Origin of the sequence: Desulfonatronovibrio magnus (assembly GCF_000934755.1) — a bacterium.
Classification (GTDB): domain Bacteria; phylum Desulfobacterota; class Desulfovibrionia; order Desulfovibrionales; family Desulfonatronovibrionaceae; genus Desulfonatronovibrio; species Desulfonatronovibrio magnus.
Genome location: NZ_KN882175.1, coordinates 1 through 57,671 on the forward strand (window position 1 = coordinate 1; position 57,671 = coordinate 57,671).

Annotated in this window: 45 protein-coding genes and 2 pseudogenes; 26 read left to right on the plus strand and 21 right to left on the minus strand. The window is 44.5% G+C overall.

The window, feature by feature from the left end:
- On the minus strand, positions 1 to 264 hold a 264-nt coding region (locus tag LZ23_RS12010; RefSeq protein WP_045214544.1), incomplete at its 3' end, for a hypothetical protein.
- Between the two features lie 58 nt (positions 265 to 322).
- On the minus strand, positions 323 to 2,344 hold the full coding sequence (locus tag LZ23_RS12015) for a PAS domain-containing hybrid sensor histidine kinase/response regulator (protein ID WP_052507341.1): 2,022 nt from the start codon (positions 2,342 to 2,344) through the stop codon (positions 323 to 325).
- Positions 2,345 to 2,590: 246 nt separating this feature from the next.
- Here LZ23_RS12015 and LZ23_RS12020 point away from each other — a divergent pair, with 246 nt between their 5' ends.
- From LZ23_RS12020 to LZ23_RS12025, 3 genes are all read left to right on the plus strand, one after another.
- The gene (locus tag LZ23_RS12020; protein ID WP_045214546.1) at positions 2,591 to 4,081 is read left to right on the plus strand and encodes a fused MFS/spermidine synthase; all 1,491 of its coding nucleotides are present in this window, start codon (positions 2,591 to 2,593) and stop codon (positions 4,079 to 4,081) included.
- Positions 4,082 to 4,255, plus strand: a complete 174-nt coding sequence (locus LZ23_RS25370) for a BrnT family toxin (protein ID WP_084591041.1) — start codon at positions 4,082 to 4,084, stop codon at positions 4,253 to 4,255.
- Between the two features lie 218 nt (positions 4,256 to 4,473).
- Entirely contained in the window at positions 4,474 to 4,650 is a 177-nt protein-coding gene (locus LZ23_RS12025; RefSeq protein ID WP_157493215.1) for a hypothetical protein, read from the plus strand.
- Positions 4,651 to 4,701: 51 nt separating this feature from the next.
- On the opposite strand, the gene LZ23_RS12030 is transcribed toward LZ23_RS12025, so the two are convergent.
- Positions 4,702 to 6,498 carry an ABC transporter substrate-binding protein gene (locus LZ23_RS12030; RefSeq protein ID WP_045214553.1) on the minus strand — a complete coding sequence of 599 codons (1,797 nt, stop codon included), beginning with the start codon at positions 6,496 to 6,498 and terminating at the stop codon, positions 4,702 to 4,704.
- A gap of 543 nt (positions 6,499 to 7,041) precedes the next feature.
- Here LZ23_RS12030 and LZ23_RS12035 point away from each other — a divergent pair.
- From LZ23_RS12035 to LZ23_RS12075, 11 genes and pseudogenes are all read left to right on the plus strand, one after another.
- Positions 7,042 to 8,109 carry a Fic family protein gene (locus LZ23_RS12035; RefSeq protein WP_045214554.1) on the plus strand — a complete coding sequence of 356 codons (1,068 nt, stop codon included), beginning with the start codon at positions 7,042 to 7,044 and terminating at the stop codon, positions 8,107 to 8,109.
- Between the two features lie 39 nt (positions 8,110 to 8,148).
- A pseudogene (locus LZ23_RS25545) lies at positions 8,149 to 8,442 on the plus strand (hypothetical protein); the annotation flags it as partial.
- Between the two features lie 360 nt (positions 8,443 to 8,802).
- Entirely contained in the window at positions 8,803 to 10,026 is a 1,224-nt protein-coding gene (locus tag LZ23_RS12045) for a DNA cytosine methyltransferase (protein WP_084591043.1), read from the plus strand.
- Positions 10,019 to 10,432 (plus strand): very short patch repair endonuclease, encoded by a 414-nt coding sequence (locus LZ23_RS12050; protein ID WP_045214557.1) that lies wholly within the window; start codon positions 10,019 to 10,021, stop codon positions 10,430 to 10,432. Before LZ23_RS12045 ends, LZ23_RS12050 begins: the two co-directional genes overlap by 8 nt.
- Positions 10,422 to 10,958: a KpnI family restriction enzyme N-terminal domain-containing protein gene (locus LZ23_RS24690; protein WP_198145986.1), complete on the plus strand. Its 537-nt coding sequence runs from the start codon at positions 10,422 to 10,424 to the stop codon at positions 10,956 to 10,958. The genes LZ23_RS12050 and LZ23_RS24690 overlap by 11 nt, the downstream gene beginning before the upstream one ends.
- A gap of 12 nt (positions 10,959 to 10,970) precedes the next feature.
- Positions 10,971 to 11,081: pseudogene (locus LZ23_RS25705) on the plus strand (KpnI family restriction enzyme N-terminal domain-containing protein); the annotation flags it as partial.
- 69 nt (positions 11,082 to 11,150) lie between these two features.
- Positions 11,151 to 11,339 (plus strand): HNH endonuclease, encoded by a 189-nt coding sequence (locus LZ23_RS25710; RefSeq protein ID WP_492207394.1) that lies wholly within the window; start codon positions 11,151 to 11,153, stop codon positions 11,337 to 11,339.
- Positions 11,311 to 11,541 (plus strand): type I restriction enzyme endonuclease domain-containing protein, encoded by a 231-nt coding sequence (locus LZ23_RS25555; protein ID WP_045214558.1) that lies wholly within the window; start codon positions 11,311 to 11,313, stop codon positions 11,539 to 11,541. The genes LZ23_RS25710 and LZ23_RS25555 overlap by 29 nt, the downstream gene beginning before the upstream one ends.
- 109 nt (positions 11,542 to 11,650) lie before the next feature.
- Complete coding sequence (locus LZ23_RS12065) at positions 11,651 to 13,096, plus strand: sodium/glutamate symporter (protein ID WP_045214560.1); 1,446 nt, start codon at positions 11,651 to 11,653, stop codon at positions 13,094 to 13,096.
- 434 nt (positions 13,097 to 13,530) lie between these two features.
- Positions 13,531 to 14,745, plus strand: coding sequence for an L-serine ammonia-lyase (locus tag LZ23_RS12070; RefSeq protein ID WP_045215399.1), 1,215 nt, complete (start codon positions 13,531 to 13,533; stop codon positions 14,743 to 14,745).
- A 255-nt stretch (positions 14,746 to 15,000) separates the two neighbouring features.
- Positions 15,001 to 16,236 (plus strand): aromatic amino acid transport family protein, encoded by a 1,236-nt coding sequence (locus LZ23_RS12075; protein ID WP_045214561.1) that lies wholly within the window; start codon positions 15,001 to 15,003, stop codon positions 16,234 to 16,236.
- A gap of 546 nt (positions 16,237 to 16,782) precedes the next feature.
- On the opposite strand, the gene LZ23_RS12085 is transcribed toward LZ23_RS12075, so the two are convergent.
- The 6 genes from LZ23_RS12085 to LZ23_RS12115 all read right to left on the minus strand — a co-directional run bounded on the left by LZ23_RS12085 (position 16,783) and on the right by LZ23_RS12115 (position 27,848).
- Positions 16,783 to 18,105: an ATP-binding protein gene (locus tag LZ23_RS12085; protein ID WP_045214565.1), complete on the minus strand. Its 1,323-nt coding sequence runs from the start codon at positions 18,103 to 18,105 to the stop codon at positions 16,783 to 16,785.
- 325 nt (positions 18,106 to 18,430) lie between these two features.
- Positions 18,431 to 20,380 carry a response regulator gene (locus LZ23_RS12095; protein WP_052507342.1) on the minus strand — a complete coding sequence of 650 codons (1,950 nt, stop codon included), beginning with the start codon at positions 20,378 to 20,380 and terminating at the stop codon, positions 18,431 to 18,433.
- 13 nt (positions 20,381 to 20,393) lie between these two features.
- Positions 20,394 to 20,861 carry a response regulator gene (locus LZ23_RS12100; protein ID WP_045214568.1) on the minus strand — a complete coding sequence of 156 codons (468 nt, stop codon included), beginning with the start codon at positions 20,859 to 20,861 and terminating at the stop codon, positions 20,394 to 20,396.
- A gap of 2 nt (positions 20,862 to 20,863) precedes the next feature.
- Positions 20,864 to 22,789 carry an ATP-binding protein gene (locus LZ23_RS25375; RefSeq protein ID WP_052507343.1) on the minus strand — a complete coding sequence of 642 codons (1,926 nt, stop codon included), beginning with the start codon at positions 22,787 to 22,789 and terminating at the stop codon, positions 20,864 to 20,866.
- Entirely contained in the window at positions 22,786 to 23,817 is a 1,032-nt protein-coding gene (locus LZ23_RS12110) for an ABC transporter substrate-binding protein (RefSeq protein ID WP_045214569.1), read from the minus strand. The genes LZ23_RS25375 and LZ23_RS12110 overlap by 4 nt, the downstream gene beginning before the upstream one ends.
- A 1,493-nt stretch (positions 23,818 to 25,310) precedes the next feature.
- Positions 25,311 to 27,848, minus strand: a complete 2,538-nt coding sequence (locus LZ23_RS12115; protein ID WP_045214571.1) for a PAS domain S-box protein — start codon at positions 27,846 to 27,848, stop codon at positions 25,311 to 25,313.
- 1,505 nt (positions 27,849 to 29,353) lie between these two features.
- Between LZ23_RS12115 and LZ23_RS24700 the strand changes: the two genes are divergently transcribed.
- The 4 genes from LZ23_RS24700 (at position 29,354) to LZ23_RS12135 (ending at position 31,458) form a co-directional block, all read left to right on the plus strand.
- Positions 29,354 to 29,512, plus strand: coding sequence for a hypothetical protein (locus LZ23_RS24700; RefSeq protein WP_198145988.1), 159 nt, complete (start codon positions 29,354 to 29,356; stop codon positions 29,510 to 29,512).
- 9 nt (positions 29,513 to 29,521) lie between these two features.
- Complete coding sequence (locus LZ23_RS12125; RefSeq protein ID WP_052507344.1) at positions 29,522 to 29,962, plus strand: LexA family protein; 441 nt, start codon at positions 29,522 to 29,524, stop codon at positions 29,960 to 29,962.
- 270 nt (positions 29,963 to 30,232) lie between these two features.
- Positions 30,233 to 30,880 carry a cysteine hydrolase family protein gene (locus LZ23_RS12130; protein ID WP_052507345.1) on the plus strand — a complete coding sequence of 216 codons (648 nt, stop codon included), beginning with the start codon at positions 30,233 to 30,235 and terminating at the stop codon, positions 30,878 to 30,880.
- Positions 30,881 to 30,912: 32 nt separating this feature from the next.
- Entirely contained in the window at positions 30,913 to 31,458 is a 546-nt protein-coding gene (locus tag LZ23_RS12135) for a methyltransferase domain-containing protein (protein WP_045214576.1), read from the plus strand.
- Between the two features lie 72 nt (positions 31,459 to 31,530).
- Here the strand turns inward: LZ23_RS12135 and cydC are convergent, their stop codons facing one another.
- From cydC to LZ23_RS12160, 5 genes are all read right to left on the minus strand, one after another.
- Positions 31,531 to 33,177, minus strand: coding sequence for a thiol reductant ABC exporter subunit CydC (cydC, locus tag LZ23_RS12140; protein ID WP_045214577.1), 1,647 nt, complete (start codon positions 33,175 to 33,177; stop codon positions 31,531 to 31,533).
- A gap of 146 nt (positions 33,178 to 33,323) precedes the next feature.
- Positions 33,324 to 34,964 carry a thiol reductant ABC exporter subunit CydD gene (gene cydD / locus LZ23_RS12145; protein ID WP_052507346.1) on the minus strand — a complete coding sequence of 547 codons (1,641 nt, stop codon included), beginning with the start codon at positions 34,962 to 34,964 and terminating at the stop codon, positions 33,324 to 33,326.
- Positions 34,965 to 35,038: 74 nt separating this feature from the next.
- Positions 35,039 to 36,064 (minus strand): cytochrome d ubiquinol oxidase subunit II, encoded by a 1,026-nt coding sequence (cydB, locus tag LZ23_RS12150; protein WP_045214579.1) that lies wholly within the window; start codon positions 36,062 to 36,064, stop codon positions 35,039 to 35,041.
- 83 nt (positions 36,065 to 36,147) lie between these two features.
- Positions 36,148 to 37,470 carry a cytochrome ubiquinol oxidase subunit I gene (locus LZ23_RS12155; RefSeq protein ID WP_045214581.1) on the minus strand — a complete coding sequence of 441 codons (1,323 nt, stop codon included), beginning with the start codon at positions 37,468 to 37,470 and terminating at the stop codon, positions 36,148 to 36,150.
- Between the two features lie 15 nt (positions 37,471 to 37,485).
- On the minus strand, positions 37,486 to 37,920 hold the full coding sequence (locus LZ23_RS12160) for an RrF2 family transcriptional regulator (protein ID WP_045214582.1): 435 nt from the start codon (positions 37,918 to 37,920) through the stop codon (positions 37,486 to 37,488).
- A gap of 334 nt (positions 37,921 to 38,254) precedes the next feature.
- Here LZ23_RS12160 and LZ23_RS12165 point away from each other — a divergent pair, with 334 nt between their 5' ends.
- The 3 genes from LZ23_RS12165 (at position 38,255) to LZ23_RS22665 (ending at position 41,261) form a co-directional block, all read left to right on the plus strand.
- Positions 38,255 to 38,701: a Fur family transcriptional regulator gene (locus LZ23_RS12165; protein WP_045214584.1), complete on the plus strand. Its 447-nt coding sequence runs from the start codon at positions 38,255 to 38,257 to the stop codon at positions 38,699 to 38,701.
- A 330-nt stretch (positions 38,702 to 39,031) separates the two neighbouring features.
- Positions 39,032 to 40,477, plus strand: a complete 1,446-nt coding sequence (locus tag LZ23_RS12170) for a catalase (protein ID WP_045214586.1) — start codon at positions 39,032 to 39,034, stop codon at positions 40,475 to 40,477.
- Positions 40,478 to 40,841: 364 nt separating this feature from the next.
- Entirely contained in the window at positions 40,842 to 41,261 is a 420-nt protein-coding gene (locus LZ23_RS22665; protein ID WP_052507347.1) for a hypothetical protein, read from the plus strand.
- Positions 41,262 to 41,773: 512 nt separating this feature from the next.
- Here the strand turns inward: LZ23_RS22665 and tgt are convergent.
- The 6 genes from tgt to LZ23_RS12210 all read right to left on the minus strand — a co-directional run bounded on the left by tgt (position 41,774) and on the right by LZ23_RS12210 (position 48,724).
- Positions 41,774 to 42,883 carry a tRNA guanosine(34) transglycosylase Tgt gene (gene tgt, locus LZ23_RS12185; RefSeq protein WP_045215407.1) on the minus strand — a complete coding sequence of 370 codons (1,110 nt, stop codon included), beginning with the start codon at positions 42,881 to 42,883 and terminating at the stop codon, positions 41,774 to 41,776.
- A gap of 84 nt (positions 42,884 to 42,967) precedes the next feature.
- Positions 42,968 to 43,600, minus strand: a complete 633-nt coding sequence (gene nth / locus LZ23_RS12190; RefSeq protein ID WP_045214589.1) for an endonuclease III — start codon at positions 43,598 to 43,600, stop codon at positions 42,968 to 42,970.
- A gap of 18 nt (positions 43,601 to 43,618) precedes the next feature.
- A complete protein-coding gene (locus LZ23_RS12195; RefSeq protein ID WP_232300486.1) occupies positions 43,619 to 44,524 on the minus strand; it encodes a polyprenyl synthetase family protein in 906 nt (301 codons plus the stop codon).
- Positions 44,514 to 44,732: an exodeoxyribonuclease VII small subunit gene (gene xseB / locus LZ23_RS12200; protein ID WP_045214591.1), complete on the minus strand. Its 219-nt coding sequence runs from the start codon at positions 44,730 to 44,732 to the stop codon at positions 44,514 to 44,516. The genes LZ23_RS12195 and xseB overlap by 11 nt, the downstream gene beginning before the upstream one ends.
- Before the next feature lie 33 nt (positions 44,733 to 44,765).
- Positions 44,766 to 47,504: a hybrid sensor histidine kinase/response regulator gene (locus LZ23_RS22670; RefSeq protein WP_052507348.1), complete on the minus strand. Its 2,739-nt coding sequence runs from the start codon at positions 47,502 to 47,504 to the stop codon at positions 44,766 to 44,768.
- A complete protein-coding gene (locus LZ23_RS12210; protein WP_084591045.1) occupies positions 47,501 to 48,724 on the minus strand; it encodes an ABC transporter substrate-binding protein in 1,224 nt (407 codons plus the stop codon). The genes LZ23_RS22670 and LZ23_RS12210 overlap by 4 nt, the downstream gene beginning before the upstream one ends.
- Positions 48,725 to 49,520: 796 nt before the next feature.
- On the opposite strand from LZ23_RS12210, the gene LZ23_RS12215 reads away from it, so the two are divergent.
- Positions 49,521 to 50,867 carry a tetratricopeptide repeat protein gene (locus LZ23_RS12215; RefSeq protein WP_045214594.1) on the plus strand — a complete coding sequence of 449 codons (1,347 nt, stop codon included), beginning with the start codon at positions 49,521 to 49,523 and terminating at the stop codon, positions 50,865 to 50,867.
- A gap of 506 nt (positions 50,868 to 51,373) precedes the next feature.
- On the opposite strand, the gene larC is transcribed toward LZ23_RS12215, so the two are convergent.
- Positions 51,374 to 52,546 (minus strand): nickel pincer cofactor biosynthesis protein LarC, encoded by a 1,173-nt coding sequence (gene larC, locus LZ23_RS12225; RefSeq protein WP_045214597.1) that lies wholly within the window; start codon positions 52,544 to 52,546, stop codon positions 51,374 to 51,376.
- 188 nt (positions 52,547 to 52,734) lie between these two features.
- Between larC and LZ23_RS12230 the strand changes: the two genes are divergently transcribed.
- From LZ23_RS12230 to LZ23_RS12245, 4 genes are read left to right on the plus strand one after another with little or no spacing between them, the layout of a single operon-like run.
- Positions 52,735 to 54,672: a DUF294 nucleotidyltransferase-like domain-containing protein gene (locus LZ23_RS12230; RefSeq protein WP_045214599.1), complete on the plus strand. Its 1,938-nt coding sequence runs from the start codon at positions 52,735 to 52,737 to the stop codon at positions 54,670 to 54,672.
- A 4-nt stretch (positions 54,673 to 54,676) separates the two neighbouring features.
- Positions 54,677 to 55,426, plus strand: coding sequence for a 3'-5' exonuclease (locus LZ23_RS12235; RefSeq protein WP_045214601.1), 750 nt, complete (start codon positions 54,677 to 54,679; stop codon positions 55,424 to 55,426).
- 37 nt (positions 55,427 to 55,463) lie between these two features.
- A complete protein-coding gene (locus LZ23_RS12240) occupies positions 55,464 to 55,718 on the plus strand; it encodes a DUF4212 domain-containing protein (protein ID WP_045214602.1) in 255 nt (84 codons plus the stop codon).
- A gap of 38 nt (positions 55,719 to 55,756) precedes the next feature.
- Positions 55,757 to 57,532: a sodium:solute symporter family protein gene (locus LZ23_RS12245; protein ID WP_045214604.1), complete on the plus strand. Its 1,776-nt coding sequence runs from the start codon at positions 55,757 to 55,759 to the stop codon at positions 57,530 to 57,532.
- Positions 57,533 to 57,671 lie beyond the last annotated feature (139 nt).

The window sequence follows — 57,671 nt, forward strand, 5'->3', positions numbered from 1 at the left end:
ATCAGCGGTTTTGATTACAGCTGAAAAGTCCAAACGAAAGATGGTCACTCCAAGAGAAGCCACTTGAGCTGAACGTTCCCGCTGCTTAAACTCCAGCTCCTCAACCTCCTGGCCAATGATGGTGGAAATGATCACCCTGGCCACAGGCAAATCGTCCATCAGATACTTAAATACAGCATCATAAATCGGATTGGCTATTACTACAGGAGTATCCATCTTGCCGCCATGGGCTGATTTATCTGCCTGATATGAATTTGATGACATGTCAGTCTCCAAAATTTAGGTCATTGGGAAGGGGAACCTGGCATCCTTATACCCTGGATCACACTAAAACAGCAGACTGCTTCTTATTTCTCACATGCTTGGCAAGCATACCTGACAATCCATCGAACTCAACAGGCTTGGCAAGGTAATCATTCATACCGGATTGAATAAATTTTTCACGGTCTCCTGCCATGGCGTAGGATGTCACAGCTATGATAGGAATCTCTTCAGCATTGGCAATTTTATCAGAATTACGAATCTCATGTGTGGCTTCTACTCCATTCATAACCGGCATCTGAACATCCATGAGAACACAGTCAAAAGTATCATTTTCAAGGCATTGAACCGCATCTTTGCCATTCTCAACACTCTTGACAATACACCCGAGTCTTTTGAGCATCTTTTCCACGAGAAGCCTGTTTATTCTATCATCCTCTGCCAGTAAAATTCTCGGAGCTGCAAGTGACTTTTGACCGGAAACCTCTGCTTCATCCAAGGCTTGAACATCACTTCCACGAGCAACACTGAAGGATATTTTGACGTATACCGAACTGCCGGCATTATCTTCTGATTCAATGGAAAGGTTGCCGTTCATAGCCTGAAGCAGTCTTTTGACAATGCTCAATCCAAGCCCTACTCCCTCATAATCTTTGGTATATGAAGAGTCAGCCTGAGTAAATGGTTCAAACGCCTTTTCCAGAATTTTGTCAGGGATACCAATACCTGTATCACTAACGATAAACAAGAGGTCAACCTTTTCTTCATCCTGTTGGAGACGATGCACATCAATCCTGACACTGCCTTTGGAAGTAAACTTCAAAGCATTGCCCACAAGATTCAAAAAAATTTGTGAAACCCTCTTGCTGTCACCCTTGAGCATGTGAGGGACTTTTTTATCAATATTCAAATTAAATGAAATATCCTTGATACTGGCCTCATGCAAAAAGGCTTCGTATACTCCGCGCAATAACTCTGCGAGATCAAATGTTTCATGGGATATTCTCATCCTGCCTGATTCAAATCGTGAAATGTCGAGAATATCACTAAGTAATTTAGTCAGCCTGCGTCCAGATGACAATGCATTGTGGATATACTCAGTCTGCTCCTCGTCAAGGGGGGTTGTTTCCACAAGCTGCAGCATTCCCAGAATTCCATTCAGGGGAGTTCTTATTTCATGACTCATATTGGCAAGAAACTCACTTTTGATCTTACTCGCTTCCTCAGCCTTCTGAGCCATTTCTCTGGAATAAACCAGGGCCTTTTCCAGTTGCGTGTTAATTTCTTCAACTTCGGCCCTGGTCTTGTCAGCCTGATGCTTGGCTTTTAACAGGTCGTTGCGATCCTGAATGCGCTGCGTTATATCTCTAAATATAACTGCAACGTAATTCTTCATGGTAGAATAGGCAGAAACCTCAAAATATTTATCAAACTGTACGCTGTAACCATCAAACTGATCCTGTTCTCCTGTCAGGGCTACTCTGCCGAATCTTTCAATCCAGAATTTTTCGATTCTGGGAAACAAATCAAGAATTCTTTTACCAACAACATCAGCAGCAGAAAAATCAATGATTTTTTCAGCTGACTCATTAGCTGAAAGAACTTCAAGGTCAACAGGTTGTCCGTTCTGGTCACAAATTACTTTGCTAAAAAAGTAACCTTCAAACATCTTTGCAAAAATGGACTTGTAGGCAATGCGCGCTTTCTGCTCTTCTGTAACGTCCCTGAAGATACACAATACACTTGCTACTTCATCCCCTTGAAATTCAGGAATAATCCTCCAGTTAAAAATCAGCTTTTTATCTAACCATGTAAAGGCAAAGCTAGTTTCGCGACTCTTGGCAGTTTCAAAAACCTGTTTAATTTGACTTTCCAGAAACACAATCTGATCAGACTGCAAGCCAAGATCACTGAAGGTCTTGCCAAGAATCTCATCAATACTCATATGCAGATACTTTTCTATAGCAGGGCTTATATAAATATGCCTGCAATCCTTATCCAAACGGGCAATAACATCTGGAAGGTGGCTGATTAGCGACCTGCAATGATCACAACCATTATTGTTTTCCTGATTTTGATGCATACATATCCCCAACTTGAGAGTTCAAAGTTCCTGGTCCTTCGTTCCTGTTTGCAAGAAACAATTAATATCTTATCTTTGTCATTTTGACTACAAAAATTCACCATCAGTTTTTGCAGTTTGCAACTCATGGTCAAAGTCGATAAAGTAGTGAGCGCCGAAAGCACTTGGCACTCGAAAGTTTGATCCTGAGCCGCCCGAATGCAGCTCTTTTCACTTTCAATTTCTCCTAAGGATGCGACATTTATCATGAAAAACTACTCTTTAGAATTAATAGTTTTCACATCAGGGGCTGTAGTTATGATCCTGGAACTGGTTGGGGCCCGAATTATGGCTCCATACTTGGGGACTTCAATTATTGTCTGGACAGGATTGATAGGTATAGTCCTGGCAAGCTTGAGCGTGGGGTATGCCGTGGGTGGAAAGTTTGCAGACCAGGGCCCTACCATGGGCAGACTGTCCATTATAATACTTTCTTCAGGACTTTTGATTGCCTTCTGTACTATGATTCACAGGCCTGTACTCTCTTTTCTCCTTGACTCAGGTGCGGGCATTTATATGAATGTGATTCTGGCCACCACAATTTTGTTTGGACCACCAAGTATTGGACTGGGAATGATCACTCCATATGCTGTGAAAATGAGGATCAAAAGTTTAGAAACATCCGGGTCAGCAGTTGGTCGCATGTATGCACTATCTACTATAGGCAGCATCATAGGAACCTTTCTTTCAGGGTTTGTACTTGTGGCCTTTTTTGCCAGTACAAGCATTTTGTTTTTTCTTGCTATGGTCATGGGTCTTCTTTCTTTACTTGCAGCAATTAAACCTGCTGCCTGGGCCAAGCTTGCTCTCATGCTTGTTGGTGCTCTGGGCATAGCAACTGTTACATCTTACCGCAGCCTGGCTCAGGAACAGGGCTTCTATGATTATGATTCGCGTTATAGCCGGATACAAATCTTTCAAGGTTATGAACAGGATTCAGGCAGAATGGTAAGGGTTGCAACCACCAGCCCCAACAGATTTCAATCTGCAATGTATGTTGATGATCCAACCGAGCTTATCCTTGAGTACACCAAATACTTCAAGCTCATTGAGCACTTCAATCCAGATATTCAAATATCTCTAATGCTTGGTGGCGGAGCCTACTCATTTCCCAAATATTACCTGGCTTCATTGCCCAATGCTGAAATTGATGTTGTTGAGCTTGACCCTCTCTTCACCAGTCTGGCCAAAAAACACTTTAAATTGAACGAAAACCCAAGAATGCGCACCATTCATATGGACGCCAGGTCTTTTCTCAACACCGCTCAAGAAAAGTACGACGCAATCATATCCGACGTTTTCAGCAGCTCGTACTACATCCCGTTTCAAATGACCACCATTGAGGCGGTAAAACATATGTATCGGCTTCTAACACCTGGATCAGTGGTCCTTATGAACATAATATCACCTGTTGAAGGTCCCAACAGCCGTTTCTTTCAGGCCCAATACCAGACCTTTGCCGAAATCTTTCCGCAGACAATGGCTTTTCTTGTGGACAGCCATAAAAATCCTGAAAGTAACCAGAATATTATTATTGCAGCGTTTAAATCTTCTGATCCGGTAAGTCTGGAAAGTACTGATCCAGAAATTGACAGGATGCTTCAGAATGTATGGGCTGGAGATTTTGAACATTCACTTCCTGTTTTAACGGATAACTTTGCTCCTGTTGACAGGTATCTTATTCCGGTTATTAACTGAATGATAATTTTTTTACCTGAATTTATCAGTGAGGAACGCTTTGTCCTGATTGGGCGATCCATTCAAGGGCGGCTTATGGTTATCGTCCATACTGACAGAGGGGAACGAATACGAATCATCAGCTCCAGATTGGCTACAAACAACGAGAAGGGAAGATATGAAGAGAATGAATAGTGAATCAGTCAACGAGGCTCCGAGGACTGACAGCAATCATAAAAAGGCATAAAAGGGCCGAAGCAGGGCATGGAGAGCACTCATCAACTCTTCATGCCAGGGTTATGTAACTGGTTTCCATCCGGAAATTTATTATTTCCGGATGCTGAACTGATTGTTTTCTTTCCGGAAACAGGTTTTTTTTTGCAGTCACATCCTCAATGCTGGAGGGTTTGGCCTTGAGCCATCAGGAACATTTTAATGAGATACGCACCAGATATGGTGGGGTTAGCCTGCAAAAACATGATCTGACTCTTAAGACTGCCTGGCAGGCTACCCACAGGATTGAGAGAATAACGTACCTGCTTGATGATTATGTTTTATTGCGCCTACCTAAAAAGGAGACAGAAGCGTGACTGTCATCCAATATAAAAATACAGCAAACCCATCTTTTGTCCTGAATAAAATTATGAGCCAGAGTAGATTAACCCCAGACGATACTCAGTTCCATGAAGACCAATGCTGGTCCAGATGATCTTTTTTTCTACGATTTGATCCATATATGCGTCCATAAACCGATATTCACCCTTACCTTCAGGCTCTTTGACCATTTTACGGGCAACCTTTATAACTGATGGAAAATCTTCATACATTGGATCATAAAAAGCATTTTTGCCGATTTCCTCTTCATTTATCTCGTATATAATTGTGCCGTCTGTCTGAAGGACAAGCATTTCAACAGGAAAATTATATACCTTCTGTTCAATAACGCTGGCAAAAAATTCAGGTTTCAGAAGGATACTCACTGATCCAATAAATTCATTGTCAGAATCAAAAACAGGATACTCCAGATCAATGCTTACAAAACCTTCAACCATTGGAATAGCCTGACTTAATACCGGTTTCTGTGTCTCGTGCAAACGAATAATCTGTTCCTGATTGCTTATGTCTTTCCCAATAACTTCCTCGTAAATATCAGGAGCTACATTTTTGATGATTCCCTTTCTGTCTACACTGACCGAGTTAAAGGCGTATGGATTCTCGCTGTATAAGTTTTGAAGTATTTTTGAAGCTTCCGGTCCGGTAAGACCAGTATGAGAAAGTTTTTTTGCAGCTTTTGCAATGTTCTTATCCATTTGGGCAAGGATAGATGTTAATTCTTCCTCAGCTGACTTCAAAAGCATGGGAAACTGAAAATCAGCTACCTTAAATTTACCTTCAGCTATTTCTTTATAAAGATAAGGATATGAAGCATCACCCTGAGCATTAAATTCTACCCTGCCCAATGCACCTGTAAATATCTTCCCTTCATACCAGCGAAATAGCTCATCAGGTCTCGAAAGACCATTTTCCATGGCCTGAGACAGAGTTGTTATGGCATCAAATGCTTCAACACCAAAGAAACCGGGTATTTCCTGATGTAGTGCTTCAAAGTCAGCTATGAAGCTGTGATCTAAATTGTAGGATGGATAAGTATAGACAAGACCATTTGTAAACTCTGGTTCATTTAAGAGCTCTGATCTCTCTATAGGACGTGTCCCCACGAGCTGTGAGTTAATCCCGGACAGACGGGCCTTCTTTGCAATTTCAGCTGCCTCACCGGCACTGATAAGGACTAAAGCATCCGGACTGCTGTTATATATATCCTTAAGTTTTGTTCTGATGTCTAATTGTTGAGGATCGTACACATGGTCAGCAACTATTCGGTCTGGGAATCTGTTTTTAAGCATTTCAATCCAGCTTTTTCCCAGATTATTGTCCATTCCCATAACAGCGATACGTTCAAAAGATTCAAGGTACTCATTTAGTTGACGCTGCTCCTGTACGGCATCAAGGGTAAACCTCACTGTCCTGTTTTCAGCTTTACGATCAAGAGCGGCACTTCCAATGGCTATATGGAATATATTCTCTTCAGCCGCCAGGGGGTGAATTGCATCTGAAGCCCAGCTTGAACAGGAGATGACAGTGTGAAGTTTGTCCTCAAAGCGGATTAGTTCCTGGAAAACGTTGACAGCACTTTGTTTGTCAGCACCACCATCTTTAAAAACAAGTTCATAAAGTTGATTATATTTTTCAGCGCCAATCATGATTGCTTTTTGTTGCTCCAAAGCAATGTCAGAAAATGCTGATGAAAAAGGCAGTATGACCCCGATAACAGGTTTACCGGAATTATCATTTTTGTCCTGGGCAAGTATCACGCCAGGATTAAATGAGTATAATTGTAAAGCAAAAATAATTGTCAACAGGTATGTTACTTTTGGCATTCCTACCCTCCTGAATATGAATGATTGATTCTGATAAACAATTGAATTTATTAGTTTGCCGTATGAACTTTTTTTGTCGGGGTTTCATTTAAAGCTATTATCTCTTATATGCAACCATAACCTTAACCCCAGCTTCCGCATGTTTAGTCGAAATTCTATGTTATTTCAAAATGTTATCTTATTTCAGGCTTATTTTTTCGGCACTACTTTTGTGGCGATGTAAGAATATCGGAACACGGATACGATGAACTGGTAGAAGATGGGCTGAATGTCAGAGAAGTACTCGGTAGCAACCTTACATAAAGAACCTTTTAAACATCAAGCTCAGACGATCAGGTCTTCATGAGCGTGAATACGGGCCTGCCTTTTTCGCTTGTAATCCCCACCAAAAAATGGTTACTTGACCGGAATTTGATTAAACAGGGACTTTTCAAGGCTTTTCTGATAATACCCAGGGAACAGGCTGGGGGCAAGCCATTGGCTAATTGAGAATAATGAAATGATGGTTAAAGAAAACAACTTGCCGTACAGAGGGAAAAAGTCATGACGACCCTGCGGCTATTTTCCAGCAGGTTCGATTCCGTGCCGGCAGCCACATCCTGGTATTTGGCGGACCTTGGCGAGGCACGGGGCAAACAGGAATTATTTTCCCGCCAATCGCCCCAGCGTCTCAAGGCTCTGCGGGAGCACGCCCTCGTTGAAAGCGCGGTGTCGTCCAACCGGATTGAAGGCGTTGAAGTCGATCAATCTCGTATTACCACCATCGTTTTCGGCCAGCCTCTTCTGAAGCACCGTGATGAGGAAGAAGTCCGGGGATACAGACAGGCCTTGACCTGGATTCATGATCAAGGCTTAAAAATCCCTGTATCCGAAGAAACGATTCTTCAGTTCCACCGTATGACACGCGGTGAGATCTGGGATGCCGGAAAATACAAGGAGAAAGACGGCGATATTATCGAAAAGTATCAGGATGGCCGGTCACGGGTCCGCTTCAGAACTGTTTCAGCCAAGGTTACACCGAGTTACATGAAGGAGATGATCGGATTGTACGAAGATGCCATCGGTGATCGTATAGTTCCAGGGTTTGTCCTTCTGGCTGCCTTCAACCTTGATTTTTTGTGCATCAACCCCTTTCGTGACGGCAACGGTCGTGTTTCAAGGCTGCTCTTGCTTCTGCAGTGTTACCATTTGGGTTTAGAGGTAGGACGGTATATCAGTCTGGAGCGCCTCATCGAACAGAACAAGGAACGATATTACGAGACCCTGGAGCAAAGTTCCCAGGGCTGGCATGAAGGCAAACACGACCCCTGGCCATACATCAATTTCATTCTTTCCATCATCAGGACGGCCTGTCTTGAATTTGAGCAGCGTATCGGGCGAATGCAGAGTCCCAAGGGCGAAAAAACAAGACTCGTATTACACGCTATCAACAACATATCTGGTTCTTTCAGTGTGGCCGAACTCCAAAACAAGTGCCCCAACGTTAGCGTGGATATGATCCGGCGCATTCTCAAAAATCTTCGGGCCAGGGATCAGGTTAAATGTCTAGGCCGCGGCCAGAACGCCCGGTGGGAAAAAACCGCCAAGTGGGAATTGGGTAATGTCCAATGAATTGGGTAACGCATTGGGTAATTTTAGGGATTTTCTGTTGCCAACCTCAAGAATTTCAGACAGTTCTTCCTTACGTTTCCAGATTTGGGAAAAGGCTACACGTTGCGTAGCGAATTGGGTTGGTCCCATTACCGGCTCATAATGCGGGTTCCTGATCCTGAATCGACAGAGAACAGTTCCTTGCTGCCAAATATCTGCGAGTCCTGCCCAGTGAGGATGAGCTGGCACGGGAACTGGATGCCAGACATGTGTTTAAGGTCAATAGGGAAGGAGGAAAAGAATGAGAGCAGAGCCGGGCTAACCTGCATTCCTGCCGCGACCCTGGCTGCATAGATATGGGCCTGGCTTTTTTTCTTGTAATCCACTGAAGAAAATGGTTACTTGACCTGAATTTGATTCAAAAGGGCTTTTTTAAAGGCTTTTCTGATAATATCCAGGGAACAGGGTGTGGTCATCAGTGCTCCAATGACAACCTGAAGACTCTTACAGTGCCCATTTTGAGGGTAAAACAGGCGTTCTAAGGCAGAATATCAGCCTGTTTTTGGAACGTATCATTTGAAAATTCAGCAGATTGGCTTGGTCCGACCCCAAACAACTGTTCCGCCAGATAATCTATAAGAAATCAATGGCCAGGAGATAAACATCCAACATGGTTTGCATCTCTTGAATTAACAACCAGCACCAATCAAAACAATGGAATACACCACCAAAAACGAAGTTAATGATCTTTCCATCTTTCAAGAAGACCAGAGGATTTATGATCAAAGAGCATGCGGCCGATTAAGAGGCAGTAGCACAAGTTTCCGAATTATCGACGCATTCTCCGGGGCTGGAGGTATGACTTTGGGATTTTCCGGGTTTCTCAACCACGCCTTTAAGCCGGTTTGGGCCAACGACTTCGATAAATACTGCGTTGAGACATACAATAAAAATTTCGGAGGACACTGTATTCCAGGAGACATTGTCGAGATATTGAAAAATCCCGCCATTACCATACCGGATGCTGACGTGGTAATCGGGGGGCCTCCTTGCCAGGGGTTCAGCCTGTTGAATAAAAATCGTGATGGCGATCCCAGAAAACAGCTTTGGAGGCCTTTTCTTGAAATTGTCGAACGTTCAGGGGCAAAGGCCTTTGTCATGGAAAACGTTCCTCAACTTTTAGGATCATTTGAGCACGGTGAAATTATCGGCATGGCCCAAGCCATGGGCTTCAAGGTCTGGGCCGAGGTACTATGCGCTGCAGACTATGGGGTCCCTCAGACCCGCCGCCGGGCGTTCATCATAGGATGCAGGATAATCGATCCCAAAGTGCTGTTTCCGCCACGAAAAACCCATTACAATCCCAATGGAAAAAACAGTAAGCATTCTTCGTCGTTATTAAAACTGAGCGATTATCTGCATAAGCCAAAGAAATGGAAGAGTGTCAGGGATGCAATAGGAGATTTGCCCCCGCCTGAAGGAACTGAAATAAGAAATGTTCCACCACCGTTGGATCTGCATTTTGGACGTAATCCTACTGAACTCAGCCGGAAAAGATACCGGGCAATCCCGGATGAGGGAATGAACCGCTTCGATCTGCAAAAAGTCGCCCCTGATCTCACACCCAAGTGCTGGCTCAGAAAAAAATCAGGTGGAACGGATTTATTTGGAAGGCTTTGGTGGGACAAACCTGCGTTCACCATCCGTACCGAGTTTTTTAAACCCGAAAAGGGCAGATATCTTCATCCTCAGCAACACAGACCCATAACCCACCGTGAAGCAGCCAGACTGCAGACCTTTCCGGATGAGTTCGTCCTCAAGGGAACCAAGATTGAAATTGCCAAGCAAATCGGCAATGCGGTTCCTCCTGTGATGGCGGCCCGTGTAGCGGACGTGGTTTACACTCTTTTGACCTTCAAGGGTTACCACAATGGTTGACTGCTTCAGCGAAGAAAAAAGAAGCTGGGTCATGAGCCGGGTAAAAGGCTGTAATACCAAACCTGAAATGATAGTGAGGTCCATGGTCTTTCGCATGGGATTCAGGTTTCGCCTCCATCGGAGAGATTTACCCGGAACCCCTGACATCGTCCTGCCCAGGCTCAAAAAAATCATATTCGTTCACGGATGTTTCTGGCATGGACATGAAAAGTGCTCCAAGCGTAAACGGCCGAATGAAAACCAGTCTTTCTGGAACAAGAAGCTCAACGACAATATCAATAGGGACAGGAACAACATTCAGCATTTGAAGGATCTGGGCTGGGACGTACTTGTGATTTGGGAATGTGAAACCAGAAATGCACAAAACTTGTCAAAAAAATTAGAGGTTTTTTTAAATGACGGTTGATCAGGAAAAAACACTTCAGGAAATCGAAAACCTGATTCTCAACTTCAAGGTCGAGCTTAAGAAGGATGACCTTCGATCAAAAGTAACTGCCTTGGTGCCGGTTTTCCATAAACTACGAAAGATGGGCCAATCGTTGGTCTCTTCAAAGCACACATCCTCTGCGAGAGAGCGTATTCTTTATTACTTTCGTAAATATCCCAAAGTGGTGATTGCCTGTGATGAACTGATGGTTGTCTCCGGAATACAGGATTACCCTCGAAGGATAAGGGAATTGAGGGTTCAGTTCGGTTGGTCCGTTGCTAGCGGTGTGACCATAAAGGAAATGCTTCTGGATCAGGAGGTGGAAATTCCTGATGAATACCGGGACATGAAACCAGACGATTATGTACTGCTTGATGAAGACCAGGACAGGGATGCGGCCCACCGGTGGAATCTGGCCAATAGCATTCGTAAAGAAAAAGGTTCGATTCGCAGCAAAATTCTCAAATATCTCCGGAAAAATGTGGGCAAACAGGTCACCAACTAAGAATTACGATATGTTTCAGGAAACAAAATGGAATGGGCAAGACGGGTCCGCGAGCTCAGGACTGAACTAGGGTGGCCCATAGTCACCAAGTCTACAGGCCGCCCGGACCTGGCAATAGGTGCCTACACGCTTGAAGCCGACCGTCAAGGTTATGAACACGATAGGAAGATACCAGACAATATTCGCAGGGAAGTGCTGCGGAGAGATGGATACAAATGCAGTGAGTGCAGCTGGTCACATGAAGAATGGAACCCCTCCGATCCAAGGCACCTCGAATTGCACCACATTCAATATCATGCGAAGGGTGGTAAGAATACAAAAGAAAACCTCCAAACTTTTTGTACTGTATGTCATGACAAGATTCATAAGGTTAAGAAGTGATTTTTTTTGTAGCCCGTCTTTCGACAAGGCCAGATACACGGACTGGGACCGCCGTGACGATATCAAGGCCGAACTCAAGGCTGATCTGATCATTCTCCTGGCCGAGCACGGCTATCCCCCGGTGGACCGGGATGAAGTATATAAGGAAATCTTTGAACAGGCTGAGAATTTCAAGAAGTATCAAACCAGGGTCGGGGCTTGAAAGGTCCCGTGCCATAGACCAGGCTAAGCAGATACATTGGAATAAATCTTTTGTTGCAGCGTGAAAAAATATCTTTCCAACCTTTAACAAAACATATATGAGCTAAAGCATGAACCTTGAACAAATATTCTATGCACTAATCATTATTGGCATTCTGCTCATTGCAGGAAAAATAATTCGTCGCAAATTCGAAATCTTTCAAAAGCTATTCATACCCGCGTCCATCATTGCCGGCTTTATCGGGCTGATTTTAGGCCACCAGGTCCTTGGCAACGGTCTTCAATTGATAATCAAACAAGAACACTGGCTCTGGCAGGGTCTATTCCCGCAAAGCATTCTTGATGTCTGGTCAGGACTTCCCGGGCTGCTTATAAGCGTGGTTTTTGCTGCCCTGTTTCTCGGCAAAAAAATTCCTCCAGTAAAAGAAATCTGGCATAAAGCAGGCCCCATGGTGGCTCATGGTCAAACCATGGCCTGGGGACAATATGTAATAGGCATTTCCCTTGCTCTTTTTCTGCTGACTCCCGTGTGGGGCATCAGCCCCTTATCCGGAGCACTGATAGAAATCAGCTTTGAAGGCGGCCATGGGACTGCTGCAGGCCTTGCCGATACTTTTAAGGAGCTTGGTTTTGCAGATGGAGCAGATCTGGCTCTGGCGCTGGCAACTGTTGGGGTTGTAATGGGAACTCTTCTTGGCATTTTGCTCATCAACTGGGGAGTTCGTACTGGCAGGATTAATCCCCCTGACAAAACCAGCAGTCAGGACATGGAAGAACTTGCAGACCATGATGAAAGAGAGACCCAAAATCTTGATATTGATAAATTCAGCGCCATGACCGAGCCTCTTTCCCTGCATCTGGCTTTGGTCGGTGCAGCCATAGGCTTTGGCTGGCTTTTACATCAGGGACTTATGATCTTGGAACGAATGGCTTTTGGTGGAAGTGACTTTGAACTTATGCGCCACGTGCCTCTTTTTCCCCTGGCCATGATTGGCGGCGTCCTTATCCAGATCTTTCTGGATAAAGTACATTACTCAAAATACATTGACCGCAAACTTATAAATCGCATTTCTGGTGCAGCATTAGATATACTTATTGTTTCTGCCCTGGCTACACTGTCATTAATGGCCATTGGCGAAAATATCTATCCCTTTTTAATAATTGCAGCTGCAGGAATAGCCTGGAACCTCTTTGGTTTTATCGTGCTTGCCCCGCTTATGTTTCCGAGAAACTCTTTTGCCATGGGCATGGGTAACTTTGGGCAATGCATGGGAATGACAGTCATAGGACTTCTGCTTATGCGTATTGTTGACCCTGACAACAAAACAGGTGCCATGGAAAGCTTTGGCTACAAGCAGCTGATGTTTGAGCCGGTTGTAGGAGGAGGCTTGTTCACTGCAGCTTCCCTGCCACTAATCTATCAATTCGGCCCTGCACCAATACTCGCTGGAACTTCGGTCTTAGCTCTGGCATGGCTGATATTTGGACTGATTTATTTCGGACCACAAAAAAACAGCAAAAAAATGCAAAACACAGAGGAAGATGCTGCTCAGTAACTCTATCATTGGTGGCAGGATTCAGGAGCTTCCAGTCAAATTTGCCAACTGATCTTGTTCCTGAAAATATTGTCATAGTATTCTAATGCGGGTTGTGCCCACAACCCAATTTAAACAAGGATCGTTTCAACCCGGGGCGATAACCGTATTTTTCAGACTAAAGGCTAAAGGCTAAAGGCTGAAGGCTAAAGGCTGAAGGCTGAAGAATAAGGACCCTGGATATTATTGCTCTTGTCAGGGTTAAAAAATTTCTTTTTTTCTACAGGACTGTGGCAGTAAGTTACTAAGGTTAAAACCCGATTGTGACGGCTTGACACTGCTTCCTGCCTGGAGGGGGACTGTCCATGCTTCGGGACTGTCTCCAAGTGACTTTTCAGAAACGCGTAGTGCACCCTTTAGTCAGATGTCTTTTCACCAGAATTGAAGGAAAAAATGTGCAATCTTTAAAAGAGCTTTACCGCTACGGCATGGGGCCTTCCAGCAGCCATACCATGGGGCCCAGACGGGCTGCGGAAATATTTCGCGAGCGTAACTCAAAAGCCTGCCAGATAAAGGTGGATCTTTACGGAAGCCTGAGTCTGACCGGCAAAGGACACCTTACAGACCAGGCAATATTATCGGGCCTTGCACCCTTATCCTGCGAAATTATCTGGCATGAGAGCAGTCTTGACTTTCATCCCAATGGCATGCGCTTCAGATCTTTTGATGGCAACAACAATCTGCTGGAAGAATGGACTGTATTCAGTATTGGAGGCGGAGAACTGCGTGAACTGGGGCAATGTCAGGCAGAAACCCCTTATGTGTACAAGCAGGATTCCATGGCCATGGTGCTGGAGTGGACCGAAAAGACCGGCCAGCCCATATGGTCTCTAACAATGGAAACCGAGGGCCCATCACTTTGGGAATATTTGAAATTTGTCTGGGCCAAGATCAAACAGTCAGCTGAAGAAGGTCTTGGTAAAGAAGGCTGTCTGCCTGGTGGCCTGCACCTCAAGCGCAAAGCCCATAGCTTTATGGCCAGAACAAAACAGCTGCATAAAAAATCACAGCGCACAGCACTCCTTTCAGCTTACGCCCTGGCTGTATCCGAGCAGAATGCTGCTGGGGGTTTTGTTGTGACTGCGCCAACCTGCGGATCGTGCGGGGTGCTCCCTGCGGTTCTTCTTTATCTGAAAAAAGAGCTCAAAGTCTCTGAGGACAGCATAATCAAGGCCATGGCCACTGCCGGCATTGTGGGCAATCTGGTTAAGAGAAACGCCTCTATTTCTGGTGCAGAGGTGGGCTGTCAGGGTGAGGTGGGAGTAGCCTGTGCCATGGCTTCTGCTGCAGCTGCTCAATTGATGGGAGGTACACCGCATCAGGTGGAGTATGCTGCTGAAATTGGTCTTGAGCATCATCTGGGACTGACATGTGATCCGGTTTTGGGGCTGGTGCAAGTCCCCTGCATAGAACGAAATGCATTTGGTGCCATAAGAGGCCTGGCTGCTGCTGAATATTCCCTGCTTTCAGACGGTCGTCACCTGATAAGTTTTGACCAGGTGGTGGATGTTATGCAGCAGACCGGACATGACCTCCCAAGTTTATACCGGGAAACATCCCAGGGCGGTCTGGCCAGGGCATTCAAACCTCAAAATAATGCAAGAGTTTAGTCTTTTTGTAAGTAAACAGAGGACAGGTACACCGCGCCCCCTCGTTCCCAGGCTCCAGCCTGGGGACGTTAAGTACTTGCGGCTCCAGCCGCTTCTTAATATCAAAACCTGGATTCCGGCTTTCGCCGGAATGACGATAATGAGCTTCACTTTGCTTTAACCGTCACCCCGGATCCCGGATCAAGGTCCGGGACAGGCTTTGATCCGGGGTCCAGTTTTTTTGAAGTTACTTATAAAATTATAAGGAATAACAAAATGCATAGTCAAAACAAACAGGTATCGCCGGGCACTGGGCTCATTATTGCCTGCTCAGCTCTAATTGCAGGCAATCTGGTGGGGGCTGGGATTCTTGGTCTGCCAATAAATACAGGACTTGCAGGTCTTGGTCCATCAATGCTGGCCATGATTGCAGGCGGGGCAATGATGTTTTTAACCGCTGTAATCCTTGGAGAGCAGTCAGCCAAAGGCCGAAACGAGACTTTTGACTACCCTTCCCTGTATGAAACTTTTCTGGGCAGATTCGGCAAATGGGCAGCCATCATTGCCAATATGATAATCCTTTATGGACTGCTAACCGCATATTTTACTGGAGGAGCTAAGATTGTAGCCAGTCTGGCAGGAATTGAGGGTCAGGCAACGCTGGTTACCCTGTTTTTTGCCATGCCCCTGATCGTGCTGACATGCATAAACTTATCCATTATTCAGCGCCTGAATACTTTTCTGGTGATTTTTCTTGCTGGAACGTTTATTCTGCTGGTGGCCTTAAGTTCCGGACACGTAGAATTATCAAGGGCTAATTATTCAGACTGGTTTTTTTTACCAGCCACCCTGCCCATCATTGTTACGGCATTTCATTTCCATAACATAATCCCCACGGTCAGCACTCAGCTGAACTGGGATATGAAGGCTTTTAAAAAGGCAGTATTGCTGGGAATGTTTATGGCCTTTATCATGAATTCCCTGTGGGTTCTGGTGGGCATCGGAGTGGTACCCCTGACTGGCGAAAACAGTATTCTTGCTGCCTGGCACACCAATACTCCGGCTACAATTCCCATGGGAGTCATTATTGCAAATCCTGTATTTATAATAATGGGATCTGTTTTTGCCCTGGTGGCCATTTCCACATCATTTCTTGCCAATGGTCTGGGTTTACAGGGATTTCTCCGTGATCTTCTCTATAACACCTTTGGAATAAACAACCGGGTTATGGTTATCTTTGCCACCTTTACCCCCCCTCTTCTAACTGCGCTTGTCTATCCTGATATCTTTCTCAAAGCTCTGGACATTGTTGGAGGCGTCGGCATTGTAATTTTATTCGGCATCCTTCCTACACTCATAGTCATCTTAGATAAAGCCCATTCTACCAAAATGCGCATTATATGCAGTCTGGCCTTAGTTTTTGCAGGAGCCATCCTGTTGATGGAAATTTTTCAGGAAATAGGAATGCTGCGCCTTCATCCGTGGGCGGACATCCATGCTTCAGGTAATTAACTTGAGAGTTCAAGGTCCCTGGTTTTTTCGTTCTTGGTTGTAAGCTCTTCACCCGGGCGGACCGGGACCGCACCTGTGAGTAACTTTAAGACTCTGTCACTTTTCTGAAAACTGGGACAGTCCCCGCGAGGTACTATAAAAAAGATTGATACTGCATTGGTTCCTGGAAGAGATTTGCTTAAATGAAAAAATTTACACAGCGAGGGACAGTCCCTGTGCCAGGCGCAAAGTTCCCATCTTTGACGGAACTTTTCAGGCAAATGTGCATGAATCATAAGCAGAAATCGTAAAAATGTGAAAACTGTAACCAACTGATTTTATTAGAAAAACGATTCTAGTTACTTGTAAGAAATAAAGTCAATATATTTGCATAGGATGTAGCGCACCAGGCAGGCTATCTTAGTGATGGCGGGCAACTTTGTGATCATGAAGGGGAGCATTCAAGGCTTGACTGCCGTATTTGGTACTTTCCTCAATTTTTCAATATTAATTCTGTTGGATATAATTCGCAAAACCGTGCTGAATCTCCACTTTCCGGGACAAAAGTCATGGCGCTGGGGACATATCACTTAGAGAAAGGCCTATGAATTCAGCAGTGTATTGCTGATGCGAAGCCAGAATGTTGACAGCTTTTCTGCGAAGAACATTAAGATTAATATGTTTTTTGTTTAGTTTTACTTCAGCCATGACCAGTTTTTTGTCCATATCATTGACCGCCACGATATCGATCTCATTTTTATTCTTGCGCTCCCATGAAGGTCCAATGCGGTTGAATTTTCCAGACAGTTTCATCTCTTGAATAAAGTACTTTTCCAGGAATGCCCCGCTGAAGGTGTCCAAGTCACGCTGTACTACATTGAATACATAGTCCATGTTGCCCATCTCTACGGCACTCAGGTTTTTGAAAATGAAGCGAAACCAGAAGTTAAGAAAGTTATCATCTATGGCATACTTCTGATTTCTACTTCCTGGTTTGGCGAAAAGCGGTCTGACCTTGTGGATGATTCCATAGTCTTTTTCCATTCGTTCCAAGTGGCCGCCGATATTTTTCCCAAGAAGACTTTCCATTTCAGGTCTGGCTGTTCTTGAACCGGCAATAAGGGATAAAATTGAAAAATAGGTTGCATGATCCTTTCCAAATTCATCAATCAATACATCGCGGCCCTCATAGAGAAAAAAAGAATGCTCATCAAGCACAGCCCGGATCATGCTGTCCAGGCTCAGGGCATTTTGTTCAACCAGCAGCTCAATGTATCTGGCAATTCCTCCAGTAAGCATAAAAAAACACAGCAAATCCCTGTTTGAATAATCCGGATGGTAATCACTCATTATCTGCTTGAGAATGTTTGTGCCAAGAGGTTTAAGCACTATTTTCCTGTCTGCCCGGCCATAAAGAGGCTCTTTGCTGTTTTCAAAGATTTTTTTCATTAAAGAATATACAGAACCACAAAGCACAAGGTTCATTTTTGAACGTTCTTTGTATGTATCCCAGAGGTGCTGTATTTCAGAATATACAGCAGGATTGACCGTAACAAACTCCTGGAATTCATCTATTGCAAGGGTAAATGGATGATTGCAGGAGTACTCAAGCAGATACTCAAATATCTGGGAAAAGCTTGAAATCTGGCCTATGATTTTAGCTCCCAGGGATTCCTGAATAATACTGCAGTACTCTTCACAAAGTAAGTTTTCATTTTTTTTGGCTACAAAAAAATATACAAGATTATCAGAAGAAAATGCCTCTTTGATTAATCTGGTTTTACCAACTCTTCTTCTTCCGACAATAAAGGTCATTCTGGCTTTTTGTCTTGACTGTAAACGCATATCCTGCAGGATCTTCAGCTCAGCTTCCCTGTCATAAAAACGCATGGGCACACTCCGGTATTGCAATTCATGTATCCAGAATCATCGAAACCAGGGTTATCGTAACCCCTGTTTCAATTTCTATATTACATGTCCTGATGAAAGTCCAGTCTGATTTGTTTTTGGGGAAAGAGTCAGGAATCAGGAATCAGATTGATCGTCATGGGGGCAGACCTGACCAAGCGATTGAATTAATCAACCTGCGATTTAACATCCTCGCAGGTTCGATTCCGAACCAGCGGGGTGAGGAGATTGCAAGTAACTACAAAAAACTGGCCACCGGATCAAAGCCTGTCCCGGACCTTGATCCGGGATCCGGGGCTACGATATTTTAAATGCAACTGAGGAGTCTGTTCAGAGCCTCAACCAGCTTATCTTTATCCACAGGCTTGGGAATATAGTCATCCATACCTTCGTTTAAAAATCTTTCCCGATCTCCGGCCAGAGCGTGGGCAGTAAAGGCAATAATGGGTGTAGTTGATTTATCTTTAAATTTTGGATCATTGCGGATTACCCTGGTTGCTTCAATGCCGTCCATGTCCGGCATTTGAATATCCATAAAAATGGCATCATAAGTATTATTGAGAATAAGTTCCAGAGCAGGCTTGCCATCGCTGGCCTCATCAGCATTATAACCAAGCCTGCCAAGCATATGAGCCATCATGATCCGGTTGATTGGTTCATCATCAACAACCAGAACACGTTTTTCTGCATGAGACTCCTCAATTTTCTGAGTTGCACAAGGCTCAGCCTTTTGATCTTGGGCATCATGTCTTTCAAATACAGGATTGAAGTAAATATCAGTCCCGCATCCAGGTTCGCTGTCTACAGCAATACTCCCACTCATCAGGCCTGCAAGAGATTTGACTATGGACAGGCCTAAGCCTGCTCCCTGGTGCTTGCGAGTCAGGGAGTCATCGACCATGGTGAAGGGCTTGAAAAGTCGGGACAAGTGCTCGGGGTCCATTCCAATGCCAGTATCTGAAATTATGAATAAAACCCTGATCTTTTGGTCACTCTTAGCAGGAATGGCCCATGCCTGCACCTTGACTGTTCCTTTGCTGGAGAATTTAAGGGCATTGTCCACAAGATTCGACAAAATCTGCTGCAGTCTAATCGGATCACCTATGATGTGCTCAGGGATATTGTCATCCAAGCTCCAGGTCAGTGATATTCCCTTCTGTCTTGCTGAAAATTCAAACAGCTGGCAGGTATTTTCCAGCACCTCATGCAGTTTGAATTTGACTGGATGAACAGACAGCCTGCTGGCTCCAATACGACAGACATCCATGATATCGCCCAAAAGCCTGGTCAGTCTGGTACATGACTGGATTCCAAGCTCAATGTATTCCCTCTGATCTTCATCCAGATTGCCCATTTGCAGAAGCTGCAGCATGCCCATCATTCCGTTGATGGGAGTTCTGATTTCATGACTCATGTTGTCCAGAAACCTGCCCTTGGCCTGGCTGGCTGCTTCAGCCTCATTCTTAGCCTTAAGCAGAGCCTTTTGATCCTTCTTGCGCTGTGAAATATCCTGGAAAAAAACCAGAGCTCCCTTTTCACCATCATATTCAAATGGTACTGCTGACAGCTCAACGTCAAAAGAGCTTCCGTCAATTTTGAGCATAATTTGTTCAGCTCTGTAAACTTCCTGACGTTCAACATTAAGAGTATGAAATCTCTTTTCCACCATGTCATGAAAATCAGGATGAACTCTGTCCAGTACAGGTCTGCCAAGGAGCTGATCTTCATTATCAGCTCCCAGAAGTTCAAGAGCAGCAGGATTCAGAAAGGCAAATCTCTTGTTTGTCTGAATATAAATGCCATCTGGGGCTTTCTGGGCCAGAAGTCGAAATCTTTTTTCACTGGCTCTCAAAGCCTTGTCCGCCTCCCTCAATTTAATTCTCTCCTGACTTTGCTTGAGAGCCGAAATTACAGCAGGTCCAAGCCTGAGAATACGTTCTTTAAGAATATAGTCCCAGGCTCCTGCTTTCATGCATTCTACAGCTGTTTCTTCGTCCAGAGCTCCGGTTACAAGGATGAATGGAATATCAGGAAAATTGCTGCATAAAATTTCAAGGGCCTTCATGCCGTCAAAGCCTGGCAGATTATAATCCGAAAGCACTATATCCGGTTCGTATTCAGTCAAAGCCTTAATATAAGCATTTCGGTTATCAACCCGGCAAAAATCAGGTTCAGAAAGCGACTTTCTGACTTCACGCTCAATAATTTCAGCGTCAAAAGGGTTGTCTTCAAGGACAAGTACACGTGTATTTTTCATAAGTTTCTCCAGTCTATCCGACTGATACAGTCCCTGATGTTTCTGGGTGCCGGTTGAGCATCAGCCAGTAATATCCTATTCTGTTCATGGCCTCAAAAAAATCATCAAAATTGACGGGTTTGACAACATAGCTGTTGGCACCCAGGGCGTAGGCCCTTTCAATATCAGGATCTTCATTGGAAGAAGTTACAATAACTACTGGTATTATCCTGGTATCTTCATTGCTTTTTACGGCCTGCAGAACTTCCAGTCCATCAATTTTGGGCAGCTTGAGATCCAGTAGAATAACCTTGGGTTTATGCTTGCAGATCCTTTCGGAGTAATCTCCTCTGCAAAAGATATAATCAAGAGCCTTTGCTCCGTCTTCAACATGATAGAGGCTGTTGGCAAGGTTTCTTTTTCTAAAAGCCCTTATAGTCAATTCAGCATCCTGAGGATTGTCTTCCACCAGCAAAATATCAACAGCCTGAGAATAATCCATTTTCACTCCTTCTTTAAAGGTAAAGAAAAATTAAATTTTGCACCCTTATCAACAACACCTTCGGCCCAGACTCTTCCATTATGACGGTTCACTATTCTCTGCACAATGGCCAGACCCACGCCGGTTCCGGGAAATTCCGCTTCTGTATGCAGGCGTTGAAAAACCCCGAAAAGTTTATCGGCATAGGCTTCATCAAATCCTGACCCATTATCAATAACCTGATAAACAACTTCCTGATCATCTTCCCAAGCCCGAACTCTTATTTCAGGATTATCCTTTTTGGATGTATATTTTAGGGCATTTGACAAAAGATTTTTCCAAACCTGACGCAAAAGGGCCGGATCACCATATGCCATGGGCAGGGGATCAACCTGAAAATCAATTATATCCGGAGCATATCCTGTAACCAGCTCTTTATACACTGATTCTGTCAGGTCCTGCATGTTAACATCAGACAGGCTCATTGAAGTTCGGCTCAGGCGGGAAAACTTGAGGATATCATCAATCAACTGGCCCATTTTGACTGCATTATCAGTGATCACCTTACATATCCTGCGGCCCTCATCATCTAAAGATGAGCCATAATCCTCCACCAGGATCCTGGTGAATCCATTGATGGCCCGCAAGGGGGAACGAAGATCATGGGATACGGAGTAGCTGAAGGATTCCAGTTCCTTATTGGCTTCCTCCAATTGGGCAGTACGTTCTCTTACTTTATCCTCAAGCCTTAAGTTTAATTCTGTAATGTACCGGCGATGCTGGATCATCTCGGTAATATCCCTTACAAAAGCCTGAGCTGCCGGCTTACCTCCATAAGTGATGGAACCTGCTGAAACTTCAACATCCACGGATTGTCCATCTACTCTGAGCATGCGCTGTTCTCTCGGGGGCACTCTTTCCTGACCTGCAGACAGCTCTTTAAGTCTTTCTATAACCCCAGGCCGGTCTTCGGGATGAATAAAATCAAGCAATTCCCTGCCTTTGACCTGTTCAAGGTTGTCATAGCCCAGCAGCCTTAGACCTGCTGGGTTCATGTAAACAATTTTTCCCTGAGACTGCACTATTATGGCCTCAGGAGCCAGCTCTACAAGGGAACGATAACGTTTTTCACTTTCCTTTAAAATACTTTGAATTAATTCTTTTTCAGAAATTTCTAAGCTCAGCTGTTTTGAAGACGCACGTTCATTATTAACAAGATTTTGAATACTCTGCGCCATATAGTTAAAGGATTTTGCAAGTTTTCCAAGTTCGTCTCTGCGCTTATTGGGTATCCGGTAGTCAAGCTTTCCTTGCCCCATCCGATCTGTACCTGCTACCAGAGCATTTATGCCTTGAGAAATATTCAGTCCTAAAATTATCAGGAGGAAAAGAGAGGCAACAAACAGAAAAATCCCAAGACCAGCTACGATCCTGAAGTTACGCTGCTGCAGCAGGACTGATTTTTCCTGTGCCTGGCTGGCCACCACAAACATCCTGGAGAGCAGATTCTGTGTGTCCATGCGCATGCGGGAGCTTATACGTTCAGCAACTTCCTGCAGCCTCCTTATTTCCTCATCATTATTATCAGTAATCATAAGTTCTGAAATTTGGTGATGATTTTCCCGCAGGATTGCAAAAGCTCTGGTAAGCGAATCAAATACCAGAAGCATAGAAGTGATATCATCAGGAATATCGGGCCTGTTCATGGCATCTTTAATCCGCTCAGCTCTGGACAGCCACTGTATTTCCTTGCGTGCTTCCTGGTGGGAAATATATGATTCGGTCAGGAGGGAGAGTTCAGCAATAGATCTTGCCAGTTCCTGGGCCATTGCATCTTTTTTTATCTCCTGGGTTACTGCCCTGGAAAAATAAAGATTGGCTGCAATGACCGCAAAAATAATTATTGATAAAAAAACTGACAGGAATATCAGCTTGGCTCTAATGGTCATTGAATGATGGTGACTCCGTGAGGCTTAACCTTAAGCATTGGTTCAAAGTGTATCAGGCTTAAAAAATCCGGGAGGTTTAAACGGGCTGACTCATGGCGCCCCATTACCCAGCGTGCCTCATCTTCCATGGTAGTCAACAGGGCCTCTCCCAAATTTACTTCAAAAAGGATGTCTTTCCATGAGTGGGCAATGACATCAGGGCTGAGATTTGAATACTGGGCATGAATAGATATGGCCTGGGCAGGGTATCGACTCATGAACTGCTCAGCCTGAAGCAGTGCCTTGAGAAAACTTTCCAGGACATGGGCATTGGCAAGGGCGAACTCTCTGAGGGTTACTGCCAGCCAGGCATTATGGTAAAAGAGATTCAGCGGCATCAGGTATGCTTCACTGTCAAGAAGTTCAATTGCCTGTGCAATATGGGGTTGCCATGAAAAGATGGCATCTACGTCCCCGTAGACAATGGCCTCAACCTGCGATCTAACATCCTTGTCTATAATAATGATTTCAGAGCGCTCAATACCATGAGTCAGCAGAAAAAGGTCCAGGAGATAATCAATGCTGGTCCCTTTTGGCACGGCAATGGTTTTTCCGCGAAGATCCTCAGGTTTTTCTATGCCCCGGTCCCTGCGGGTCAGGATACGGGAAATATTATTGGAAAGGACCATGTCCGCTATAATGACCAGATCTTCCCACTTTTCATCAGTATATTTATATTTATCAAAGTAGGAGTAAACAATGGGCAGTTCTGCCACCATGGCCATATGGGCTCTTGACTCTTTGAGATCTGTCAGAGATTCAACCCCTGCATCATTGACAATCAGGGTCACAGCTAAACCCTGATCCAGGAAAAAACCTTTTTCTTTAGCCACGAAAATTGGAGCGCTGCCAATATAAGTGGAAGCAGCCAATGTTATGCTAATGGGCTCGGTTTTCTCATTTTTTCGGTCAGGCTGACAGGATAGCAGAAAAATAATTGCTACAGCAGCAAGAAACAAAAAAAGTTTGGATTTTCTGATATAATACATGTCTTGTTGCCTTATTAAGATTATGTTCGGAAAAAAATTGCAAAAAATGTTAGGTATTAAAAAGCTGCTGAATCAACTGATGCAGGATGAACAACTGCCTTTTAAAAAGCTTTTTAGCAAAACAATTTGATTTAAGTCAAATCTAAGGTATTGCTGTGTCAAAAAATATTTCATATAAGCTACTTAAATTAAATTTATAGCAAAAACAGACAGTTATAACTTGAACATTTTTACGATTTTTGCTGATTGCTGATTATTGATTCTCAATTACGAGACAAATTCCGTCAAAGATGGGAGATTTGCGCCTGGCACAGCTTCCTGCCCGGAGGCTTACAGCCCGGAGGGGGACTGTCCCTCGCTGTGTAAATTTTTCCATTGAAGCAAATTTCTTCCAGGAACCAATGCAGTATCAATCTTTTTTATAGCACCTCGCGGGGACTGTCCCAATTTTCAGAAAAGTGACAGATTCGTAAAGTTACTCGCAGGTTCGGTCCCGGGCCGCCCGGGTGAAGAGCTTCTAAGTAACTGGAATTGTATTGCCAATAAAATCAGATACTTACAGTTTTCACATTTTCTCGATTTTTGCTTATGATTGATGCACATTTGCCAGAAAAGTTTCGTCAAAGATGGGAGCTTTGCGCCAGGCACAGGGACTGTCCCTCGCTGTGTAAATTTTTTCATTTAAGCAAATTTTTCCAGGAACCAATGCAGCATCAATCTTTTTTATAGTACCTCGCGGGGACTGTCCCAATTTTCAGAAAAGTGACAGACCCGTAAAGTTACTCGCAGGTTCGGTCCCGGTCCCCGGATGAGGAGCTTACAAGTAACTGGAATTGTATTGCCAATAAAATCAGATGCTTACAGTTTTCACATTTTCTCGATTTTTGCTTATGATTGATGCACATTTGCCAGAAAAGTTTCGTCAAAGATGGGAGCTTTGCGCCAGGCACAGGGACTGTCCCTCGCTGTGTAAATTTTTTCATTTAAGCAAATTTTTCCAGGAACCAATGCAGCATCAATCTTTTTTATAGTACCTCGCGGGGACTGTCCAAATTTTCAGAAAAGTGACAGACTCGTAAAGTTACTCGCAGGTTCGGTCCAGGGCCGCCCGGGTGAGGAGCTTACAAGTAACTACAATCGTATATGTAATAAATTCAGAGCATTAAGGTCTTACCATACAGATTGCTTCGGTCGCTTAGGCTCGCTCGTGGGTGACAGGTTTTCAGCAACTGCATCCCTGACAACTCAGGTGTCATTGCGAGCGAGTCCTCGAGCGCGGCAATCCTTGTTGCGAGCGAAGCGAAGCAATCTCGTGCTGAGGCTGTTTTTCTTGTTCCCAGGCTCCAGCCTGGGAATACCACTTTTTTGTGGCTCCAGCCACATTTTGAAGAAGCGGCTGGAGCCGCAAGAGAAAAACGTCCCCAGGCTGGAGCCTGGGAACGAGAGGTATAAGTTACTCGCAGGTTCGGTTACGGTCTGACTGGGTGAGACGCTTAAAACTTATCGCTCTTTGCCTGAGGGGGAGCATCAAGAATACTTCTTATCCTGGAGAGAATTTCATCCATCTGAAAAGGTTTACCCAGGAAACCCGCAGCTCCGGACTTTATGCTTTCACTGGCCATGCCAACGGTTGAGTATCCGCTGGCAATAAGAATTCTGGCCTTTGGATCCATTTCAAGAATTTCAGCCATTGCCTTGTGTCCTCCAATGCCGGGCATATTCAAGTCCAGTATGACCAGGTCGATGCTGCTTCCCCGGGAGGAGTAGACTTTCAGAGCCTGTTCACCACTGTCTGCAGTCAAAATATTATATCCATTGGTTTCCAGCATTTCCCTGGTAACCTCCCTGATATCCGGATCATCATCAACTACCAGAACTGTTTCCGAGTTGCCGCGAGCAGGGGACTCAATGCTGCTGACAATGAATTCATGCTTCACCTGGTCAGTAGTCGGCCAGAATATTTTAAAGGTTGTTCCCTGGTCTGGCTCGCTGTAGCAGTAAATATGGCCGTGATGCGCCTTGACAATTCCATACACTGAAGCCAGGCCAAGGCCTGTTCCCTTTCCAACTTCCTTTGTGGTGAAAAAAGGATCAAAAATGTGTTCCAATGACTCTTTATTGATTCCAATGCCGGAGTCAGAGACCTGCATCAGGACATACAAGCCGGGCTTAAGGCCGGAATGACCAGGTTCGTCAACTTTAAAATCGCTGGTGTCAATACTCAGCTTACCGCCCTGGGGCATGGCATCAGCCGCATTGCTGACAAGGTTGTATACCACCTGCTCTACTTGAGTAGGGTCTGCGTTAATAAACCTGGTGCTTTTGAGAGAAAGATTCAGGCTGATCATTTTCGGTATTGTGCTTTCCAGGATTTTCATGGCGTGGAGAATTTCCTGGTCCAGGTTCATGCCCTGCCTTTCAGTTTCAGCCTTGCGGCTGAACAGCAGAAGCTGTTTGACCATCCCTGAAGCTCGCTGCACTGATTTTTGCAGAGTTTTGATGCGTTTTATGTCAGGGTGATCAGCTTTCTTGCCTGTGGATAAAAGCTGAAGATTTCCGCCCATGGCATGTAAGAGGTTATTGAAATCGTGGGCAATACCTCCAGCCAGCATGCCTACTGATTCCATTTTCTGGGCCTGCAGAAGCTGGGAGTGCAGTCTTTCCTTTTCCTGTTCAGCAATTTTGCGATCAGTGATATCGACAAAAAAACCGCTGTAAATCTTTTCAAAGTTTGGATCCTGTTTTTCCCGCACATTGAGCGAAACCCAGAAAGTATCACCCTGGAGGCGTTTCCATTGAACCTCGTAGTTCAGTACATACCCCTGTTGACTCAGGATCTCCATGAGTCTTGTCCGGTCATCTTTTCTGACATAAAGCTGATCAGAAATGCTTTCAACCAGGGAAAGCATTTCAGCAGGACTGGAGTAGCCCGCCAGCCTGGCAAATTCAGGGTTTACTGAAAGAAATTTTCCTTTGGGATATGTCTGAAATATTCCAATGGGAGCATCTTCAAAAAGCTCCCGGTATTTTTCCTCGCTTTGTTTCAGAGCCAGAAGAGCGCTTTGACGTTCTGTTACATCCGTCAGGATGACAACCAGCATATCTCCTCCAGCTTTTAAACGAAATTCCGTATAAACCACTCTCCCGTCTTTGCAGGCTACTGGAAAAACAACCGGACTAATTTCTTTCTGGTCTGCCAAAGCTTCACCAACGGCATCTTTCCAGGATTTGTAGACTTTTTTTCTGAACTCAGGGTCAGGATAAGCATTGGGCCACCAGTCATCCAGGGTTTTCATGTCCTCAGGCTTGTATCCAAAGAGAGTCTCAATTTGTGGGCTTACGTATTTGCAATTGTCATCTTTATCAAGCACGATAATACCAACTGGAGCTACTTCTCCCAGCATTCTGAACCTGGTTTCACTCTGGCGCAGATCTTCCTGGCTTTTGTTCCTGGCCAGTCTTTTGACCATGAGCAGACCCAGGAAAGCTGTGCCTGCAGGGTAAATCAGCAGAATAGGCAAAATCAGACCTGTAAAGACTTCAGGCCGGATTTCTCTCGGCAGGCTTATCATAAAAAAAACCATGACTACATGTACTGTTAATCCCAACATGTATAGATTTTTCCAACTAAGTTCATGAAGGCCTTTATGAATGAATCTGCGCCATGCCAGACCTATAAGCCCTGAAGATGTAATGACCAGCAAGCCCATCCATACACCAGGGCCGCCTATGCTAAGACGATACCCAGCTGCCATGGCCATGGTTATGAGGGTGGGAATTGTTCCGAAAAAGAGTCCGGAAACAGCAATGAGGATGGAACGGGTATCAAACACAAGACCGGGAATGAACTCCCAGGAAGTGATCATAAGCACTATGCAGATCAGACCAAGGAACAATCCTGTTACGTATTTTCTTGCTGTGGTGGCCTCTGCCTTCCACCCTGGAGAAAAGGTGTCCAGAAGTAATACAGTTGCTACGAGTAATGCTGCATTCTGGATCATTCCTATAAAAGCCGGAGCCAGACTTTCCATGTCAGTTCCAAATCAGTGGTTTGGTGATTAGTAACTTACTCCTGAAACCCTGTCATAAAAAAACAAGAACATTTGCACCTCAAAGGCGCAAAGGACTCAAAGTTAAAGACAATAAGGAAGATATTTTTTGAAAACTGGGCATCGGTTTTCAAAAAGGCTGCCTTTTCATTTGCCGTTCCCCGGCAAATGAAAAAAACTTCTTTCTTTGCGTCCTTTGCGTCTTGAGTGAGTCTTCGAACGGGCGGTGAAAATATCTTTTTTTGGGTTGCGGGTACAACCCGCATTGGTAACTTACTCCTGAAACCCTGTCATAAAAAAGCAAGAAAGTTTGCACCTCAAAGGCGCAAAGGACTCAAAGATAAAGACAATAAAAAGGTTCTTGTTACAGAATTGAGGAGGTAAGTTACATATAGTTACTTTGGGTTAATACCCGATTATGACGGCTTGGAACGGCTTCCTGCCCGGAGGATTACAGCCCGGAGGGGGACTGTCCCTGGCTTCGGAACTGTCTCCAATTGACTTTTCAGAAACGCTTAATGCTCCCGCCTGAAATGTTGGTTTGACTATATTTTGTCAGGGAAATTATATCCACTCACATAAGTATACTCTGCAGGCGATTGTTACTCAATATGTTTACTATATAGCCAGAAAAAAAATTCCCTGCAACCAGTCTTTTGAGATGATTTTTTATTGACAACTCATTTACTTTTGTTAATGATTGTTTTTCAACGTTCACGCTTAATTAAAATCTCTCAAGCAGCCTTGGGTTTTGATTGCCTGCTGCACTATAGCAGACTCTGATGCTTTTTTTCGTCGTCTGTTTTTACATGGGTAAATATTTGTCTCTTTATATTTGCTGACACTTACATTGTCATCAAACACCTTATCTGTTTAACGCTTTTTTAAACATCAAAGGGACAGGTGCTCCGGAACCCATTTGAGCATAATTTTGCATGAAGAATAAGTCTTTTCTGGGCAAGCAAGACCCGGAAGAGCCAGTCCCCCTCCGGGCTGTATGCCTCCGGGCAGGAAGCCGTGCCACATGTAAAGGTTTAATCTAATGCGGGCTGTGCCCACAACCCAATTTAAACAAGAATAGTTAAGTTTGGGCGATAACCTTATTTTTCAGGTTGAAGGCTGAAGGTCGAAGGTCGAAGGCTGAAGGCTGAAGAATAAGGATCTTGGGCATCATTGCTCTTTCAAGATTAAATGAATTTCTTGTTTTTTTCTACAGGATTGAAAGGGTAAGTTACTAAGCTTTTTCCGCGACCTTGCACGAAAAAAGTGGCCCCTTCAAGGCAGCTTCAGGTAAACCTATGAATGACGGATTGAGCACGGGGACTGGCTCTCCCGGCATTTATTTTTCTAATTTGTTTCTTGCTCAATAAAAAATAAGTGCCGGGGTGCCTGTCCCCACAAACATGAAAGCAAGGATTTTTAACAACCAACATGTTTGTTTGAAATTTCCACTAAGCGCCTAATACATTTTTGAAGGAGAAAATGCCATGCAGGAAAGATTTTGCACATGCGGACATTTGGTTTATGTGGCTTATATTGTGACATCCAGGGGGATCTATCATCTGTTCAAACCCATGGCCCGGATGACAGAGCTAATGCGTTGTCCTTCCTGTGGACGCCCCATTAATATTGATGATCTCAGCTGATTTTTATATATGAAAAATAATGCCACTTGTCACAACCTGTTTGCAACTGATGATTTTTCAGAAGCTTTTGACCTGCCACAATTACTGGTGCATGTCCCTGCCGGATTTCCCTCCCCGGCAGATGACTACATGGACAAAAGTCTGGACCTCAATGCTTATCTGGTCAGCAATAAAGCTGCATCCTTTTTTGTTCGGGTTGCAGGGGATTCCATGGAGGGAGCCGGTATATTGAATGGTGACATATTACTGATTGACAGGTCTCTTGATCCTGCTCACAATAAAATAGTAGTCGCTATTCTCAATAACGAGCTGACGGTTAAAAAGATAAGATACAAGGGTAATCGGGTTTTTCTGATTGCGGATAACCCGGAATATCAGCCCATTGAAATTACCGAACATATGGAATGTGCCATCTGGGGTGTTGTTGCCGCTGTGATCAGAAAGCTCTGAAACACGGAATTCATTTTATATCCACATATCTCTTTGGGGCAGTGGTTTTCTAAACGACTGAAACCAAATATGCTACTAATGCGGGCTGTGCCCACAACCCAATTTAATCAAGAATAGTTAAGTTTGGGCGATAACCTTACTTTTCAGGCTAAAGGCTGAAGGCTGAAGAATAAGGATCTTGGGCATCATTGCTCTTTCAAGGTTATAAAAATTTCTTGTTTTTTTCTACAGGATTGAAACGGTAAATTATTACACAACGGAGAGATGAAAATGAAAGATACAGCTTTGCTGCTCATAGACATGCAAAATGAAGCATCATTCAACATAAAAGAAATGGATGAAGCATTGGACAAGGGCGCACTGGTACTTGCAGCCTGTCGTGAAAACAACATTCCAGTTCTTTATTCTCGACATACCCACAGACCGGACGGACTTGATGCGTCCATTTGTGAGCCCCTCCCGGAAAATGGGAATATCGCCTATTGCATTGACACAGATGCAGCCGAGATTAGTGCCAGGGTCAGACCATTGCCACATGAGCCGGTTATAGACAAGCATCGCTGGAGCAGCTTTTTTGCCACTGAACTAGATCTGCTTTTACGCAATCTTGAGGTAAAAAATATTATTGTTGGAGGCTTTGTGACAGACGGGTGCGTTTTGAATACGGTTTATGACGCTTTTTTCAGAAATTACCGTGTAATTCTGGTCAAAGATATGATGGCTGCCTCCAATACTACTGCGCATGCCTTCAGCATTATTAACATGGCTAATTGGGTGTATGGCATTACAATTTTAAGAGCGGACCAGGCTGTTAAAATGGTCAGCGGACAGAATTATCAAGCCTGGCAATGGACAGAGCCTGACCAGTTTCATCCGGAACCGAATGAAATTATGAAAGTATATGCAGAATTAGAGTAAAAAAGATTATCATGGCATAATATTTTAGTCCTATGAAATACAACCCACCATCAGACTATCTCATAAAACACTTAGAGCATATATGGCCCCTGAAAGTGTCAGGGTCTGTTCTGGATCTGGCTTGCGGAACAGGGAGTAATGGACTGTACCTGGCAGAAAAAGGGGCACGGGTTCATTTTTGGGACCAAAACAGTGAAAAGTTAGCACAGATCAAAAGAATTGCCCGATTAAAAGGATTTGATACGTCTTTTAAAAAGATTGATCTTGAAACAGGACAAGGCAGTGTTTTGCCTGAAGAATACTTCAGTCTTATTATGGTATTCAGATATCTGCACAGGCCTTTGATGCCTGAGATTAAAAATGCAGTTCTGCCAGGCGGAACAATCATTTACGAAACCTTTACAATCAGGCAGGCTCAGCTTGGGAAACCTTCCAACCCGGATTTTTTACTAAATGATGGTGAATTAAAAGAGTGGTTCAGCGACTGGGCTATACTTGACCATTATGAAGCAGAACTTTTGGATCCCATTAGATATATGGCCGGGATTATTGCCAGGAAGTCAAGCCCGGGAATATGAAATACCCCCGGAGGTGAACATATTTTTAATAAATACCTAATGCACCCTTTCCTGTCGTGACAGTTAATGACTTCATGCTCTGAAACTGATCACTTTGTCCATATATTTAAGCCCAGCCTGTCTGTGAGTGATGAGAATTACGGTCTTGCCCTGCATCACTTCAATTAGAGTTTTCCAGAGTTCGTCTTCAGTAGCAGGATCCAGTCCTTCAGTAGGTTCATCAAGAAAAAGTATCCTGGATTTTTTGAGCAGGGTTCTGGCAATGCTCAAACGCCTGCCCTGCCCACCGGACAGCCTGGTTCCAGCCTGGCCCACCAGAGTGTCAAGGCCATGGGGAAGTGAGCGGACATAGTCTTCAAGCTTTGCTGCGGCAAGGGCTGAGTAAAGCTGCTGGTCTGAAGCTTCAGGGTCAGCCAGCAGAAGATTTTCCCGGATGGTAGCATTAAACAGGTAAGTGTCCTGGGCCACAACCCCTATCCAGGAACGGATCCTCCAGGAATCATACTTGCCAAGCTCATTTCCCCCCAGGAAGATCTGCCCTTTGTCCGGGGCATAAAATTTTAGAAGCAGGTTAATAATGCTGGTCTTTCCTGATCCTGTCGGACCTGTAATCCCCAACTTCTGAGCAGATCCAACTGTAAAGCTCAAATCTTCATGCACTGGAACTGTTCTTCCTGGATAGACAAAGCTTACGTTTTTAAATTCAATGTCCCATTTATCAGGTTCGGGTATAATTGTCTGGGGTTCCCTGATGGCAGAAGGCTGGTTTATTATGGAGAACAGTCTTTCTGCAGATGCCCTGGTTCTGCCCCAGGCCTTTAGGGCTGATGGAAGCTGCTGCACGCCTTCAAAACTAAGAAGTGCCAGGACTGCCAGCATGGGCAGATTCTGGGGAGATAAGGCCCCGGACTCCACCAGGGGGATGGATATAATCAGGACACCCCACAGGGCCAGGCCTGTAAAAAATATCATACCCGACTCGGAAAGGGCTTCTATACGCACAAGCCCTGCCTGAATATTGGCCTGATTGCGATTTTCTTTCAATAGATGTTTTGCCATATTGCGGGTCTGACCAAAGACTATCAGCTCTTCTAAGCCTCTTGCCAGATCAACAGCAGTAGTGCGCATCAAAACAAGGGAATGAACCTGGCTCCTGCCTTTGATGAACCCTAAGTGCAGGGTTGCCAAGGGCAGAAGAGCACCAGCCAGAATCCACATCAGACAAAGATGCAGGGCCATGATCAGACTGAAGTTGAGGACAAAGACAAAAATCACGGACAGAACAAGAACAGCCGAAAGCACCGGAAGGACAAAGCGCAGATAAAATTCGTCCAGATTGTCAATGTCAGACTTGATCCTGGAAAAAATATCCGCACTGTGCAGGTCTTTGATGCCGGCCGGGGCAACAGGTTCCAGCTGTCTGAAAAACCAGACCCGAAGCCATGTCAGCAGCTTGAATGTGGCCTGGTGAGAAACGAGTCTTTCAGCGTATCTGCCAAGAGTACGCACTATGGCCAGGGTTCTGATCCCTCCTGCAGGCAGGTGGTAATTAAAGGGGACCCCGCTTATTCCAGCCAGGGCCATGCAGGCCAGAAACCAGGCTGCCACGCTTAAAAGTGCTGCATTGGCCAAAAGGGTAATGGCTGAGCAGACAACTCCGAGAAGCATCCACTTCCACTGGTTAAGCAATAGTTTGAGTAATGGTAAAAATACTTTCATGACATCTCTCCAGGCCCTGCCCCCTGCTCTCTAACCCCCGACCTCTGCCTTCTGACCTCTGACTTCTGCTTGCCCCGTGAAACAGCCCGAAGGCCTCCCTGTCGAAGACAGGGGTTTCACTGGGGACCTCTGACCCCAGCCCCCTGTCAGACTATCCGAACGATGTTGCGGGCCCTGGGAAGTATTTCCTCATCGTGAGCAACCATAATTACGCATCTCGTCCGAGCCATTTCCAGAATAGATTCATAAATCATATCTCTGACTTTTTTATCTAAGCCTGCACCAGGTTCGTCCAGAAGAATTAAGGGCGCATCCCGGATAAAGGTCCTGGCCAGGGCCACCCTTTGACGCTGTCCCCCTGACAGATGGGTTCCGTCCTCTCCGGCAATGGTTTCATATCCCTGGGGCAGAGATTCAATTTCACTGTGGACCCGGGCCTGGAAGGCAGCCTGATGAATCTCTTCAATGGATGCTGACTCCCGCCCTGTCCTGATATTGTCTGCAATGCTCCGGCTCAGCATGTGTGGTTTCTGGGGAAGATAGGCAATATGTTCCAGCCATGAGCCTTGGTCTAAACTGTGCAGATCCATCCTGTTCACCAGCACTTTTCCTGAGTCAGGTTTAATCAGTCCAAGAATCAGCCTCAAAATGGTTGTTTTTCCGTGCCCACTGGTCCCGATGAGACAGGTCAGGCCAGGACCGGGTGCCTGGAAGCTGAGATGGGAAATAATTTTTTGCCCCTCGGGGTATGTATAAGATATCTGGTCAAACTCAATTTCCACAGAGTCAAATTCAGCAATTATGGTTCCTGAGCCAGGGGCATGCTCGGGCAGATCAAAAAAAACAATGATTTTTTCTGCAGCAGAAACAGCAGACATTTTAGAATGAAAGTGGGTCCCAAGGTTTCTTAAAGGCAGGTAAAATTCAGGTGCCAGGATAAGAATAAAGAATGCGCTTCCAAAGAGCATATCGCCCCAGAGCAGTCTAAATCCAATAATTACCGCCACCACTGCCACACTGACAGTTGCCATGAACTCCAGAACCAATGAACTTAAAAAAGCAACCTTAAGAACAGACAATGTACTTTGGGCGTATTCAGTGGAAACTTTTTCCACAACTCTGGCCTCTCTTTTCCCGGCATTAAACATTTTCAGAGTTGTCAGTCCCTGGATGGCATCGAGAAATCTATGGCTCAGGCGGTTGATTTTCTCCCACTGCGCCTGACTGAGGGATTCTGCTTTTTTACCGATGACAATCATGAAAAAAGGGATGAACGGGGCGGTAAGAAGCAGAATCAGACCGGAAATCCAGTCCAGAGGAAAAATAAAAAATAAAATAGCCGCGGGAATCATGGCTGCCAGGGCCAGTTGGGGCAGGTAACCGGAAAAGTATCCATCTATAGATTCAACACCGTCAACAATGAGGTTGACCATTTCACCGGAAGATTTGAGGCTGGTGCTTACCGGATCCAGAGATTGCAGCTTGTTAAAAAGGATTTCCCGCACTGTTTGCTTTACTTTGACAGCAGCCAGGCCGGAAAAATATCTTGAGCACCAGATGAGCACTGCCCTGCAGACAATCAGCCCCAGAATAGCCCAAAGTTTGGGCATTACATCTACAAGCCCGTGATCATCGAAAATAACATTATGGACTATCCAGGCCAGGACAGATGCCTGAATTATGAGCAGAATGCCTGCAGCAACCCCCAGGCCTGTTGATAGAACAAGGCAGGTTGAGGCTGGCCTGATAAATCCTTGCAGCCACTTTTTTACTTTCAAGTCAGACAATTATTTTCCTGTTGTGAGGGACGAGCAAAATGTAAGTCCAGCCGGGCAGATTACCTGGCTGGACTTAAATGGGCTTAGTAAGCCTCTTCATATTCAAGGTCTTCCTGAGTGATTTTGTGGCCGAAACGTATGTGTACCCATGTCTGATAGGCAATAACCAGAGGTACAAAGGTCAGGGCCACTCCAAGCATGATCTGCAGGGTAAGAGTGCTGGATGCTGAATTGGCAATGGTCATGCTGTACGCCGGATCAATGGTGGATGGAAGGAGTTTTGGAAAAAGACCGATTATTCCAAACAGAGTTACTCCAATAATGCCTACGGCAGATGATGCCCAGGCCTTCCATTGCTCACCATTGTCCAGATATTTCCTGGTGAGAATCAGACCGGTAACAGGCAGAACCAGGACAATGAAAAGAGCCGGATTATTCATGTAGTTATCAAAAAGGTTGGTATAAAGAACACTAAGAGCGAGAAAAAGCACAACCATGGTCAACACAGCTCCCCACATCTTTCTGGCCAGGTTTGTAGCTCTTTTTTCCAGTTCTCCACTGCTTTTAACAGCGAGCCAGAGACTGCCGTGCATGGAAAACATGACCACAAAAAGCACACCTCCGGCCAGTCCGTATGGGTTGAGAAGAGTTAGAAGGTTGCCTTCATTGATCTGCTGGGCATTGAGGGGAATACCCATGAAGATGTTGGCAAAGGCCACCCCGAAAAGAAGGGCCGGCAGAAAACTGCCCAGTACATTACAGCCATCCCAGAACTTCCTCCATGAGTCGCTGTCTACTTTGCGTCTGAACTCATAGGACACGCCTCTGAAAATGAGTGCAAAAAGGAGCAGAAGCAAAGGAGTGTAAAGGCTGCTGAAAAGAACAGCGTAAGTTGCAGGAAAGGCTGCAAAGGTTACTCCCCCGGCTGTGACCAGCCAGACCTGATTACCGTCCCAGAAAGGGCCGGCAGCATTATAGATAATTCGTTTATCAGTCTCTCCCTGGGCCAGAAAAGGCATGTTCATGCCCAGTCCCAGGTCATATCCGTCAAGGGCGAAATAAACCGCCCATAATATTCCCCAGAGCAAAAACCAGGTGGTCTCAAGCATGGGTTACCTCCCAGTTAAAATGTTTGTTAAGAGCAAATATAATTGATTTGATACGGGTTAATAACTGTTCAATGTCTGTCATGTTATTCCTGAACTGCCGGTGCCGGTGCCGGTCCTTTGCGTCCGTATTTGGACAAAAGGAAAACACACAATGCCACCAGCAGTCCGTATATAGCCATGAAACCTGCAAGGGAACCAGCAACCTGGGCAGTAGTTATGCCCGGAGACACAGCTTCTGAAGTACGCATCATGCCATAAACAATCCAGGGCTGCCTGCCCATTTCAGCCACAATCCAGCCCAGCTGTACAGCGATATAAGGTAAAGGGATGATCCAGGGCAAGATTCTCAGCAGCAGAGGAGAATCCTCTGGAGTCTTGCGCTTGAACCAGACCCAGACAGCCAGTATGGGAAAAAGAAACCCAAGGGCAACCATGGTCCTGAAAGAAAGAAAAGTCGTCATTACAGGAGGATGGTCTTCTCTCGGAAAATCGTTGAGTCCTTTAACTTCTGCGTTAAAATCATGATAGGCCAGCATGGACAGACCTCCGGGAATGGGAAACAATTCAAGCCTGTTGCGCTGATTCGAAGGATCAGGAATAACCAGCAGATATTGAGGGGCCTGAGTTCTGGTTTCCCAGTGCGATTCCATGGCTGCCAGTTTTTCCGGCTGGTACTTGGCCACTGTGGCACCATGAGAATGCCCCTGAACAACTACAACTATGGCGAAAATCAGTGTAAAGGGAGCGGCAATACGAAAGGATTTCTTGAAGAAGTCAACATTACTCCCCTTTGCAATGTGATAGGCTGAAATGCCCAGTACAAAGAATCCGCTTAAAACATAGGACGCACTGAGGACATGGATGAACTGGTGCCATGCGAATTCATTGCTTATCAATGACATGAAGCTTCCAAGCTCAGCTCTTCCATCCCCAAAAACATACCCGACAGGATTCTGCATCCAGCCGTTGGCCATGATGATCCAGAAGGCTGAAAGGTTTGCTGCCAGCGCTACCAGCCAGATGGCAGCGTTGTGCATTTTAGGGGACAGTTTATTCCACCCGAAAATCCATACCCCGAGAAAGGTTGATTCCAGAAAAAAAGCCAGAGTAGCCTCAATGGCCAGCAAAGAACCAAAAATGTCGCCAACATAGGCTGAATACCTGGACCAGTTGGTTCCGAACTGAAATTCTAAGGCGATGCCGGTTACTGCTCCCAGAGCAAAGTTGATTAAAAAAAGTTTTCCCCAGAACTTGGCCATTCGCCGGTAGGTTTCATCCCCACTGCGCACGAACTTTAACTCCATGTAGGCTACCAATAGAGACAGGCCAAGGGTCAGAGGAACAAAAATGAAGTGGACGAAAGTAGTCATGGCAAACTGCAGCCGAGACAATAGCAAAACATCCATAAGCCTTCCCCTGTGTTAGATTGTTGAACAAGATTTATTTTCACATAGCTCTTCCCTGCCAAGCTGCTCAAAGTCAGCCTCGGCCAGGGTATCTCGAAGCCTCTGCCTTGCTTTCTGCCAGACTTGATGCACTCCACAAAAGGGAGATCTCGGGCAGGACTCAAAGCTCATTACACACTCATTAAGAAAAATTTCACCGTCCACTGCTTCAACCACCTGTAAAAGATTGATCTCTGAAGGGGGCCTGGTAAGCCTGTAGCCTCCTCTGGCTCCCTGGCGAATCTGGATAATTCCTGATTTGGCCAGGCTTTGGGCTACTTTGGATAAAAAAGCATCAGGCAGTCCCATAGCCTCAATGATTTCTTTTTTGGGCACGATCCTATCCCTGTCCTGCAGGGATAAATAAAGCACGCAACGTACAGCGTACTCTCCGGCTCTGGTCAGCATCATCTGTAAATAGACCTCCCTCAGTAAAGAGATAAATAAGATAAAATTAGTCCTAAATAAGAGGTCATTTATTGTCAATCACTTTTTTTAAAATTTTGTAATTGTTTTGCTCTTTGCATGTAGCACGTGGACAGAGACTCGCTCTTCCGGGACCTGCTTGCATCAGGGTCAGGCATTTATAAATGGGTTGATGGTCAAGTTGGTTCCGGAACGTCTGTCCTGCATTCCATAAAAATGGCTTGGACTATTTTCTACTGGGTAGACATAAATTCACATTTATACTTGACTGCAACAAAAATTTTGGATAATTATTCTTAACAAGGAATAATTATTTTTTATGCAAGATACCAGTCAACAATCCCGATTTCAGGAAATGGTTTCGCGTCTCAAACAGACCAATCACAGGATTACTCCTCAAAGGCTGGCTGTACTCGAGATACTGGCTTCAAGTCATAATCACCCGTCTGTTGATATGATTTATGAGCAGTTGAGAGACAGATTTCCCACCATGAGCATTGCCACTGTCTATAAAACCATTGCCATGCTCAAGGAAATCAATGAAGTCTTAGAACTTGGCTTTCCTGACGGGAGCAATCGCTATGACGGAACCAAACCCTTTTCACACCCGCATGTGGTGTGTACGCAATGCAAGGCCATTATGGACCCTGATTTAAGCCTTGTTCAGGACCTGACCAGGGAAGTAGTCAAGCAGACTGGGTTCACCATAACCGGAATCAGGCTGGACTTTTTTGGAGTGTGCGATAAATGTCAAAAAAGGACTTAATAAAGACTTTTCCTTTTAGTAACTTACAGCTACAATCGTGTAGTAAAAAAATAAGAAAATTTTAAACATTGACAAGACCAGTCAGGTCCAAAATCCGAATTCTTAAGTCTTAAGTCTTAAATCTGAAAAGTTAAGTTATCGCCACAACTTAACGCATCGGTTTTCAAAAAGGTTGCCTTTTCATTTGCCGTTCCCCGGCAAATGAAAACACTTCTTTCTTCCTTTGCGCCCTTTGCGTCTTGAGTGAGTCTTCGAACGGGCGGTTAAAATCTCTTTTTTTTTGGCTTGCGGGCACAGCCCGTATTAGTAATTTAACCAACGGAGGTATTTATGAGTAAAGCACCTAAACTTACAACATCAGCTGGAGCACCAGTCGCTGACAATCAGAACAGTTTAACCGCAGGGCCTCGTGGGCCTGTATTGATGCAGGATTATCAACTTCTGGAGAAACTTGCTCACCAGAACCGGGAAAGAATTCCCGAACGTGTAGTTCATGCCAAGGGATGGGGAGCACATGGCGTATTAACCATAACCCATGACATTACAAAATATTCCAAAGCAGATATTTTTTCTGAAATTGGCAAAAAAACAGAAATGCTGGCCAGATTTTCCACTGTAGCAGGAGAAATGGGAGCAGCAGACGCTGAAAGAGATGTTCGCGGCTTTGCGCTAAAGTTTTATACTGAACAAGGCAATTGGGATATGGTAGGTAATAATACTCCTGTTTTTTTCATTCGAGATGCATACAAGTTTCCTGACTTTATCCATACTCAGAAAAGACATCCTAAAACCAACCTCAGATCAGCCACTGCCATGTGGGATTTCTGGTCATTATCACCTGAATCACTGCACCAGGTTACCATTCTCATGTCTGACCGCGGTCTTCCTGTCGGGGTCCGCCATATCAACGGCTATGGTAGCCACACTTACAGCTTTATTAACGCTGATAATGAACGTTTCTGGGTTAAGTTTCACTTCAAAACCATGCAGGGACACAAGCACTGGACCAATGCCGAAGCTGCTGAAGTTGTAGGCAGAACAAGGGAGTCCACACAGGAAGACCTGTTTTATGCCATTGAAAAAGGCGACTTCCCCAAATGGAAGTTTCAGGTTCAGATTATGCCTGAGGCTGACGCAGAGAAAACACCCTACAACCCCTTTGACCTGACCAAAGTCTGGCCTCATGGTGACTATCCAGTAATGGATGTTGGAATACTTGAACTTAATCGCAACCCTGATAATTACTTTGCTGAAATTGAACAGGCCGCCTTTTCTCCATCTAATATTGTTCCAGGGATTGGTTTTTCTCCTGACAAAATGCTGCAGGCACGAATATTCTCTTATGCTGATGCCCACAGATACCGTTTAGGCACTCACTATGAAGCATTGCCTGTTAATGCTCCCAAGTGCCCAATGCATCATTATCATAAAGATGGTCAGATGCGCTTTTTTGCCAATAACCCAAACCCGGATGCCTACTATGAGCCAAACTCATTCGGCGGTCCGGAACAAAGCCCTGAATTTGCCGAGCCTCCATTAAAAATAAGCGGTGATGCAGATCGGTACGACCATCGTGAGGGCAATGATGACTATGCCCAACCCAGAGCACTGTTCAATCTTTTTGATCAGGATCAGAAAAACAGGCTATTTTCCAATATTGCTGAAGCAATGCAGGGTGTACCGGAAAATATTGTTGACAGGCAGTTAAAATTGTTTGAAAAGGTCGACGAAGCATATGCAGCTGGTGTCCGCAAGGCCTTAGACAAGCTCGCATAATAATAACTGATCGAGTACAAAGCATTCTAAACCTTTGCTATAAAAAACGGCGCTCCGGCACTCACCTTGAACTTTCAGGAACAATAACTGGATAGATGTATCCTGGTGAGTGCCGGAAGAGCCAGTACCCCTGCTGAATGCAAAGATAAACAGATCTGTTAATTTAAAAGTTTTAAAAACCTGGACAGTCATTTTTTTGTAATCATTTATTTTTATAATCTTTTTTGCCAGCTCAACATCTCTTTCAGGCCCTGCCAGGTATGTAGCCAATTACTTGCTTTTTATGTATCTCATCATGCGTTTTATTTCTTTCAACCACGAATATTGAACCCTAAAATAAATAAAAGGAGTCTACCGTTAGTCCATGATTTTTTCTCTCTTTGATATTTCAAGACAAACAGTTTACAACTATTTTAACCAGGAGGAAATGAAGTATTACTGGAAGACTGATATCAGGCAATACCTTGATCATGAAGGCAATCTGCATCCATGTATTACAAGATCCTCGATGATTATTGCCGGATATTTCGGACGTATCATTTCCGTTGCTACCCGCGTTGGAACGTTTGGTCCCTTCTGTACAGGCATAAGGTGCCGCAGACGTCCCCAAAGAAAAGCCTGCCACGGACGAATTGAAGTGGTTTACATTGATCACATGGGAGACGGGAGTATTTTCTGGCGCTGCCCCCTGTGCTCTGATAAAGGAAGGATCTATGGCTGGATAGGTTCATGTTGGGATGAAATGGATATGCAGACCAAATGCAGCTATTCTTTGAAAAACTAATCTCTCAAACGGCCTTATCTTACAACTTCAATCCTGCCTTACCCGAAAAGCAAATTAGAAGAAGAACCTCCTCACCCGGGCGGCCCGGGACCGAACTTGTGAGTAACTGAAAATGAGTCTCCTCTATGGACATTGGGACAGTCCCCGCGAGGTACTATAAAACAGATTGATGCTGCATTGGTTCCTGGAAGAAATTTGCTTCAATGGAAAAATTTACATAGCGAGGGACAGTCCCTGTGCCAGGCGCAAAGTTCTCATCTTTGACGGAACTTTTCTGGCAAATGTGCATCAATCATGAGCAAAAATCGTAAAAACTTGAAACAGCCTTAACGCGAGATTGCTTCGCTTCGCTCGCAACAAGGATTGCCGCGCTCGAAGGCTCGCTCGCAATGACACCTGAGTTGTCAGGGATGTGGTTGCTGAAAACCTGTCACCCACGAGGAGCCTAAGCGAACGAAGCAATCTGAATCTTCAACCTTCAACCTTCAGCCTTCAACCTCAGCCTTCAGCCTTCAGAGATCTCGGAATTTCGAAAGCAAACTGCTAAAATTCCCTTCTTTTATGGCTTGCCTGGCCATACTGGTCAATCTGACAAAAAAACGCAGATTATGGATGGAATTAAGTCTGTACGCCAGCAACTCTTTGGCCATGTATAGATGACGCAGGTAAGAACGGGAAAAATTAGTGCAGGTGTAACAATCGCATTCAGGATCAAGAGCAGTTGAGTCAGTTTTATATTCAGCTCTTTTAATATTTACCTGTCCAGCTGATGTATACAAGGTTCCATTTCGTGCGTTGCGGGTTGGCAAAACACAATCAAACATATCTATACCAGCGTTTATCCCTTCAAGAATATCCAAGGGCTTGCCCACTCCCATCAGATATCGTGGTTTGCGAACCGGCAAAAGTGGAGCTGAATAATACATTATGTCCAGCATCTCTTGTTTGCTTTCACCAACACTCAGACCTCCAAGCGCGTAACCGTCAAAAGGTATATCTGTGATCTGGCGCGCGCTCTCTGACCGGAGTTCATGGTGAAATCCTCCCTGAACTATTCCAAAAAGTAATTGCGGCCCCTTTCCAGGCGGATAAAAATCCCTGCATCTTCTGGCCCAGTCTGTAGTTAAACGCAAGGATCTGCTTGTATAGCCAAAATCAGCTCCATAAGGTACGCATTCATCTAAAACCATCATAATGCTTGAGCCGATGTTGTTCTGAATGGCAATTGCTTTTTCTGGAGTGAAAAAATGCCTTGAGCCGTCAATATGAGAAGCAAACTCCACACCATCAGAAGTAATCTTTCTAAGATCCGACAGACTGAAAACCTGGAATCCACCTGAGTCCGTCAAGATGGGTTTGTCCCAGTTCATAAATTTATGCAGCCCGCCAAATTGAGCCAGAAGCTCATCTCCAGGACGCAGATAAAGATGATAGGTATTGCTTAGAATAATTTGCGCACCAATGGCATTAAGATCCTGAGGGCACAGACTTTTAACTGTCCCCTGAGTTCCCACAGGCATGAACACAGGTGTCTTTACCACTCCGTGCAGTGTTGTTAACTGCCCTGCCCTGGCTTGACCATCCTCGTACTCTAAATTGAATTGACCTGAACTGTTATTGATCAAAATTATACTCTTTTATTTACCTTTGCATATATTTTGAGTCTTCTTGTTTTGTGTAAAAAAGACTGCAACAGCAAGTCCCTGTCACAGCCCTTTTCTTGGACAAATATCCGAAAGCTCACAAACAGCACAACCTGGTTTTCTCGCTGTACATACCTCTCGACCAAAAAATACAAGCATATGATTAAGATTGGCCCAGTCTTGTCTAACAAAAATATTCATCAGCTCTTTTTCAATGATGACCGGATTGGATGAGCTGGTAAAGCCCAACCTGAAAGCAATTCGCTTGACATGAGTATCAACGGCAATGCCTTCATTCAGACCAAAAGCTCCTGACAATACTATATTCGCTGTTTTTCTGGCTACTCCAGGAAGAACAAGCAAATCTTCCATGCTGGATGGAACCTTACCCTCGAATTTGGACACTATAATTTTTGCAGAAGCAATGATGTTTTTTGATTTATTACGGTAAAAACCGGCTGATCGAATAACCTCAGCAACCTGATCCAATGGGGCATGGGCCAGATCAACAGGTTCCGGCCATTTTCTGAAAAGCTCAGGCGTAATTTTATTCACTTGTTTGTCAGTACATTGAGCTGACAGAACAGTAGCAATCAGTAATTGCCATGGATTTTCCCAGTTCAGGGCGGTTTTAAGAACAGGATACCTTGTTTTGAGCCTGTTTAGAACCACTTCAGCTCTTGTGTTGATATTCACAGTATACGAAATTTCTGATCAACTTGCCCTGTCCAGAATATATCCGGCCAGATTTGATAAAAATATTTTTTCAGCTCCTGCATAAGATTCAAGAGCAGCCCGAGCATCATCTATACATGACTTTGCCAGTTTCCTGCTTTCATCTATCCCGAGAAACCTGGGATAAGTAGCTTTATCCGAAGCCTCATCACTGCCTACAGGCTTTCCCAGAGCAGCTTCATCCCCGGTTATATCAAGAATATCGTCAACTATCTGGAAAGCCAGTCCTATGGATTTCCCATATTCAGAAGCATTGTCCAGGTCTTGTTTCTCGGCCTGGCGTGACAGGGCAAGAACAGCCCCGCACACACATGAAGATCTGATGAGGGCACCTGTTTTCATGGCATGCATTTTCTGCAGATCTTGAAGCTTTATTTCCTGGCTGCCTGTTGACATTATGTCCACAACCTGCCCTCCCACCATGCTGCAAGGTCCGGCAGCATCAGACATTTCACAAAGAGCTTTCAGAACATTATCTGCAGGCAGGTCTGTGCGGGCCATCATATTAAAGGCATGCGTCAACAGACCATCACCGGCCAGCACTGCCATGGCTTCACCAAAAAGTTTGTGATTGGTAGGTTTGCCTCTTCTCAGATCATCATTGTCCATACATGGCAAATCATCATGTATCAGAGAGTATGTATGAATCAGCTCTATAGCACAGGCAAAGTTAAGAATCTCCTCCTGATTAACTCCCAGCATCCTGGCCCAGGTCATACACAGTATGGGCCTGATCCTTTTCCCGCCCGCAAGCAGACTGTAATTCATGGAATCTTTGAGTTCATCAGGAATACCGGGCAATGCCAAACAAGTAGAAAGATGGCTATTTACAGCATCTGCAGCGCTTTTCAAGTATATTTTGAAATCATCAGGTTTAGAATTCAACTGATTCTTCCTCCTCTTCTTCGCCTGTATAAACAGTCAATTCATGCCTGGCCTTAGTTAATTGTTCACGACATGATTTGGTAAGCTCAAGACCTTCCTTAAACAGCTTAACCCCTTTTTCCAGAGGCAGGTCACCTTTCTCAAGGTCAGTGACAATCTGTTCCAGCTTTTGCATTTTTTTTTCAAAGTCAACATGTTTAGCCGCCATAACAACCTCATATTTTTAACTCATATATTTCTTCTATGTTTTAATCATCCTGACCAGCAAGGAACTTAATTCACTTATAGTGTACGGTTTTGCAAGCACTCCCAAAAAGCCATGCTCCCTGTAGTTAGCCATGACTGGATCCTGTGAATATCCGCTGGAAACAACTGCTTTGACCTCAGGATATATTTCCTTCAGCTTCTGCATGGTTTCCAGGCCTCCCATGCCCCCTGGTACAGTCAAGTCCATAATAATTAGATCAAAAGGATTCTTTTCCTCAACAGACTTTGCATACTCTTCCAAAATATTTTTACCATCAGCAACAAGTTCAGCTTCGTAGCCCAAGAGATCAAGTGCTTCCTTAACAACCTCAAGTATCTCCTGGTCATCATCCAAAACCAGAATCCTGCCTCTGCCTGATTCTATGGGACTTTTAGAATAAGCAACATCTTCTAACAGTTCAGCAGACATTGCTGGCAGATAAATTGTGAAGCTGGTACCCTGCCCCCTGGTGGAAGAGACTTCTATATACCCGTTATGATTATTGATGATGGAGTAAGTAGTGGCCAAACCTAAGCCTGTGCCGCTCTTTTTGGTGGTAAAATAAGGATCAAATATTTTCTGCAGATTATCCGAATCTATGCCGCAACCATTGTCACTGACCACAAGTCTGACATACTTTCCTGCAGCAAGAGGCAGATCAGAACCTGGCTCAAGGGTAATATTACGCGCCTCAATGCATACTTCCCCTCCTGCAGGCATAGCTTGAGCAGAATTAATGACCAGATTTTCCAGAACTTGAGATATCTGTCCAGGGTCAACATTGGCAGGCCACAAATTGGAAGGAATATCAAGATTTCTAATCACATTGGATCCACGCAAAGCGAAACCAACAGTATCTTCAATTAATTCGGCCATAGATGTTGCTTCCTTAATGGGAGCGCCACCTTTTGAAAAGGTAAGCAGCTGCTGAGTCAAACGTCTGGCACGCAGACAGGCCTTTTGAGCAGACTCCATTTTGGAAATATTGACATCATCCTTAACCATGCTGGATTTGACCATTATAATATGGTTCAAAATTGCCGTAAGAATATTGTTAAAGTCATGAGCAATGCCTCCAGCCAGCAGCCCAATGGATTCAAGCTTTTCTTTCCTCAATCGTTCTTCTTCCAGGTACAGCAGGTCTGATATGTCCTGAAAAACCATAACTGTACCCAGAATCTGGCTGTAACGATCGTAAATGGGAGATATTTTAAAACTGATCTGGTAATCAACACCATTTTGGCCGGTAAGAATTACCCCTCTTGCTTTTTCGTATATTTTATTCGTCTTGATGACCCGCTTGAACGGCTCGATAGACTCACCCAGATTATCACGCAGTTTGAACACAGTGTGAAAAGACTTTTCCTTGACGTTCTCCAGGCTTATTCCGAGAATCTCTTCGGCTACGCGGTTTACAAAAACTAGCCGTCCCTGTTTGTCGGTTATGAGAACAGCATCTCCAATACTTTTCAAAGTGACTGCGAAAAACTCCTTCTCAGACTGCAGTTGAATTTCCGCATTTTTTCGAAGCGCGATTTCATTGTTAAGACTGTCATTAGCCTCCTGGAGTTTTTCAGTTCTTTCATGAACTTTCTTTTCAAGATTGGCGTAAAGAGATTTAAGCTCCGTCTCCATGCTTTTACGCGCTGTGATATCATGAAAGCTTATGATATAACTCAGTCCGCAAGTCATGCTGACCATGGAGATAGATGCTTCAATATGTCTTGTTCCTCTTACTTTGTCTTCGAATGAAAATTCCATCCTCTGATGATCATCTGAAGCTGTGGATCGATAAAATCCAAGAATATCGCGCTTAGTGTAAATACTTAAGTCTTCTTCAATCAAATTGCTTTTACTAATGGAAAAAATCTGCTTGAAAGAAATATTATACCTTATAATGCGCCCTTGTTCATCAAGGACAACCAAGCCATCTGCCATGTTGTCCATTATGGAGCTGAGATAAGTAAGGGCCTGTTGCAGCTCTTCTGTGGCATTGCTGATGGACTTCTTGAGTTTATTAACATATCCCGCAATTTCCCGGCGCATACCCTCCATAGTGGACGCAAGCTCTCCAATCTCGTCATTGGAATCAACCTTAATCTCTGACTCAAGATTTCTTTCCTTGAATTTGCGGGCGCTTTCAGTCAGTTGAACCAGAGGTTTGGAAACTTGCTGCATGAAAAAGTACATGGCAAGGATGCAGATTGAAAAAATAAACAGATTAAAGCCCTGGATCTTCAAAAGTGCAGACGTAATTCTGCTGTTAATATTGGACATTTCCATTCCAATATGAATATACCCCCCTTTGCCCATTAAAACAGAGTCATAGACATCAAGGTAGCTGCGGCCATTTATTTCTACCAGGGAATGCCTTGGCCCATAATCTTTTGAGCCTGGCGATGACTTATGTGCATGAATGTATTCAGGTTTTGCCGGAGAAAAGGTGTGGGCTATGACCATTCCCTGCTGATCATGAACGAAAACATATCCAACCCCTTCAACATCCATATATTGATCAATGATGGACTGGATGGTGGCTGCATCCCTGTCAAGAAAAATATCCGGCACAGACATGGAAATGCTGTGAACTATACTCAAAGCCTTGCTGATATACTCTTCAATCATCTGCTGACGCAGCACCTGAATGGAAAAATATGAGGATGCGGCCACAATGAGTACAAAAATGCTCACCACCGCAATCAGCGTTTTTCTGAATAGTTTGGATGTAATCACTGAAAAAGGCCTGAAAAATCTTCTAAGGGTACTGGACTATGCTCTTCAAAAGCAATAAAAAATATTTTATCCTGAAATTCCCATTGCGGAAAAACTTTACTGAAGTGTAAGGACTGGCCTGCTTCAAGATAGTCTGATAATTCCCGGGCAATGTTTTGCCTCTCCAATTCCGGACCAGTCCTGTTCAAGATATCAGCGATAAACCAGGCATTCAGGTAACCTTCAAAGCCAACAGCATTGGGGCCGGGAAGCTGGTACTCCTCATTGTGAGCCGTGACAGGAGGCGAGATGGATCGAAGTTCAAGGCAGGCAGCGTATTCTCTGACAGGTTGAAAATCTTCATATCCGTAAAAAGGAACTACATTGGAATTGACCAGCTGGTGTAAATAGCTTTTACTATGTATTCCTTCAAGCTTCGTCAGAATATCCCTTTTTTCATCAGCACTTACAAAGGACAGATTAAAGATAGGGACATCCAGTCCATTATTTCTCGCATCCCTGATAAATGCCGCAGCAGGCTCATAGGCAGCTATGCTGATAATGGCTTCTGGATGCTGAGCTTTCAAAATAGTAACCTGGGGCAGAAAATCAGAGTTCATGCCTGCCCCTCTTTTATAGGTAGCTTCAGCCACAATGGTAAAACCATGACCCTCCAATGCATTACGGACACTTTGCCATCCTCCGCGACCATAAGCATCAAGCTGGTGCAAAACAGCCACCCTGTGCACATCTTCCTTGACAAGCTTGTCAATAAGTACACTGATTTCTGAATCATACGATGCCCTGAGGCTGATGATAAAAGGATTTTCAAGTACCGGCCTGGCACCGGTGAGAGGAGTGAAAAGAAAAACATGCTGGTCCTGGTAATATTTCAGTAAAGGCAGGATTCTCGTAGTGGTGGGAGTGCCCACATAGTTGAAAAGGGATAAAACATTATCTTCTTCTACCAGCCTGATAGTGTTCAGCAGGGCTTTATCAGGATCATAAGCATCGTCATACGCCTTGATTATAACTTTGTGCTCGTGCACTCCCCCCTGATCATTGAGTTGATCAAAAAAACATGCTGCTCCACGGTAGTATTCAACTCCCAGCCCACGGTTGGGACCAGTAAAGTCCGCTGACATACCAAGAAGCACCACTCTGTCTGAAGCACATGCTGACCAGGCTGTCCAGTTAGAGAAAAAAAAGATAATGATTAGTTGAGATAGTATCTTTATCATCAAAAGAAAAATGTATTGGGGTGAATAAAAAAAGTAACAGTATAATCATTTAGATGTGGCACGGAGACTGGAGCTTCCGGGCTCCTCCTGCCTAAAAAATGACACGTTTAAAACAGCAACTGATGCTCAAATGGGTCCCGGAGAGTGCTGGTCCTAACCTCAAAAAGGGCTGAACTGACAAGGGAGCATTACGCGTTTCTGAAAAGTCAATAGGGGAAAGTCCCCCTCCGGGCTGTAAGCCTCCAGGCAGGAAGCCGTGCCGAGCCGTCATAATCAGGTTTAAACCTCAAAACAGGCCTGACATTCAAATCAAAATTAAAGTTTCCAGAAACGCGTAATGCTCCCAACTGACAACATGCTACCCCAATCGTCTAAGGAGGTCCAGTATTTATTGATGGAACATATTACTCTGAAGACATGAACCAGGAGGCAGAGGTCAGAAGGCACAGATCATCACAAATACTCATATTTTTTTATATGACACATTATATCACAAACTAATTGCGAGAAAAAAATACCGTTCAGTGCCATTTTTCAGCTATTTACAAAAGATCACTAAAGACTTAAGTACGTCAAATACAATTTGTTGCGAAATGATTCATTGTGATGGTTTAGACCTTTGGAGGTGGCACGGGAGCCGGCTCTTTTGACGCCGGATACTCCAGCTGTTTTGCGGTTTGAGGTCGGCAAAATTTCCTGTCCCCGCTGTCCGAGACAATAATCAACACAAAACATCGCTAAGGTATTACGATTCATCATTAAATGCAACTAACGTTTAGAATCTTATGAGGCAGCAATGGCTACCAGTCAACAACTAACTATTTATGACAAAATCCTTCAGCACTTTGTAAAAGAGGCCAAGGGGTGCATCATGGCTGTCACCCATGATGTGCTGTTTTTAAAAGCACTCAAGGGAGCATACAAGTCTTTGGGCCTTGATTACAACAGTGTATTTCATAAAAATGATCTGGAAAAGGCATTATCTGATGCTAAATTGATCCTGAAACGCTATTCGCAAATTATTTTTTTTGTAGAGGCAAACATTGATGGTTACAGCAATATTCTTACATTGCGAAATATCAAAACCTTATTTGGTCATAAATGCAAGGTTATTGTCATTACTGTGGAGACTGAAAGAAATAGAATTATTCAGATGTATGAAATGGGAGGAGACAATGTCATTGTCAAACCTGTATCCATAAACGCTCTGATTCAAAAAATCGCTTTAACCTTGAACCCCAACAACAATCTGGCCAAAATGGTAGATGAAGCCAGAAGTCTGATTCAGGAAGAAAAATTCGATGAAGCCGAAAAGGTTACTGACAGCATTCTTAAAGAAAAGCCTGACAGTGCCATTGCCCTGATTCTCAAAGGTGAAATTGCACAAAGCCGAGAGCAATACGAAACAGCAGAAGAAATGTACATTAAGGCCAGTTCGCAAAGCAAGATGTATCTTGAACCACTCAAAAAATTATCCCAACTATATGAACAGATCAATAATATGGAAAAAAAGCTTGAATATCTCAAAAAACTCGATCGTTTGTCCCCTCTTAATCACGACCGGAAAATAGACATCGGCCAGACATACCTTCAAATGGATGAGGAAGAACTGGCAAGGGAAAGCTTTGACGAAGCAGTGAAGCAGATTGAGAAGCAGGCCAGGGACATGGTGAGCTCAACGTTGATGCGCATTGCCAAATCTGTAGGCGAGTCCAGACAGGACCTGAAGAGTCATTATATTGCCAAAGCCATATCAAATAAAGGCAGCAGCCTGACCAGGGAAGATCTGTGGATGTTTAACGAAATCGGCATCAGCCTCAGACAGCAGGGCAAATGGGAAGAAGCCATTGAATATTACAGCGAAGGTCTGAGAATATCTCCCATGGACGGAGGACTTTACTACAACATGGGGATGGCTTATGCCCAGGGCAAGCAGTATTACAAGGCACTGGAAAATTTTCAGAAAGCCATCAGCAACACCCCGGATATTGTTTACCAGACAGGAAGTATTGGATATAATATAGCCAGAGTGTACCTCACACTAAACAAGCATGATGACGCAGCGAGATACCTCAAAAAATCACTTGAAGCTGATCCAGACTATGAAAAATCACAAGCACTGCTTAAAAAAATCTACAAATAAAGCCAGACAATATCTGTTCAGTGCGTTGCATCTGACAAGTAGCTATAATCGTTTTGCTAATAAAATCAAATGTTTACAATTTTAACATTTTTACGATTTTTGCTTATGAATGATGCACATTTGCCAGAAAAGTTCCGTCAAAGCTGGGAGCTTTGCGCCTGGCACAGCTTCCTGCCCGGAGGCTTACAGCCCGGAGGGGGACTGTCCCTCGCTGTGTCAATTTTTTCATTAAAGCAAATTTCTTCCAGGAACCAATGCAGCGTCAAGCTTTTTTATAGTACCTCGCGGGGACTGTCCCAATTTCCAGAAAAGTGACAGACTCTTAAAGTTACTCACAGGTTCGGTCCCGGGCCGCCCGGGTGAGGAGCTTTTAAGGAAAGCAGGGGACAGGCACTCCGGGACCCACTTGATCATCAATTTGTACTCAAAATGACTCATTTTTGGGACAAGTGGGTCCCGGAAGAGCCAGTCCCCAATTGACTTTTCAAAAGCGCGTAATGCTCCCATCAATCCTGCCATGGTGTTGATTTCAGACGCAACCCGATTGTGGAATCATCCTCTTTATCAGCCATATCCTTCAAAGTCTCCATTTCCCAGCGAAAATACTCTTTTTGATTGAGACTTATTTTTTTGACTTTAATGTCCGAGCCATCAATATCCTTAGACAGTACCTTTCTTGGCAAAAGAGTCCTTGAAACCTTAGCCTCGCGTATACCGAGAGTCAGGGTATACTTAAAAAAAACATCCCGCACCCTGCTTAAATCCTCAATTCTACATAAAACCTGAATCTGTCCACCGGCACGGCCTTTTTTCATTATTCCAGGAAGATAAATTACATCCAGAGCCCCGGACTGCATAATTTTATCAAAAAAATCACCAAGCTCCTCTCCGGTCATGTGATCAATATTTGATGTCAGAGCGTATACTTCATCACGACCACTTTCCTTGTTCTGCCATTGATCAGCTTTATGCCATAAAAATCCCCGAAGACCGTTAAAACCTTTACAGCAACTTCCGAATCCAAGCCCTGTGTCCTGAAGTATTCCTGTAAAGCCATCCTTAAATTCATTAACAAGCTGATCCACCAGTAAAGCTCCGGTAGGAGTAATGATTTCCCAGTCAAACTCTGTTGCTCTGACAGGCTTGCCTTTCATAAGTTCCAGAGTTGCCGGAGCAGGCAAAGGAGTCTTGCCGTGACAGATTTCAACTTCACCGCGAAACCAGGGCACAGGACAGGATGTGACTTCCTCGATATTCAGCCTTTCCAGCCCCCAGAAAGCTCCAATAATATCAAAAAGGGTATCCACAGCACCAACTTCATGGAAGTGCACCTTTTCCATGGGTATATCATGCACTTTGCCTTCCACAAGAGCCAGCTTCTTAAAGGCAAGTACAGATTTTTCCCGAACTGGAGGCGAAAGATCCATACTGTTTATTAGTGGAAGAATCTGATTTAGAGTCCTTAAAGGCGGCGGAGCATAAACTTCACTTTCTTTTACCAGGGTCTGTCTGCCTGTGACAGCGTTTCTCTGAACAGTATCTATATGAAGCTCAAGGTTAACCCCTGAATTTATAAAAACATTTTTCAGACGTGTAAAATCAACTCCAAGGTCACTAAGGCAGGATATAAGCATATCTCCGCTTATTCCCTTAGATATGTCCAGGTATAATCTGTTCATGGTAGCACTTGCCATCAAAGGACTAATATAATGGTTGAGTGGTCATATAACATTAGTAAAAGTGTACTTTAAAAACTGATAATTTTAAACTTAAAATTTTGACCGCTGGCCAAAAATAAGATGTCAACTCTTTTTTTTCGTCATATTGAATAATCAAAAGACGACAACTTCTATATCAAGGGATAAAAATGTTTAGTTCAAAAAAGCAAGCCACACCTCACTTGGATTCATCTGTAGTCAGGGAATTCCTGCAAAAGACACTGCCCTTTAATGAGCTGGACAAAGATACCCTTGACGGTCTTGCCAGGCATGCCACCATAGATTTTTTTCCAAAAGGTGTGAAAATCCTTATTCAAGATGTCTCAGACGTAAAGCACATCTACCTTATCCAGAAAGGAGGGGTCAAGCTGTATCTCCAGGATGAATCCGGACAGGCCACTCTTAAGGACTATCGCGGAGAAGGATCTGTTTTCGGAGCTCTGGCCATTATTCGCGATTCAAGATCCAGCCTGACAGTTGAAGCCATTGAGGATACTTTTTGCTTTCTCTTAACCAAGGATTCTTTTCTAAAACTGCTTAAAACTCATCCAGGTTTTTCGCAATACTATCTCAAGGCATTCTCAGAAAATTATATCAAAAAATCTTTTTCTGAGCTCAGAAAGGAAAAACTGCCCCCCAAGACTGAAGGGGCGTTGTACCTTTTTACAGTCAAAGTCAATGATATCATCCGCAAAAGACCGGAGTTTATTTCCCCGGTAGACAGTATTCGCAACGCTGCCAAACGTATGACCAGAATGGGTATCGGATCACTGCTTATCAAGGATGAGTATGGCAAGCCGGCAGGAATTATTACAGACAAGGATCTGCGTTCTAAAGTAGTAGCTGAAGGACTGTCCTACTCCACTCCGGTGGAGGAGGTCATGACCAGTCCGGTGGAAACCATTTCAGCCAACAAAGTGTGCTTTGACGCTTTGCTCAGCATGATGAGCAAGCAGATTCACCACCTTGCTGTTGAAGATGAAGGTAGAGTGATCGGCGTAATCACCAGTCATGACATTCTGGTTCTGCAGGGTGAATCTCCAGTTTACCTGTTTAAGGAAATAACCAATCAGAACAATATAGAACGACTTTACGAACTTTCCATGAGGGTTCCTCTTGTTGTTCGCCCTTTGATCGAAGAAGGAGCCAAGGCCAATAATATTACCAGAATGATTACCGTCATGAATGACCTCATTCTGGACCGCATCCTGACCCTGATGCAGGAAGAACTGGGTCCGCCCCCTGTGCCCTTCTGCTGGCTGGTCATGGGCAGTGAAGGACGTCAGGAGCAAACCTTCAGAACAGATCAGGACAACGCCTTAGTTTATCAGGACCCTAAAAATGAGCAGGAAGCAGAGTCTGCAAAAAAATATTTCAAAATGTTCGGACAGGAGGCCATTAATCACTTAGTAAAATGCGGCTATCCCCTCTGCCCTGGTGATAATATGGCCTCCAACCCCAAATGGAACCAGCCCCTGTCTGTCTGGAAAAAATATTTTTCCAACTGGGTCAACACACCAGAGCCACAAGAAGTGCTGCATTCAACTGTATTTTTTGACTTTCGACCGGCTTATGGACATCTGGCACTGGGATTTAAGCTGCGGGACCATCTTAATATTCTCGTCCGAGGCAAGGATATGTTCCTGCGTTATCTGGCCCAGGATTGTTTTCGAACCAAACCGCCCATCAGTTTCTTCAAAAACTTTCTGGTGGAAAGGGATGGTGAACACAAAAACAGATTAGACATCAAAGCCAGAGGACTGGTTCCTTTTTGGGATTTTGCACGGGTAATGGCTCTTCGCCACGGCATTGACGAAACCAATACTATGGTACGTCTGGAAATGCTTAAAAAAGGCGGACATATGCCTGAAGATCTTTTTCTCAAGGCCAAAGAATCCTACGAATTTCAGATGCAGTTACGCTTTTTGAATCAGCTTCAGCTTATGGAAGCCGGAGAGCAGCCCCACAACTACATTAATCCAGCTGAACTCAGTGACCTGGAAAAACAGACACTTAAGGGAGCGTTCTCAGTTATCTCCAACCTGCAAAGCTTTCTTAAAGAAACATTCAGACTGAATATGGGATAAAATCATGATTTCAGCATTATCATCCACCAATTTATTTTTGCAGTCATCGTGGCTGCCAGGACTGATGCGACCTGAGCCAAAGCATCCAGTGCTGGTTGAAAGCAAGAAGCATTTCAATAAATTTAACCAGGACCTGCCTCTCGAAGAGTATGATTTTGTTGTGTTAGATACTGAACTTACAGGCCTCAATCATAAAAAAGATGAAATTGTCTCCATTGGAGCTGTTCGCATTAAAAATTTACGTATCAATCTGGAAGATAATTTCTATTCAAATATCTGTCCATGCAACGAGGTTCCCAAGTTCAGCACCCTGATTCACAGAATAACCCCGAGACTGGTCAAAGACGCCCCGCCTGTTGCCGACGTGCTGAGTGATTTTCTGGATTATTGCGGGCACAGCCTGATCATAGGTCATAATATCGGGTTGGACATGGGCTTCATCAACAGGGAACTACGCCGATACTTTGACGGCGTTCTTTACAATCCATGCCTTGATACCATGCGTATGGCCAAGATCTACCGGGAAGAGCAATGGATTAACTATTACGATCGTTACAACCTCAATGTTTCCTACAACCTCAAGCACTTGAGCCAGGAATACGGACTGCCGGTATTTCCCGAGCATAATGCCATGAATGATGCTATTCAGACAGCTTACCTGTTCTTATTTCTGATTCACAAGCTTAGAGACGGAAACATTAAAACCCTGAAAAACCTTTATATGTCGGGGAGAAGCTGGCGTTGGATGTTCTGATGTCGGCATTACATTTATAAACTTAGAGGAGGTTAACATGCAGAAAAGCTTAGCGGAGTACTGGTCAAAGAACTTGAGGCTCATCACCATTTTGCTCATTATCTGGGCGGTGGTATCTTATGGTTTCGGAATTATTCTGGTCAAGCCTCTGAACGCCATCTGGATGGGAGGTTTTCCACTTGGTTTCTGGTTTGCTCAGCAGGGATCAATCTATGTATTTGTGGCTCTAATTTTTGTTTATTGTTTTTTGATGAACAAGTTGGACCGTGAATATGATGTTGATGAAAAATAATTCTTAAACTGTGTGAATATCTCGGGGAGGGATACGTTATGTCAATTTTAGCTTGGACCTATACATGGGTCATATTAACTTTTGGACTTTATCTTTTTATTGCCTGGCGTTCCAGGGTTAAAGAAACCAAAGGATTTTACATCGCGGGAGCAAGTGTTCCTCCTCTGGCCAACGGCATGGCCACTGCCGCTGACTGGATGAGTGCGGCATCCTTTATTTCCATGGCCGGACTGATTTCTTTTATGGGATACAGCGGCGCGGTTTACCTTATGGGCTGGACCGGCGGATATGTTTTGCTGGCTCTTCTTCTCGCGCCTTATTTAAGAAAGTTTGGCAAATTTACTGTTCCTGACTTTGTGGGAGACAGATATTATTCTTCCACAGCCAGGGTTGTTGCCCTTGTATGCGCGATATTTGTCTCTCTTGTTTATGTTGCCGGACAGATGCGCGGTGTTGGCATTGTTTTCAGTCGCTTTCTTGAAGTTGACGTTAATACCGGAGTCATGATCGGTATGGCCATTGTATTTTTCTACGCATCACTCGGCGGCATGAAGGGTATCACTTATACTCAGGTTGCCCAGTATTGTGTGTTGATTGTCGCCTTTATCATCTGTGCCGCAGCCATATCCATGAAAATTACCGGTAATCCCATTCCACAGCTTGGTTTTGGATCTGCAATAATTGAAGGAGACAGCGCTGGTAAATACATCCTTCAGGCCTTAGATGGAATACACAGAGACCTTGGATTCTCAGAATATACTTCAGCATTTGGGCCGGGCGACATTGGCATGCTTTCAGTCATCTGCATAACCATGGCTCTTATGGTTGGTACAGCAGGTCTGCCCCATGTTATCATCAGATTTTACACAGTGCCAAGCGTTAAGGCAGCAAGGCTCAGTGCCGGCTATGCATTATTTTTCATAGCCCTTCTCTATACCACTGCACCCACTGTGGCCGCATTTGCCAGGTATAACATGATTGACACACTCAATAACACGCCTTACGCAGAAGCACCGTCCTGGTTTACAAACTGGGAGCAGACAGGTCTTGTGGCCTGGGTAGATAAAAGTGGAGACGGTGTAATCCGTTACAGGGATGGAGCACCTTTCCAGGGAGCACCCCAGTTTTCCGGAGAAAGGGGAGAATTCGGACAAAGACTGGTTACCAACGCACCCACTGATAATGCAAACGAACTTTACATTGACCGTGATATCATTGTTCTGGCCAGCCCGGAAATGGCTGACCTTTCTCCATGGATTATAGGACTGGTGGCGGCCGGAGGTCTGGCAGCCGCCCTTTCTACGGCGTCAGGTCTTTTGATTGTTATTTCATCCTCTGTATCTCATGATTTGTATTACCGAATAATAAACAGGCAGGCTACAGAAAAACAACGAATGCTCGTGGGAAGAATCATGGTCGGCATAGGAGTTCTTTGCGCGGGCTATCTCGGGATAAATCCGCCTGGATTTGTGGCGCAAGTGGTGGCGTTTGCCTTTGGCCTTGCAGCGTCATCATTCTTCCCCATAATTATTCTGGGCATATTCACTAAGTGGGCCAATCGTGAAGGCGCCATTGCCGGAATGATCACAGGTATTGGTTTCACCATGTTTTACATCCTGCAGACCAGATTCTTCGGAGTTGACCCCTGGTTCTTCGGCATCACTGCTGAAGGCATAGGCACCATAGGTATGCTGATCAACTTTGCTGTGACCATTACTGTTTCCAAGTTCACAAAAGAGCCACCTCAGGAAATACAGGAACTTGTTGAAAGCGTGCGCACTCCTCGCGGCGCAGGAGCAGCTGTAGATCATTAAAGTGTAAACGTTAAACATCTAAAAAGCGGCCGCTGGATACATTCCATCGGCCGCTTTCATTTTACAGTCACCCCCCTGATCTCTGCCCCCCGACCTCTGACCTCCGCCCCCTGCCCTCTGACCCCTGACTTCTGACCCC

What these genes read in the sequence shown, in the direction of transcription:
- LZ23_RS12015 (WP_052507341.1), bottom strand. Translation starts at nt 2,344, where the DNA reads ATGCATCAAAATCAGGAAAACAATAATGGTTGTGATCATTGCAGGTCG.
- LZ23_RS12020 (WP_045214546.1), top strand. Translation starts at nt 2,591, where the DNA reads ATGAAAAACTACTCTTTAGAATTAATAGTTTTCACATCAGGGGCTGTA.
- LZ23_RS25370 (WP_084591041.1), top strand. Translation starts at nt 4,082, where the DNA reads ATGATAATTTTTTTACCTGAATTTATCAGTGAGGAACGCTTTGTCCTG.
- LZ23_RS12030 (WP_045214553.1), bottom strand. Translation starts at nt 6,498, where the DNA reads ATGCCAAAAGTAACATACCTGTTGACAATTATTTTTGCTTTACAATTA.
- LZ23_RS12035 (WP_045214554.1), top strand. Translation starts at nt 7,042, where the DNA reads ATGACGACCCTGCGGCTATTTTCCAGCAGGTTCGATTCCGTGCCGGCA.
- LZ23_RS12045 (WP_084591043.1), top strand. Translation starts at nt 8,803, where the DNA reads ATGGAATACACCACCAAAAACGAAGTTAATGATCTTTCCATCTTTCAA.
- LZ23_RS12050 (WP_045214557.1), top strand. Translation starts at nt 10,019, where the DNA reads ATGGTTGACTGCTTCAGCGAAGAAAAAAGAAGCTGGGTCATGAGCCGG.
- LZ23_RS24690 (WP_198145986.1), top strand. Translation starts at nt 10,422, where the DNA reads ATGACGGTTGATCAGGAAAAAACACTTCAGGAAATCGAAAACCTGATT.
- LZ23_RS25555 (WP_045214558.1), top strand. Translation starts at nt 11,311, where the DNA reads ATGACAAGATTCATAAGGTTAAGAAGTGATTTTTTTTGTAGCCCGTCT.
- LZ23_RS12065 (WP_045214560.1), top strand. Translation starts at nt 11,651, where the DNA reads ATGAACCTTGAACAAATATTCTATGCACTAATCATTATTGGCATTCTG.
- LZ23_RS12075 (WP_045214561.1), top strand. Translation starts at nt 15,001, where the DNA reads ATGCATAGTCAAAACAAACAGGTATCGCCGGGCACTGGGCTCATTATT.
- LZ23_RS12085 (WP_045214565.1), bottom strand. Translation starts at nt 18,105, where the DNA reads ATGCGTTTTTATGACAGGGAAGCTGAGCTGAAGATCCTGCAGGATATG.
- LZ23_RS12095 (WP_052507342.1), bottom strand. Translation starts at nt 20,380, where the DNA reads ATGAAAAATACACGTGTACTTGTCCTTGAAGACAACCCTTTTGACGCT.
- LZ23_RS12100 (WP_045214568.1), bottom strand. Translation starts at nt 20,861, where the DNA reads ATGGATTATTCTCAGGCTGTTGATATTTTGCTGGTGGAAGACAATCCT.
- LZ23_RS25375 (WP_052507343.1), bottom strand. Translation starts at nt 22,789, where the DNA reads ATGACCATTAGAGCCAAGCTGATATTCCTGTCAGTTTTTTTATCAATA.
- LZ23_RS12110 (WP_045214569.1), bottom strand. Translation starts at nt 23,817, where the DNA reads ATGTATTATATCAGAAAATCCAAACTTTTTTTGTTTCTTGCTGCTGTA.
- LZ23_RS12115 (WP_045214571.1), bottom strand. Translation starts at nt 27,848, where the DNA reads ATGGAAAGTCTGGCTCCGGCTTTTATAGGAATGATCCAGAATGCAGCA.
- LZ23_RS24700 (WP_198145988.1), top strand. Translation starts at nt 29,354, where the DNA reads ATGCAGGAAAGATTTTGCACATGCGGACATTTGGTTTATGTGGCTTAT.
- LZ23_RS12125 (WP_052507344.1), top strand. Translation starts at nt 29,522, where the DNA reads ATGAAAAATAATGCCACTTGTCACAACCTGTTTGCAACTGATGATTTT.
- LZ23_RS12130 (WP_052507345.1), top strand. Translation starts at nt 30,233, where the DNA reads ATGAAAGATACAGCTTTGCTGCTCATAGACATGCAAAATGAAGCATCA.
- LZ23_RS12135 (WP_045214576.1), top strand. Translation starts at nt 30,913, where the DNA reads ATGAAATACAACCCACCATCAGACTATCTCATAAAACACTTAGAGCAT.
- cydC (WP_045214577.1), bottom strand. Translation starts at nt 33,177, where the DNA reads ATGAAAGTATTTTTACCATTACTCAAACTATTGCTTAACCAGTGGAAG.
- cydB (WP_045214579.1), bottom strand. Translation starts at nt 36,064, where the DNA reads ATGCTTGAGACCACCTGGTTTTTGCTCTGGGGAATATTATGGGCGGTT.
- LZ23_RS12155 (WP_045214581.1), bottom strand. Translation starts at nt 37,470, where the DNA reads ATGGATGTTTTGCTATTGTCTCGGCTGCAGTTTGCCATGACTACTTTC.
- LZ23_RS12160 (WP_045214582.1), bottom strand. Translation starts at nt 37,920, where the DNA reads ATGATGCTGACCAGAGCCGGAGAGTACGCTGTACGTTGCGTGCTTTAT.
- LZ23_RS12165 (WP_045214584.1), top strand. Translation starts at nt 38,255, where the DNA reads ATGCAAGATACCAGTCAACAATCCCGATTTCAGGAAATGGTTTCGCGT.
- LZ23_RS12170 (WP_045214586.1), top strand. Translation starts at nt 39,032, where the DNA reads ATGAGTAAAGCACCTAAACTTACAACATCAGCTGGAGCACCAGTCGCT.
- LZ23_RS22665 (WP_052507347.1), top strand. Translation starts at nt 40,842, where the DNA reads ATGATTTTTTCTCTCTTTGATATTTCAAGACAAACAGTTTACAACTAT.
- xseB (WP_045214591.1), bottom strand. Translation starts at nt 44,732, where the DNA reads ATGGCGGCTAAACATGTTGACTTTGAAAAAAAAATGCAAAAGCTGGAA.
- LZ23_RS12210 (WP_084591045.1), bottom strand. Translation starts at nt 48,724, where the DNA reads ATGATAAAGATACTATCTCAACTAATCATTATCTTTTTTTTCTCTAAC.
- LZ23_RS12215 (WP_045214594.1), top strand. Translation starts at nt 49,521, where the DNA reads ATGGCTACCAGTCAACAACTAACTATTTATGACAAAATCCTTCAGCAC.
- larC (WP_045214597.1), bottom strand. Translation starts at nt 52,546, where the DNA reads ATGAACAGATTATACCTGGACATATCTAAGGGAATAAGCGGAGATATG.
- LZ23_RS12230 (WP_045214599.1), top strand. Translation starts at nt 52,735, where the DNA reads ATGTTTAGTTCAAAAAAGCAAGCCACACCTCACTTGGATTCATCTGTA.
- LZ23_RS12235 (WP_045214601.1), top strand. Translation starts at nt 54,677, where the DNA reads ATGATTTCAGCATTATCATCCACCAATTTATTTTTGCAGTCATCGTGG.
- LZ23_RS12240 (WP_045214602.1), top strand. Translation starts at nt 55,464, where the DNA reads ATGCAGAAAAGCTTAGCGGAGTACTGGTCAAAGAACTTGAGGCTCATC.
- LZ23_RS12245 (WP_045214604.1), top strand. Translation starts at nt 55,757, where the DNA reads ATGTCAATTTTAGCTTGGACCTATACATGGGTCATATTAACTTTTGGA.